The sequence below is a fragment of the Microbacterium sp. 1154 genome (genome assembly GCF_031455375.1).
Taxonomy (GTDB): Bacteria; Actinomycetota; Actinomycetes; order Actinomycetales; family Microbacteriaceae; genus Microbacterium.
In genome coordinates this window covers 1-57431 of sequence record NZ_JAVDSN010000009.1, presented here as the reverse complement: position 1 = coordinate 57431, position 57431 = coordinate 1, and the positions used below count along the sequence as shown (strand labels likewise).

The following is a 57431-nucleotide window of genomic DNA, read 5'->3' as shown; positions in this document are numbered from 1 at the left end:
CCTCGCGGCCGCCCCACATGACGAAGGTCTTCGCGCCCAGCTCGGCGGCGAGGTCGAGGTTGCGCAGCACCTTGCGCAGGGCGAAGCGGCGCACCTGGCGGTCATTGGAGGTGAAGCCGCCGTCCTTGAAGACGGGGGCCGAGAAGAGGTTGGTCGTGACCATCGGCACGATCACGCCCGTGTCGGCGAGGGCACCCTTGAGGCGGTCGATCTGCGTCTGGCGCTCGGCGTCGGTGGAGCCGAAGGCGAACAGGTCGTCGTCGTGGAAGGTCAGGCCGTAGGCGCCGAGCTCGGAGAGCTTCTCGACAGCATGCACGACGTCGAGCGCGGGGCGGGTCGGGCCGCCGAAGGGATCGGTGCCGTTGTAGCCGACGGTCCAGAGTCCGAACGAGAACTTGTCATCGCGGGTGGGGGTGGGCATTCCTGCTCCTTCGCATGGACGCACGCGTGCGCGGGAGCGCACATCGGGTTTGTTGGTTCTCACAACATATATCCCGGATGCCGCGGCGTCCAGCCCTCGGGTCAGATTCCCAGGGCCGCGTCGACGACGGCGAAGACCTCCGGATCCCAGGTGAGCGCGCGCTCCCACGGCAGCCCGAAGGCGTCGGCGAAGAAGATGCTGTGGACAAGGTCGGGGAACGACCGCCGGTCGACGAGGGGAGCCACCTCCACCGGGACGTCCTCGGCCCGACCACTGCGCAGCGAGACCAATCCGTCGTGCGGCCAGAGCTGAGCGGGCTCGGTCGCCGCGGCGAAGTGCCCCGCGCCGATCGCGGTGACCGGGATGCCGTCGAGAACGCCGGCCTGCGTCTGGTTCCACGCCCGCAGGAACCGGCGCGACACCTGCTCGGCCGCGCCTTGGGAGTGGACCGCGGCGTACGTCATCGCCTGCTCGAGAATCGTCGTCGTCGCGGGGTCGCCCTGGGCGTCGGCGGTCGTGATGTCTCCGGCGACGGCGTCACCGAGGACCGCCCCGTCCCACGGCGTTCCGAGCGTCACGAGCCTTTCCACCCGCGGCCCGCCGGCCCGGAGCTCGCGGATCGCCGCCCGCGAGAACAGGCCGCCCATCGAATGCCCGACGAGGTCGACGCTTCCGATCCGGTGTTCGGCGCGGAGCCAGCGGACGAACCCGGCGAGCGCCCGCCCGGCGTCGTCGACCGCGCCGACCGCGTTGACCGTCACCTCGGCCGGCAGCACGAGGGGCACGTCATCGAAGCCCTGCCACCCGGCATCCCGTTCGACCGTGCCCACCCCCATCCGGGCGGGCGCCGTGAAGACCGGGACGGCCGCGGAGACGAAGTGTTCGCGCAGCGCGGTCAGCGTGTTGCCCGCGGCGAGGCCCGTCGCCGCGGCACGTTCGGGATCGGTGTACGGCGTGACGGCGGCACCACCGGAGACGAGGACGACGGCATCTACCACGGGCACTCCTTCGCGGGGCGGATCCCGATCAGCGCGGGAGCGCGTCTTCGATTGCGGCGACGACCTCGGGGTCGTCGGGCTGCGTGCGGGGGCTGAAGCGCGTGACCCGCCCGTCGGGGGCGACGACGAACTTCTCGAAGTTCCACGAGATGCGGCCGGTCTTGCCCTCGGCATCGGGAGTCGAGGTCAGCTCCTTGTAGAGCGGGTGCGCGTTGCGCCCGTTGATCTTCACCTTCTCCGACATCGGGAACGTCACCCCCCAGGTCGCGGAGCAGTACTCGGCGATCTTGTCCTCGTCGCTGAGCTCTTGCAGGAACTGGTTGCTGGGAAAGCCGATCACCGTGAAGCCGCGCTCGCCGTACTTCTTGTGCAGCGCCTCGAGTGTTTCGTACTGACCCGCGAGCCCGCAGCGCGAGGCCACGTTGACCACGAGGGCGGCCTTGCCGTCGGTCAGCGCTCCGAAGGTCGTCTGCTCGCCGCGGATGGTCGTGATCGGGATGCCGGAGAGGTCCATGCTCCGATCCTGGCACCGTCCGCTTTGCCCGGGGTGGGAATGGGTCGGTCGATCCGCCGATCCCGGTAAGCACTCCGCGCATAAACGCGATCCGCGCACGGAAACGCGGGGACACCGCGTTTCTGCGCGGAGATCGCGTTTCTGCCGGAGTGGCGTGCAGCCGCACCCCGGCGTTCGCCCGTGGCACAGTGGTCCCATGGTCATCGCGGGCAGCCGGGGCGACGGCATGCGCCGCGCCAACCTCGCGCTCGTGCTGCGCACGGTGCATCGCGAGGGCCCCCGCTCGCGGGCCGCCCTCACCGAGGCCACGGGGCTGAACCGCTCGACCATCGCCGACCTGGTGGGCGAATTGCAGCGCGCGGGACTCGTCGTCGAGCGCGCCTCCGACGCCCAGGGCCGGGTCGGCCGGCCATCGCCCATCGTGGCGCCGGACCCCCGCGTCGTCGCCCTCGCGCTCAACCCCGAGGTCGACGCGCTCGATGTCGGCGCGATCAGCCTGGACGGCACCGTCGTCGTGCGGGAACGCCTCGAGCAGACTGCTCTGCTGACCCCGAGGCGCGTCGCCGAACTCGTCGCCGATCGTCTGTCGGTGTGGCACCGCGGGCCGCTCGCGGACACCCGCATCGTCGGGGTGGGCGCCGCCGTCCCCGGGCCGGTCCGCGCGTCGGACGGCGTCGTCCGCGAGGCGCCCCACCTCGGCTGGATCGAGGCGCGGATCGGCGTCATGCTCGCCGACGCCACCGGCTTCCGCGCCCACGTCGGCAACGACGCGGCCCTCGGCGCCCTCGCCGAGTACCTCTTCGGGGCGGCGCGTGGCGCCCACGACGTCGTCTACCTCAACGGCGGCGCGAGCGGCATCGGCGGCGCGGTGATCGTCGGCGGCGTCCCGCTCGGAGGCGACGGCGGGTACGCCGGAGAGTTCGGCCAGAACCGGCCCGGCATCGCCGACACCGCCGACCGGCGCGCGCCCGACGGTGTGCTCGAAGACGAGGTCAGCCGCGCCTTCCTGCTCGCGGCCGTGGGCCTCGAGGGCGGTGACGATGCGGCCCTGGCCGCCGCCCTGGCATCCACCACCGACCCGGCCGCTCATGCAGAAGTCGCCCGGCAGCGGCGCATCCTCGCGACGGCGCTCGCGAACGCCGCCAACGTGTTGAACCCGGCGGTGATCGTACTGGGCGGGTTCCTCGCGGTCCTGGCCGCTCGCGACCTCGACGCTCTGGACGCCGCCGTGCGCGCCCAGACCGTCCCGGCCTGTGCCGAGGGCCTGCGCCTCGCCGTCGCCGAGCTGGGCGAGGACCGCCTGCTCGTGGGCGCGGCCGAGGCGGTGTTCGAGGCGCAGCTGTTCCCAGGGCGCTGAGCGCCGCGGCGGACTCGTCGGCACACCGGCCCCGATCTCGGCGACTCGGTGCAGGATGGAGTCGTGACCCAACGACGTGACGCCGGCACCACCTGGTCGGGCAACCACCGCTACCGCGCCACCGAGGTGCTGCTGCCCGCCGATCTCGACGAGCTCGCCGAGGTCGTGGCATCCGCGGGCTCCCTCCGCGTGCAGGCGACCCGCCACACGTTCAACGACATCGCCGACTCCGACGCCGCGCTCGTCTCGCTCGAGCGGCTGCCGGTGCGCATCGGGGTCGACGGTGACCGGGTGCGCGTCGAGGGTCTGGTCACCTTCGCCGAGCTCGCCCCGGTGCTCGAGGCCGAGGGGCGCGCGCTGCACAACCTCGGCTCGCTCCCCCACATCTCGGTCGTGGGCGCCACCGCCACCGGCACCCACGGCTCGGGCGTGCACAACGGGAACCTGTCGAGCGCCCTCCGCGCCGTCGAGATCATGGATGCCGACGGCCGCACGCACCGCATCGATCAGACGCACGAGTGGTTCGGTGCCGCGGCGCTCAGCCTCGGCGCCCTCGGCGTCGTCACCGCCGTCGAGCTGCAGACCGAACCCACGTATCAGGTGACGCAGCAGGCCTACACCGGCGTCGCGTGGGACGACATCGTCGGCGACATCGAGGGCGTGTTCGGCGGCTCTCGCAGCGTCAGCGTCTTCACGACCTGGGGCGATCCCGAGCACGACCTGGTCTGGGCGAAGAGTGACGACGGCGCCCCGTCCTGGGTCGAGGAGCTCGGCGGTCGAGCCGTCGGCGACGACATCCACCTCGGCCGCATCCGCACGGTCGACAACACCACCCCGCGCGGTACGCCCGGCCCCTGGCACACGCGTCTGCCGCACTTCCGGGCCGACGCCCTGCCGAGCGACGGCGACGAGATCCAGAGCGAGTACTTCGTTCCGCTCGCCTCGGCGCGCGAGGCTCTCGCCGCCGTCCGCGCCCTCTCCTCGACGTTCGACGACCAGCTGCTCGTGACCGAGCTGCGCACGGTCGCAGCCGACGACCTGTGGCTGAGCCCGGCGTATCAGCGCGACGTCATGGTCATCCACTTCACGTGGCGCAACGACACCGACGGTGTTCTCGCGGTGCTTCCCGCGATCGAGCAGGCCCTCGCGCCCTTCGACGCCCGCCCGCACTGGGGCAAGGCGTTCACGATGCCCGGCGAACGGATCCTGTCGACCCTCCCCCGCTCGAGCGACTTCGCCGCCGTGTCTCGCGAGATCGACCCGCGCGGAGTCTTCCGCAACGACTACCTGCGGCGGACCCTGGGTCTGTAGCCGGGAGGGCCCCCGCACCGAACCGCGAAAGCGACGCCGCCCACCGCGGCGCCGCCTCCGCGGCATCCGGGATCAGCGGCTGGAGTAGCCGCCGTCGATGGGGAGCGAGACGCCCGAGATCATGCCGGCGCCGTCGCTGAGCAGGAAGACGATGGGGGCGGCGATGTCGTCTTCGGTCGCCCACTTGTGCAGCGGCATGGCCTCGAGGAAGGGGCCCTCGATGTCGGGGCGGCCCCAGTACCAGGCCGACATCGGCGTCATCACGACCGTGGGGTTCACGCTGTTCACGCGGATGCCGTAGCCCCCGAGCTCGAGGGCCGACACGCGCGTGATGTTGTCGAGTGCCGCCTTCGACGAGCCGTACGAGATGTGGCCGGTGAGGGCGACGAGGCTCGCCTGGCTCGACACGTTGACGATCGCGCCGCCCTTGCCGACGCGGATCATCTCGCGCGAGGCGTACTTGGTGACCAGCAGCGAACCTCGGGCGTTGATGCTCATGACCTTGTCGAAGACGTCGATGTCGGTGTCCATCGGGGTCGCGATCTCACCGCCCCATCCGCCGCAGTTGACGACGCCGTAGAGGTCGCGGCCCTCGATCGCGCTGCGGATCTGCTCTTCCGATTCGAGATCGAAGACCACGGGCTCGGCCCCGGTCTCGGCTGAGATCACGGCGACGCTGTCGGCGTCGCGACCGGCGGCGAGGACGGTCGCTCCGGCGGCGACGAGGTGGCGGACGGTCGTTCCGCCGATGCCTCCCCCGGCTCCGGTGACGAGGATGGTGCGGTCGCTGAATTCGGTCATGGGAGGGCTCTTTCGAAGGTCCTGACGGCGGGGACGACGTCGGTGTCGTCGCGGCCCATGATAACCACAGAATCACGCGGATGACTTCGATGTCATGACGAATTGATCACGGGTGTTGACACCGGTGTCACGGTGGGCTTACCGTAACCGGAGTTCGACCGGCGACTCGCTCGCCGGAACCGCTTCATCGACGCAGCACACCCGACGTGCGGCGTCCCCGGAAGGACCACACCGCCGTGACCCCCACCTCGGAGAACGCCGCGCCGACCACCGCCGCGACCGTGCACCTCGCCGACCTCGTCGAGCGTGCGCGGCGGCTGGTCGCGACCGGCGAGCGTCGTGTGCTCGGGCTGTGCGGAACCCCCGGCGCGGGCAAGTCCACCGTCAGCGACGCTCTGCTCGCCGCCCTGGGCGACGACGCCGTCCTCGTCGGCATGGACGGCTTCCACCTCGCGAACGAGGAGCTCCTCCGCCTCGGCCGCCGCGACCGCAAGGGAGCCCCCGACACCTTCGACGTCGACGGCTACGTGGCGCTGCTCGATCGCATCCGGGCCGGTCACACGGTCTACGCCCCGCGGTTCGACCGCGGGCTGGAGGAGTCGATCGGCTCGGCGATCCTCGTCCCCGCCGACGTCCCGCTCGTCATCACCGAGGGCAACTACCTCCTGCACGACGAGTTCGGGTGGGATGCCGTGGCCTCGCGCCTCGACGAGGTCTGGTTCCTCGACATCGAGGCGCACGCCCGCCGCGAGCGACTCATCGCCCGCCGCCTGTCCCACGACCACCCCCACGACGAGGCCGTCGCCTGGGTTCGCGAGGTCGACGAGCGCAACGCGCTCGTCGTCGAACGCGGACGCCACCGCGCCGGTCTGATCGTCACCGTCTCCGATGCCCCCGTCGGTCCCCACGAAGGAGCTTCCTCATGAGCACCACCACGACCGTGCCCGTGCTGCAGGCGCGCGGCCTGTCGCGTCAGTTCGGATCCGTCCGCGCCCTCAACAACGTGGACTTCGAGGTCTACCCGGGCGAGGTCACCGCCCTCATCGGCGACAACGGCGCCGGCAAATCGACCCTGGTGAAGGCCCTGTCGGGCAACCTGGCGGTCGACGAGGGCGAGATCCTCTTCGACGGCAAGCCGATCGACATGTCGAACCCGCAGATCGCCTCGAGCCTCGGCATCGAAACGGTGTACCAGGACCTCGCGCTCGCACCCCACCTCGACCCCGTGCAGAACATGTACCTCGGCCGCGAGATCCGCCGCCCCGGCGTGGCGGGGGCCCTGGGCTTCATGAAGACCAAGGACATGGCGAAGGCCTCCCGCGCGGCATTCGACGAGCTGGGCGCCACGGTGCGTTCCCTCACCTCGCCCGTCGGAGAGATGTCGGGCGGTCAGCGTCAGGCGATCGCGATCGCCCGCGCGGTGCACTGGGCGTCTCGCGTGGTGTTCCTCGACGAGCCGACCGCCGCTCTCGGTGTGCGGCAGACCAAGAACGTCCTCGAGACCATCCGACGCGTGCGCGACAAGGGCATCGCCGTCGTCTTCATCTCGCACTCGATGCCGCACGTCATCGACGTCTCGGACCGCATCCAGGTGCTGCGCCTAGGTACCCGCGTCGCCAACGTCGACGCCAAGAACACCTCCATGGAAGAACTCGTCGGGCTCATGACCGGCGCCGTCACGAAGGACGACCAGAAGTGAGCCTCAAGACTCCCCCCACCGAGACCGTCGCGATCGGCACGTTCGACGACAACAAGAAGACAAATCCCGTCGTCGCGGCCCTGCGCACCCAGGCGTTCCAGATCCTCCTGGTGCTGTTGGCGATCATCATCGTGTTCAGCATCATCGCCCCCGACTCGTTCGCGCAGTGGTCGAACTTCCGACTCATCATCCAGAACGCCTCGATCCTCGCCGTCCTCGCGGTGGGCATGACCTACGTCATCATCACCGCGGGCATCGACCTCTCGGTGGGGTCGGTGCTGGTGTTCTCCGGCGTCGTCTCGGCGCTCGCCATGCGGGCGATGGGCGGAGAGGGCTGGGGCGTCGCGACCGTCGGAATCGTCGTCGCCGTCCTCAGCGGCGTGTGCTGGGGCCTGTTCAACGGCTTCCTCATCGCGAAGGCGAAGATCCCGCCGCTCATCGTGACCCTGGGTTCGCTCGGCATGGCCCTCGGTCTCGCGCAGATCCTCACCGGCGGCGTCGACATCCGCGACGTGCCCACGGTCCTCACCGTCTCGATCGGCTACGGCAACGTCTTCGGCTCCGTCCCGATCATCAGCGTCATCGCCCTCGTCGTCGTTCTGATCGGCGCGGTCGTGCTGCACTTCACGCGCTTCGGCCTGTACACGCTGGCCGTCGGCTCGAGCGAGATCGCCGCCCGCCGGGTCGGCGTGAAGGTCGACGCGCAGCTGATCAAGATCTACACGATCTCGGGCGCCCTGGCCGGGCTCGGCGGCATCCTGTCGCTCTCGCAGTTCTCGACGACCGCGATCGCGGGCCAGTCGCAGACGAACCTGAATGTGATCGCCGCCGTCGTGATCGGCGGAACGTCGCTCTTCGGCGGCGTCGGCACGATCATGGGCACGGTCGTCGGCCTCTTCATCCCCGCGGTGCTGCAGAACGGGTTCGTCATCACCGGCGTGCAGCCCTTCTGGCAGCAGGTCGCGGTGGGCGCCGTGCTGATCGCGGCGGTCTACGTCGACCAGGTCCGCCGGACGGCGGCGACCCGCGGCAATTCCCAGGGCCTCTGGCGCAAGTTCCTCAGCGGAGGCCGGCGCGGCTGAGCCGCAGCGGCATCCCTTTCCCCAACCCCTTACCAACCCGAACAAAGAACGGTGAACACAATGAAGTGGAACAACAAGGCGACCGCCCTGACGGTCTTCGGTGTGGCGGCGACCCTGACCCTCGCGGGCTGCTCGGGCGGCTCGGCGTCGGGCGGTGCGTCCGGCGGTGCCGACGGCGGCTACAAGATCGCGTTCGTGCAGGGCGTCGCCGGAGACGAGTTCTACATCTCCATGCAGTGCGGCATCCAGTCCGAAGCCGAGAAAGAAGGCGCCACCGTCACCACCCAGGGCCCCGAGAAGTTCGACCCCACCCTCCAGAAGCCGATCGTCGACGCCGTCGTCGCCTCCAAGCCCGACGCCCTCCTCATCGCCCCCACCGACGTCTCTGCCATGCAGGCGCCGATCGCCGCGGCCGAGGCTGCGGGCATCAAGGTCGTCCTCGTCGACACCACCCTCGAAGACCCCTCGGGAGCCGTGTCGCAGATCTCCTCCGACAACCAGGGCGGCGGAGCGGCGGCTTTCGAGGCCATCCAGAAGGCGAACCCCAACGGCGGCAAGGTCCTGGTCGTCTCGACCGACCCGGGTGTCTCCACCACCGACGCACGCGCCCAGGGCTTCGAGGACGCGGTGAAGAAGGACTCGAAGTTCGAGTCGGTGGGCGTGCAGTACTCGCACAACGAGCCCTCCACCGCCGCCGAGATCGTGACGGCGGCGCTGCAGAAGGACCCCGACATCGTCGGCATCTTCGCCGCCAACCTGTTCGCCGCCGAGGGCTCCGCCACCGGTGTGCAGCAGGCCGGCAAGCAGGGTCAGGTCACCATCGTCGGCTTCGACGCCGGCCCCGCCCAGGTCAAGGCCCTCGAAGCCGGCACCGTCCAGGCCCTCGTCGCGCAGGAGCCCGCCACCATCGGTGAGGACGGCGTGAAGCAGGCCATCGCCGCGCTGAAGGGCGAGGCCACGGAGGAGAAGATCCAGACCGGCTTCACCATCCTCACGAAGGACAACATCACCACCGACGGCAAGGACGCGGTCTACAAGTCCTCCTGCTGAGCCACCCGGATGCCGGGGCCCTCGCGTCCGCGCGGGGGTCCCGGCATCCACCCCCTTCTTCTCCGCGCGCGAGTCGCCGGGATCTGTCGCCTCGGACCTCCCTCCCAGCGACAGAGCCTGGCCACTCGCGCACACGAATCACGAAAGCCCCGCATGACCGATCTCACCGCCGCCGCCCTGCCCGCCCTCGCGGCCGACGTGTCCGTGCCGACGTACGACCGCGCAGCCGTCCGCTCGCGCATCGTGCACTTCGGGGTCGGCGGGTTCCACAGGGCGCACGAGGCGATGTACCTCGACCGTCTGCTCGAGGCCGGTCACAGCGAGTGGGGTCTGTGCGGGGTCGGCGTCCTCCCGTCCGACGCCGCGATGCGCGACGTCCTCGCCGCCCAGGACGACCTCTACACGCTCGTCACCATCGCCCCCGACGGCACCTCCGCCGCGCGCGTGGTCGGCTCGATCGTCGACTACCGCTTCGTCCCCGACGACCCCGAGGCCGTCGTCGCCAAGCTCGCCGACCCCGACACCGCGATCGTCTCGCTGACCATCACCGAGGGCGGCTACGGCATCGACGACGCCACCGGCGACTACGCCCCGCGCGATGAGGCGACCCTCGCCGACCTCGACGGCTCCGCCTCGCCGCGCAGCGTCATGGGGCTGCTCACCGAGGGTCTTCGACGGCGGCGGGATGCCGGCGCCCCGGCGTTCACGGTCATGTCGTGCGACAACATCCAGGGCAACGGGCACGTCGCCCGCGCCGCGCTCGTCGGATTCGCCCAGCGCCTCGACCCGACCCTCGGCGAGTGGATCGCGCGGAACGTCTCGTTCCCGAACTCGATGGTCGATCGGATCACCCCGGTCACCACCGACGAGACGCGCGCCGCGGTCGCCCAGGAGTTCGGCATCCGGGACCGGTGGCCCGTGCGCAGCGAGTCGTTCGAGCAGTGGGTGCTCGAGGACACGTTCCCGGCCGGCCGGCCGCCGTTCGACGAGGTCGGCGTGCAGCTGGTCGACGACGTCGAGCCCTACGAGCTGATGAAGCTGCGGCTGCTCAACGCGTCGCACCAGGCGATGAGCTACCTCGGCATCCTCTCGGGCGCGCACGAAGTGCATGAGGTCTGCTCCGACCCGCTCTTCGTCGGCTTCCTGCAGGGGTACATGCACGAGGAGGCGATTCCCACGCTCCGGCCCGTGCCCGGCATCGACCTCGACGCGTACTGCGACCAGCTCATCGCCCGCTTCGGCAGCGAGGCGATCCGCGACACCCTCGCGCGCCAGGTCGTCGACGGCTCCGACCGCCTGCCGAAGTTCCTGCTCCCCGTCGTGCGCGAGCAGCTCGCCGCGGGCGGGCGCATCGATCACGCAGCTCTCGTGCTCGCGGGCTGGAGCGTCTTCCTCGAGGGCCGCACCGAGACCGGCGAGCAGACCCCCGCCGTCGACAGTCGTCTCGACGACCTGCGTGCCATCGTGGCGGACGACCCCGCCGCCCTGCTCGACTACGCGCCCGTCTTCGGCGACCTGGGGCAGAACGCGCGCCTGCGCGACGCGTACCTGTCGGCCCGGGCGTCGCTCGCCGAGCGGGGAGCCCGCGGAGCGATCGCAGCGCTCACGGCCTGATCACCGCGCGCGAGTCGCCCGCGTCAGGCGCGCGGGAGGCTCCGCAAGAACCCGCTGATCGCGTCGTGGAACCGTGCCGGGTCCTGGTTCGCCTCGTTGCAGTGACCGGTCGCATCGAACGCGACGAGCTCGGCATCCGGATGCCGTTTCACGTACGCGAGCGATCCGCTCACCGGCACCACCGGGTCGCGCAGGCTGTGCACGATCAGCGTGGGCACCCGGGGTGCGGGCCGCGGGCCGTCGACCCAGTTGAGCGCCGGCGCGTCCACCGCCTCGATGAGTCCCAGAGCGCGCGAGCCGAGGCGGCTGCCGAGGATGCGCATCGACGCCCCGGCGACCGAGCGCGGAAGACGAGCGCCCGCAACGGCGTTCTCGACGACGCGCGTCCAGTCGAGGGCGGGGGCCACCAGCACCAGGGCCGCGACCCGGTCGCGGTGCGCCGACTGCTCGAGGGCGAGCATCGCGATCGTCCCGCCCATCGACCACGCGACCAGCACGATCTCGCGCGCCCCCTGCTCGATCGCGTACGAGATCGCGTCGTCGACGTCGCGCCACTCGCGCGTGCCGAGAGTCGAGGGAAGGGAGTCCGCGGGCGCGCACTCCTCGTCTCCGGCGTACGAGACGACGAGCGACATCCAGCCCGCATCCGTGGTCGCCGGGGTCGAGCGCAGGGCACCGTTGCGGCTCGAGCGCAGGCCGTGCACGTGGATCGTCCACCGTCCGTCGGCGCTCTCGCGGTCGCCGATCTCCCAGGCCTCGGCGACACCGCCGCGTCGAAGGGGCACCGAGACGTGTCGGGTGGGCCCGACTTCTTCGGGTTCGCCGATGCTCTGCGAGGTCCAGGTCGCTACGGCATCCCCGTCCTCGAGTCCGTCCGGGCGCGACGCGAGTTCGCGCACGACACGGTCCTTCTCGATGCGCAGCGGCTCGCCCACGACCACGTGCCGGCCGTCGTCGAGCCACAGGCCGTAGGTTCCCGGCTCCCGGCTCTCCACCGTCGCGGGCACGGTGACCGTGTCGCCAGCGACCGTGATGGGGGCGTAGACCTTCGGCGCCTTGGGCGCGATGAGGCGACGGGCGACGTAGCCGGCGAGGGCGGTGTGCGCGACGGCCACGGTCGCGGCGGCGACGCCGGTGCCGACGGTGAGGGATCGGATCATGAGGAGGCTCCCGTGGTTCGGCGGGTCAGGTGCGCATCGATGTCGTCGAGCAGCGCGCGCTGCGCGGGTGTGAGCGGGGTCGAGGTGGCGATCGCGTCGTCTTCGACGGCGACGCGCAGGGCGTGCAGGCGCGTGTCGGCCGCGGCATCCGCGGGAAGCCCCGGGAACGAGTCCGCACCGCGATCGCGCGCGACCGGCTCGAGTCGGGCGAGCAGTTCTTCGCCGCGCCGACGGATCTTCGTCGTGGTGCGGGATGCCACGAAGATGCCGACGACGAACGAGACGACTCCGAGGTAGAAGAGGGGGTCGAACAGCGCACTCACCAGCGCATCGGAGACGAAGAAGCGCGACAGCGTGAGATCGAGGATCTCGCTGAGGCACCCGAGCACGATGCCCACGGCGCCGACACGGAAGAACAGGCGCGTGCCCGGCAACGACCCGCGGGCCGAGCGGAACAGCAGCAGGCCCACGAGGGCGATGCCCGCCATGTGCAGCACTCCGTACGCCCACGCCCCGGTCGAGGTCGCCGCGAGGTCTTCGAGGAAGTGGAACGACGACGTCCCGCGCTCGGGCATGGCGACGAAGAAGACGACGGCGAAGACGGCCGCGAGGAACCCGGGGAACCACCAGCGCAGCGAGCGGATGCGCGCGGTCACCGGAGCGGTCCCGGCTTGGATGCCGAGCCACAGCGCGACCATCGTCAGCACGTTCTGCACGAGCTTGAGGATGTTCGTCCCGCCCAGAAGGCCGTCGAGCATCTCCAGCGGGATCACCGTGCCCTGGGTGAGCAGGGCGATCGAGCCGACGAGGGCCGCGAGCCACGCGATGCGCGCCCGAGGCTGGTGCCAGGCGACCCGGGCGCGGAGCACGACGACGAGCAGCAGGCCGACCAGCGCTGCGTCGATCAGGATCACGGTCACCACGACGACTCGGCCACCCTCGGCGAGGTGTACAGCAGGCGCGCGATCCGGTGCGCGACGTGCTCGGCCACGAGCTCCGCCTCGTACTCCGGCGTGCTCAGCTGCGGGTTGTCGTGCGGTGAGACGGAGGAGCGCTCGTGCAGGGCTCCGGAGCAGTGCGCGTCGTCGAGAAGGTGCCCCAGTTCGTGGGAGGCGGCGAACTGGCTGTAGATCGCGGCATCCGCGGCCCGGACGTGGATGCTGCCCTCGCGCCGATCGGCGAAGAAGGTGAGGAACCCCGTCAGCGTTCCCCACCCGCTGGTGTCGGCCTCGCGCACGACACGCAGGCGGATCTTCAGCGCACGCTCGACCGCGTGGACGACCTGGTCGAAGGTCATCCCCGGGGTCAGGTCGGCGCGTTCGAACGCACGGTCCGCGCGCTCGCGCACGCGGACGAGGACCTCGTCCGCCTCCGTCACCACCGTCCCCCCTCACGGTCGATCATGTCGCGGGCGGCCTGCCTCGCAGCGAGTGGGCGATCGCGCGCAGGGCGTCGGGCGACATCTCGCCCAGGGCGCGGAATTGGATGCTGCTGGCTCCCGCTTCGCGCATCGCATCACGCAGCTCGAGCTCGGCGTCGGTGCGGTCGGTCACCGCGTCGTCGGTGTAGTCGGTGAGGTACTCGGTGGGGACGTCGGCCCACTGGGTGATCAGGCGCAGGACCTCTTCGTCGAGCACGACCGTGTTGGTGTCCGCTGCCAGCAGGGCCCGGGCGCTCTCGGCGACCGCCGGGTCGACCGCGTCGAGATGAGCCAGGAGGTCGCTCTCGCGGGCCGCCTGACTGTCGATGAGCCGCCGCACTCGGGCGGCGAGCGGGGCCGAGGGAACGCGCATCTCGACCCGCGGAGCGGATTCGGGGTTCGCGAGCTCTTCGGGAGACACCCCGAGGGCGGCGGCGAGCGCCTCGATGTCGTTGGTGTTGTACGGCAGCGAGAAGCCGGCGCGCGACTGGTAGTAGCTCTTCGTCATTCCGGCACGACTGATCAGCTCGCCCACGGTCAGGCCTTTCGCCCGACGCAGGCGGTCCACATTCGCCACCACTCGGCGGGAGTACCGCGAGGGTGGTCCGACGGCGCCGCGACCCATATCTCGATGGTAGACGGCTCCAGCCGAAGCCAGATGACCGTATTTACGATCCCCCATCGGGTGCTATTTACGAAGGGCTGTGCTTGTATGGATGACGACCGCGCGCGGGGTGTCCGTGGGGGAAGCCCCCGCGCGTGAGCGATCGGGAGAGGCTTCCCGATCCGTCGGCGGCGGGCGCGGCACCATTGGGGGGTGCCGCGCCCGCTCGCTCCCCGCACGGGGGAACTGCCGCGCACCCCGGGTCGAACGCCTCAGAGGCCGCAGGACTCCCTCTCGACGAGCGACACGTCGATCACGGTCACCTCGTCGAGACCGAGACCGGCGTCGGGCTCGAGGCGCGCGAACACCCGTTCGGCGGCGAGCGCCCCGATGCGGCGGGGGTCCTGGTCGACCACCGTGACCGAGGGGGTCAGGGTGTCGGCCATCGGGAAGTCGCCGAAGCCGACGAACGGCATCGCCTGCCCGCGCAGCACGTGCGCGAGGGCCATCGACGAACGGGCGTTGGCCGAGAACACGGCGGTCGGCGGGTCGAAGAGGGCCCGCAGGCGTTCGAGGGCGGATGCCGCGGACTCGCGATCCGACACCTGCGAGGCGATCAGCTGCTCGTCGACATCGATCCCCGCCTCACGCAGCGCCCGGCGCCAGCCCTCGACGCGCTTGGTCTCGGTCGAGAGGTGGACCATGTCGCCGACGTAGGCGATGCGGCGGTGCCCGTGCGAGAGCAGGTGGGACGTCGCGAGATGGGCACCGGCCTCGTCGTTCTCGGTGAAGGTGTCGGTGAGGAGCCCCACGGGCGCACGGTCGACGAAGACGATCGGGGTATGGCCGCGCCACCGCTCGAGCCACGAGTGGTCGGTGCCGACCGGGGCGATCACGAGACCCGTGAGCTGGCGGCCCAGCAGCGACTCCAGGGCGGGACGCTCGTCGGCGGGGTGTTCGCCGAGGCTGGTCACGAGGGTCGAGAGCCCGCGGCGTCGGGCCGCGTCTTCGACGGAGCGCGCGATCGCGGCGAAGAACGGGTCGACCACATCGGGAACGGCCACCCCGATGACCGAGGCGCGGCCCGCGCGGAACGTGGTCGCCAGAGCATTCGGCACATAGTTGAGCTCGCGCATCGCGGCCTCGACGAGGGCGCGGGTGTCGGGCAGGACGTGCGGGTCGTCGTTGAAGACGCGCGAGACGGTCTTCGTGCTCACCCCGGCACGCAGGGCGACATCGCGCATGGTGGTCACGAGGCACCTCCGGGGTAGGGGGTCGGACGGGCGGCGGCTCCGACAGGCCACCCTATCCGGCGACGGGACGACCCCGCCCGCCCGCAGCCGTGGCGAGGCTCCGCCGCGGGCACCCGCGGCGAGCTCGCCCCGTCCCGGGCGGGCGGGGTCATCTCAGCGTCCGTCGACGGCGTCGGCGAGCTCGCGCAGGCGGGGCAGGGCGCGTCCTGAGAGCAGCTCTTCACGGCGGCCCGCGTCGATCGACAGGCTGTCCTTCCACAGCGACCGGCCGGCCATCGCACCCGAAGCGCCGTTCGCGACGGCCGTGCGCACCTGCTCGATGAAGGTCTCGTGGTCGACGCCGGCCGACAGCACGGCCCACGGCACACCCTGGGCGGCCTCGGTCACGCGCGCGCTCGCCTCGGCCGAGCCGGGGTACTGCAGCTTGAGGATCTTCGCTCCGCACGCCACGGCGAGCGCGGCGCCGTCGATGACGAGGTCGGCGAAGCGGGCCCGGTACTCGTCGTCGCTCTCACCCTCGAGCGGGTAGGTCAGCAGCTCGACGATGAGCAGCAGACCCTCGTCTTCGCACGCCTGGACGAGGTCGCGGATCTCCTGGGCGACGCGGGAGTCGGCATCCTGCTTGTCGGGGCGGGTGTAGTAGAGCATCTTCGCCACGGTGCCGCCCATCTCGCGGACGGTGCGGGGCGTCACCCCCGGCACGAAGCGCGTGTACTTCAGACCGTCGACGGTCTCGAACCCCGAGGCGTCGAGGCCCACGACGAGGCCGGTCTCACGGTCGAGCACCCCGTCGTCGACGATCTGGGGAAGCGCGACCTCGGGGTCGAGCAGGATCGCGGGAGCGTGGTTGGCGAGGTGGCGCACGAGGTCGGCCTTCACCTCGGCGAGCTCCTCGCGCGAGATGGCGTCGGAGCCGTTCGGGGCGTCCTTGATGGCTGCTTTCATGCCGTTCCGCTGGTCGGCGGCGACGATGAGCATGTGGCCGTCGGGGGTGCTGATCGACTGGAGCGCACGGCGCTCGAGCGTGGTGAGTTCGTTCATGATCTCTCTTCTCTGGGGTCTTCGCGCGCGGGTTCGCGCGGGGGTCTGGTCAGGAGGGGACGGATGCCGTGACGAGGCGCCGCGCTCGGTCGGCGGCTCCCCACGCGACGTCCTGCTCACGGGTGGACAGGGCCGGGTTCGGCAGCACCTCGGCGCGGGCGCGGCGGACGGAGGCCATCCCCGCCCAGCCCCCGGTGAGGGTGGTGTGCGTGGCGGGGGCCACCTCGCGATCCATCGCGGCGATGAGGGCGGCGACCTCGGCGTTGCTGTGACGCAGCGCCGCACCGAAGATCTCGGCGGGCGAGGCTTCGGCGTGAAGGGTCAGGCGCAGCACGCCGTCGTCGTTGCGGGCGCCGGTGACCTCGACGGCCCCGGCGGGCAGCTCTCCGTCGACGGGCAGGGCCATGACCGCCGCGTCGAGCGCGTCGCGTCCGGCGCGGTCGCCGATGCCCGCGGCGTGCAGAACGCGTCGGAGCAGCAGCCCGGTCTTCACCCCGGCGACGAGCACGTGCTTGCCGGGCACGACGTGGCGCACCTCGTTGATGAGGGCCTGTGCCAGCCGCTGTCGCGCCGCGTACCCGAGGGGTTCGTCGAGCACCCGCAACAGCACCTCGGCCGTGCCGAGCGACACGTGGTAGCCGTAGGCATCCAGGGTTCCGTTGGCCTGGGCGGCGACGAGGTGGTCGTGGCCGGCGACGGTGAGGGCGGCCCCGGCGACACGGGCCCCGAGAGCACCGGATGCCGTGCCCCAGGGCAGTCCGCCCCCGCGCAGCGGCGGCAGCAGGTCGTCGGTGACGCCCAGGGCCTCGAGCATCGCGGGCCAGGCGGCGCCGGAGTCCTGATCGATGAGGCCGGTGCGCGAGGCGAGCGAGAGTTCGAGGGCGACGTCGCCGCCGAGAGCCGCGGCGACGAACTCCGGGAGGTCGAGCCATCGGAGGCCGGTGAGGTCGGTGCCCTGGTCGCGCAGCCACGCGAGCTTGGCGACGCTCACCTGCGCACCCAGCGGGAGTCCCGTGCGACCGGCGAACTCGTCGCGCACCTCGGCGGGGAAGGAGGCGATCTGGTCGAGCCCGCGCGGGTCGAACCACGCAAAGCCGGGAGCGACGGCGCGGCCGTCGGCGTCGACGAGCATCCCGGTCTCGCCCATGCCCGCGACGGCGAGCGAGGTCAGCGGGGCGGGGGTCACCGACGCCAGCTGCGCATCGATCAGACCGATCAGCTCGCGGATCGCGTCGAGCAGGTCGTCGGCGACGATGTCGGTCGTCCCGCCCTCGCCGACGCGCCACGGCGTCGACACCTGCGCACCGGCGACCTCGGCGCCGTCGTCGTCGATGACGAGCATCTTGATCGCGGTGCTGCCGAGGTCGAGTCCTCCGTGCAGGCGCGCGGGCTCCGAAACCATGTCACCGGTGTCTCGCATGAGCGGCCGTCCTTTCCGGAACTACGTCGAGTCCCGGAATTTCAAGCATGACACCGGTGACTTGCTACGTCTATGGTGGGGGTATGCCGTCGCCGTGTCAAATACCCGATTCGCTCGCCGTCGTCGTCGCCGGAACCGCCGGCAGCGGCAAGAGCACGCTCGGGCGGGCGATCGCCGAATTCCTCCGGGCACCGCTCGTCGACCTCGACAGCGTGACCACGCCCCTGCTCGACACGCTCCCCGCTGAGATCCTCGGCGGACACTGGCTCACCTCCCCGCACGCGCCCGCGATCCGCGCCGGGCGCTACGCCGCCCTCCGCGCGACCGCGGCCGATGCGCTGTCCACCGCCGGTCGAGTCGTGGTGGTCGCCCCCTTCACCGCCGAGCTCACGGGAGGCGCCGAGTGGGAGGCGCTGGTCGCCGCCCTCGCCCCCGCCGAGCCGCACGTCGTACACGTCGACGGAGACCCCGCGGTCCTGGCATCCCGCCGCTCCTTGCGCGGAGCCTCACGCGACACGCACCGACCAGAGACCGAACCGGTCGCCCCGACGGTGCCGGTGACCGCCGTCGACGCCGAGCTCTCGACCGCGCAACAGCTCGCCCGTGTGCTCCCGGCACTGGGGATCCGCCGACCGGTCGATACCGACGCCGACGTCTTCACGCGCGAGTTCGACGCGGTGCTCTTCGACCTCGACGGGACGCTCGTGGACTCCACGGCATCCGTCGTCCGCTCGTGGCGGCGCTTCGCCGAGCACTTCGACGTGCCGATGCAGGCTCTGCACGCCAATCACGGCCAGCCCGCCCGCACCCTCGTCAGCCTGCTCCTGCCCGCCGAGCGCGGCGCCGAGGCCATCGCCCACGTCACCGACCTCGAAGTGACGGATGCCGCGGGCCTGACCCCCGTCCGCGGGGCCGCGGCCTTCTTCGCCTCGGTGCCCGCCGACCGTCGCGCGATCGTGACGTCGGGATCGGTGCCGATCGCCACGGCACGTCTGGCCGCCGCGGGCTACGAGCACCCGGACGTGTTCGTCACCGTCGACGACGTCGTCCACGGCAAGCCCCACCCCGAGCCGTTCCTGCTCGCGGCCGAGCGCCTCGGCGTCGATCCCGCGCGCTGCCTCGTCGTCGAAGACGCCCCGGCCGGCATCGCCGCGGCCCGTGCCGCCGGGTGCGCCGTCATCGCGCTCACCGGCACGACCGCCGAGGAGGAGTTGGCCGCCGATCTCTTGATCGACGGATTGGATGCCGTGCGACTCGAGGTCACGGCATCCGGAGCGCTGCGTCTCCGACCGAACGCGCGCTGACGGGAGGGGATCCGGGCGGCGGAGGAGCCCGCCCCCGAGCCGTCCTCCCTTCCCCGAATCCCCTCCCGTGCGGAGCGCTTCGGGTCTCAGCCGATGGGAACCGGCATGCGCTCGACGCCGTAGCTCAGCGTCGCCGACTCCCCCGTCTGCTCGTCGAGGAGCTCGACCTCCCAGCGGTCGGCGAACTGATCGACGCCGGGGATCATCGGGATGGTGCCCGAGATGAGGGCCACTCCCTCGTGACGCTCCCCGCGCTCGGCGAGAACGTCGAGCCAGTACTGAGGCGAGAGGAGGTCGCCGACGCGTCCGTCCTGGATGAGCGTGCGCTCCGACCCGACCCACGCGCGCAGCCGCAGGTCGTCGGCCCGCTCACCGAGTGACGACAGGCGCCAGGCCCGCCGCCCGAGCACGTCGGGGCCCGCGTTCTTGCTCCACGCGACGCCGTGCACCTCGAGAGCGCGGTCGGTGTGGTCGCACGCGACCGTGAGCAGCACGTCGTCGGGGCGGGGACCGGTGATCACGATGCCCCATTCGGCCTCTCCCGAGGTGCGCTCGTGCTGAGCCTCGACGCTGTCGCTCTGTCGCGCGAGGTAGGACGACACCGGGTACAGCGACGGGGTCGTGGTGGGAGCGGGCACGCCCAACTCCGCGAGCTCCTCGATGTGATGCCGCACGGCGGCCTGATCGCGGCCAGCGTAGCCGGCGTTGTAGAGGTGCTGCACGTCGATGGAGACGAGGGTGTCCTCGCCGATGATCTCGAATTCCAGAGCGGTCACGTCGCCTCTTCCCATTGTTACGACGCGGGAAAATTTCGCCGCATCGGTTGCGTATACGTTTTGTATACAGGAAGTATGAGGGAAACGAAAACGCGGCGACCCGATGCGCCGACACCAGAGGAGACCCTCATGACGAACGTCCGAAACGCCGCGCCGGGCAGCCGGGAGCGCACGCGCTCGCTCGCCAAGGCGTATACCGCGAGCCTCACCGGCACGGCCCTCGAGTGGTACGACTTCGCCGTCTACTCCGCCGCCGCCGCCGTGGTCTTCCCGGTGCTGTTCTTCCCCGAGAGCGATCCGCTCACGGGCGCTCTGCTCGCCTTCTCCACCTACGCGGTCGGTTACCTCTCCCGCCCGGTCGGAGGAATCGTGTTCGGCCGCCTGGGCGACAAGATCGGCCGCAAGAAGGTGCTCGTCATCACCCTGCTGCTCGTGGGCATCGCGACCTTCCTCATCGGGGTCCTCCCGACCTACGACGCCGTCGGGCCGCTCGCCGCGGTCATCCTCGTCCTCCTGCGCTTCGCCCAGGGCGTGGGCGTGGGCGGCGAATGGGGCGGCGCCGTGCTGCTGTCGAGCGAGTTCGGCACACCCCAGCGCCGCGGCTTCTGGGCCTCCGCCGCGCAGGTCGGTCCGCCCGCCGGAAACCTGCTGGCCAACGGCGTGCTCGCCGTCCTGACGCTGATGCTGACCGACGAGCAGTTCCTCGCGTGGGGATGGCGCGTCGCCTTCCTGCTGTCGGCCCTGCTCGTCGCGTTCGGCCTCTGGATCCGCCTCGCGCTCGAGGACACCCCGATCTTCCGCGCCATCGAGCAGTCGGGCGACCGCCCCGAGGCCCCGATCAAGGACGTGTTCCGACTCGAGGGTCGCGGGCTGCTCGCCGCGATCCTGTGCCGCCTCGCCCCCGACATCCTCTACGCGATGTTCACGGTGTTCACCCTCACCTACGGCCTCACCCAGCTCGGCATGGAGCGCTCGCAGGTGCTGACCGCGACCCTGATCGGGTCGGCGTTCCAGCTCGCGCTCATCCCGCTCGCCGGCTGGATCAGCGACCTCGTCAACCGCCGCCTTCTCTACGGGATCGCCGCCGTGGCCGCGGCGGTCTGGCCCTTCGTCTTCTTCCTCATGATCGGCGGTGGCTCGATGCCGCTGTTCGTCCTGGGCGTCGTCGTGGGTCTTGCGATCCACTCGTTCCTGTACGGGCCGCAGGCCGCGTTCATCACCGAGCAGTTCAGCCCGCGCCTGCGCTACACCGGGTCGTCGCTGGCCTACACGATCGCCGGCGTCTTCGGCGGAGCCCTGGCTCCCGTGATCTTCACCGCTCTGCTGAGCGCCACCGGCAGCTGGGTGGCCCCGGCCATCTACCTCGCCGTGGCCGCCGTCCTGACGATCGTGGGGGTCCTGCTCGGCCGCAACCCGCAGCACGCCGAAGACGAGGAGTACCTCGAGGTGCTCTCGTCGTCTCGCGCGGGATCGGCGGCGACCGAGTCCTAGGACCCGGTCAGGATCGTCCGAAGGGTGATGCTCAGGTGGTCGTCGATGGCTTTCTCGGCGGCCGCCTGATCCCCCGCCCGCAGGGCGTCGACGATGGCACCGTGCTCGTGGGTGACGGCATCCCACCGCGAGGGGCCGATGCTCAGGGCGGCGATACCGACCCGAACCTGCCTCTCGCGCATGGCCGCGTAGCTGCGCGAGAGGAAGGAGTTACCCGCCGCATCGACCAGGGTCTGGTGGAACTGCCGGTCCAGCTCGATGCACGTGCGCGCCTGCTCGAAGGTCAGCCGTTCCAGGCCCTCGGTCACCGCTTCCTGTCGGCGCATGATCTCGGCCAGGGCATCGTGGGGCGAAACGCCCTGCGAGAGCGCCCGCTGCACGGCGAACCTCTCGAACAGAGCCCGCGTCTCCATGAGCTCGGCCGTCTCGCGCGGGGTGAGCGCCGCCACCCGCGCACCCCGGCGGGGCTCGAGGTCGACCAGTCCCTCCGACGCGAGGATCAGCAGGGCCTCCCGGACCGGTGTCCGCGAGACGCCCACGACATCGGCCACGTCCTGCTCGTTGATGAAGCCCCCCTCGACTTCCGGGTTCGTGAGCAGAGCGCGAAGATGCTCGAGGGCGCGGTCGCGACCCGACGGGGACGTGGCTGAAGGCATACAAAATGTATACAACACGGCAAGACCCATACGAAGGAGACATCATGCGCATCGCCCTGGCTCAGGTCGTCGCCGGTTCCGACCCCGTCGAGAACCTCTCGCTCATCGCCCGCGAGACCCGACGCGCCGCCGCCGACGGCGCCGAGCTCGTCGTCTTCCCCGAGGCGGTCATGTGCCGCTTCGCCGGACCCTCCCTCGCCGGGGTCGCCGAGCCCCTCGACGGCCCGTGGGCCGATGAGGTGCGCCGCATCGCGCGCGAGGAAAGCGTGACGATCGTGGTCGGTATGTTCACGCCGTCGACGACTCCCGGACGCGTGCGCAACACGCTGCTCGTCGCCGGTGCCGCCGACGCGTACTACGACAAGATCCACCTCTACGACGCCTTCGGGTATCGGGAATCGGATGCCGTGGAGCCCGGTGACCGCCCGGTGACGTTCGACCTGAACGGCGTCCGTATCGGGGTGGCCACGTGTTACGACGTGCGCTTCCCCGAGCTCTTCCGCGCGCTGGCCGAAGAGGGCGCCGACCTCGTCCTCGTCGCGGCCTCGTGGGGCTCCGGGCCGGGCAAGCGCGAGCACTGGGAGCTGCTGACGCGCGCTCGGGCCCTCGACACCACGACCGTGGTGGTGGCCGTGGGCCAGGCCGACCCGCTGACGATCGGCCGCGACGACGGCGCGGGCGCCCCGACCGGCATCGGCTTCAGCGGCGTCGTCGCCGCGGACGGGACCGACGTCGTCCGCCTCAGCGATGCACCCGAGACCCTCGTCGTCGACGTCGCAGGCCCCCTGGCCGCGGTCCCCCGCGTCCGCGCCGCCCTTCCCGTCCTCGCCAACGGCCACCGCCTCTGACGACCGGCTCCCGGGGGGAGTCAGCGCGTGGCGCGTTCCAGCAGCTCCAGCACGTGCACGTACGACTCCCCCGTGGCCTTCGTCATGCCCAGTTCGCACGTGCGGTTGCACGAGGCGTGCGCGTCGGCTCCCCACCCGGCCACCTCCGCCGCCTCCGGGGCGGTCGCGGCCTCGGTCAGCTCGGGGTGCAGCATGCCCCGGTCGCCCGCGTAGGCGCAGCAGCCCCACGCGTCGGGAACGCGCACCTCGGAGGCCACGGCCGCGCCGATCGCCCGCAGCGCCGGGTCGATCCCCAACTGCGTCGACGAACACGTGGGGTGCAGCGCCAGCAGCTCCGCCACCGGCGTCGGGGTGAGACGCGAAAGCAGAGTGGATGCCGCGAAGGCCACGGCATCCGTGACCTGCACGCCCTCGTCACGGAGGGTGGAGGCGAAGCCCTCGGTGCAGCTGGACGCATCGCAGATGACCGGCAGGGCGCCGTCGCGCGACGCTGTGCGCACCGCCGCCCGCACCCGGGCGGTCATGGTCGCGTGCCCCTTCGCGTAGCCCTTCGACGACCAGGGGGTGCCGCAGCACAGGGCGTCGATGCCGTCGGGCACGATCGCCGCGACCCCGGCGCGCTCGAGCAGGCGGGTGAACGCCGCAGTGGCACCGATGCCGTCGGACGCGGGCCCGAACATGCTGCCCACACACGCCGGTAGGAACACCGCGCTCGGCTCGACTCCGACGGCTCCGACCACTCGACCGAGCCGCTTCCGCGACGCCCCACCCGCGGGCAGCTCCGCCGCATACCGGGGCACCGTGTCGGTTCCGAGCACCGCGCGGGCGGCATCCGTCGCCGTCCGGACCAGCGGTAGCGGCACCTTGTCGGCGGCCGAGAGCGCCACGGAACCGGCCCGAGTGACCGCACCCCACCCGGTCGCCGCCGCCGACCACGCGGTGGACAGCACCGGGTTCGCGTCTTCGCGGCGGAAGCGCTTCATAAGCGATCCGGTGTTGATCAGCACCGGGCACGCCGTCTGGCACATGCCGTCGACGGCGCACGTCTGCACGCCGTCGTAGTCGTAGTCCCTCTCGAGCTCCGCGACGAGACCCCCGTCGCCGCGCTCGCGGGCCGCGGTCGAGGCGCGGCGCACGACGATGCGCTGGCGCGGGGTGAGGGTGAGGGAGCGGCTCGGGCACACCGGCTCGCAGTAGCCGCACTCGACGCACCGGTCGGCCTCGGGCTCGATCGACACGGGCGTCTTGAGGTGGCGCATGTGCGCACCGGGATCGTCGTCGATGATGACGCCCGGGTTCAGGATGCCGCTCGGGTCGAGCAGACGCTTGAGCTCCACCATCACGTCATAGAGCTCGTCGCCGTACTGCCGGCGCACGTACGGCGCCATCGCGCGGCCCGTGCCGTGCTCGGCCTTGAGGTTGCCGCCCGCCTCCAGCACGAGATCGACCATCGCGTCGGTGAAGCCCTCGAAGCGGCCGAGGGCCTTCGCCCCCTCGAAGCGGTCGGTGAGCATGAAGTGGATGTTGCCGTCCTTGGCGTGGCCGAAAATGACGCTGTCGTCGTAGCCGAAGCGCGCGAACAGCTCCTGCAGCCCCCCGCAGGTGTCGGCGAGACGCGCGACCGGGACGACGACGTCTTCGAGCAGCGCGGTCGTGCCGCTCGGCCGGGCGCCGGCGACCGAGGCGTACAGGCCCTTGCGGAAGGTCCAGGCCGCGGCGCGTGCGACGGGGTCGCTCGAGAAGACGGCCGTGTCGAGGAGGTGCTCTGCGGCGAGCGCGCGGGCGCCGGCCTGCGCGAGCGTGCGCAGGGAGTCGACGTCGTCCGCGTGGTACTCCACCAGCAGCGCCGCCTGGGTCGTGGCCTCGAAACCGTGGATGGCGGCGGGGGTCCCGGCCAGACGCTGTCCGACGCGCAGAGACGTGGCATCCATCAGCTCCAGCGTCGCGGCTCCCGTCGACACCAGCGCCGGCAGCGACCGGGTCGCCGCGTCGAGGGTGGGGAACACCGCGAGAGTGGTGGCGATGGCCGGGCGGATCGGAACGGTGCGGAACGTCGCTCCGGCGACGAACGCGAGCGTCCCTTCCGACCCCACCACGAGGTGGGCGAGGAGCGCCGCCGGGGTGTCGAAGTCGACGAAGGCGTTGAGGGCGTAGCCCATGGTGTTCTTCATCGCGAACTGCCGTTCGATGAGCGCGACGCTCGCCGCGTTGCCCACGACGCGTTCGCGAAGACGCATCAGCCCCTCGACGAGGGCGGGTTCGCGATCACGCAGCAGTGCGTCGGCGTCGGGCGCCGCGGTGTCGACGACGGTCCCGGATGCCAGCACGAGAACGAGTCCCTCGAGCGTCCGGTACGAGTTCTCGACGGTGCCGCACGCCATGCCGCTGGAGTTGTTCGCGACGACCCCGCCGATGGTGCAGGCGGCTTCGCTCGCCGGGTCGGGACCGAGCCGGTGGCCGTGCCGCAGCAATCGCGCGTTGACCTGGCGCACGGTCGCCCCGGGCTGCGAGCGCACGCGCCGGCCGCCGTCGAGCACGTCGATGCGCCCGAAGCCCTGCCGCACGTCGACGAGCAGGCCCTTGCCCGACGACTGCCCCGAGAGGCTCGTCCCGCCGGAGCGGAAGGTGACGGGCGTACGGGATGCGGTGGCTCCGCGCAGGATCGCCCCCACCTCGGCCGCGTCGGCCGCGACCGCGACGGCGTCGGGCGTGAGCAGGTAGTGCGAGGCGTCGTTGGCGTAGGCGATGCGATCGATCGCGCGGGTGCGGATGCGCGAGGCGTCGGCGACGGCCGCGGTGATCTCGGGGGCGATCTCGGGCGCGGCGAGGGTCATGCTTCACCCTCCGGGGTGAGGACCCGCGACAGTTCGGGTTCGGTGTCGACGAGGGCGCGGATGCCGTGCGGCGGCCCCGCGACGAGCGTCGAGGCGTGTGCGACGGCGTGCGCGCCCCACTCGGCCGCGGATGCGGCAGCGGAGGCGAGGCGGTCGGCTCCCGCGGCGGCGCGCGTGAGCCCCAGGAGGAAACCCGCGAGGGCCGCATCCCCCGCTCCCGCGGTGTTGGCGACGGAGGGAGCGGTAGCCCGCGCGAACACCGCGCGGTCGGCGGTGACGGCGACGAGGCCGTCGGCGCCGAGGCTCGCGAGGACCGTTGTGACACCGCGGGCGACGATCTCGCGGGCGGCGGCGATGACCTCCCCCAGGGTGGCGAGGGGGCGACCGACCGCCGCCGACAGCTCGTCGGCGTTCGGGGTGAGCAGGTCGATCCCGGCCGGGTCGGCCAGAAGCGTGTCGAGGGCCGCACCGCTCGTGTCGACCGCGACCCGGGCGCCGTGCTCCCGCGCCACGGCGCGCACGGCCGCCAGATCCACCAAGGCCCCGGTGTCGGCGAGCTGCGGGAGGCTTCCCGAGATCACGAGCCAGGGGTCGGTGCGCGCCGAGAGTTCTTCGCGCAGCGCCGCGACCGTGGCGTCCCACGCCGCGGACGACAGCGGCGGGGTGGGGGCGTTGACCTTGGTCGTCGCGCCCTCGGCGTCGACGATCGAGGTGTTCACCCGGGTCGCCCCGGGTACCTCGACGATGCGCAGCAGCGGGGCGGTGGCCCCGCCCCGGGCGAAGCGCACGTCGTCGACGCCGAGCACGACGACCGCCGCGGTATCGGCACCGCCAGCGGCCAGGGCGGCCGCGACGTTGACGCCCTTCCCGCTCACTTCGCGCGTGTAGCCGTCGGCGCGGGTGAAGGTGCCCGGGCGCAGGGAACCGACACGGTAGGTGGCGTCGATCGCCCCCGCGGCGGTGAGGGTGACGATGCCGCTCACGCGCCGCGCCCCGTCACGACGCCGAGCAGGCGCTGTACCTCGGCGGCGACCGCCGCACGCCCCGGGGCGAGCCAGCGGCGGGGGTCGATGGCATCCGGATCCCGCTCGAGTTCGTCGCGGACCGCCGCGGTCAGCACGGTGTTGAGGTGCGTGCCGATGTTGATCTTGCGCATGCCCGCGCGCACGGCGCCGTCGATGCCGGCGTCGGCGACCCCGCTCGAACCGTGGAGGACCAGAGGCACGGGGAGTTCGGCGGCGAGGCGGGCGATGAGCCCCTCGTCGAGGGTCGCGCTGCGCTCGCGCATCGCGTGCTCGCTCCCGACGGCCACGGCCAGGGCATCGACCCCGGTCGCCTCGACGAAGTGCGCGGCCTCGGCGACGTCGGTGCGCACGCCCGGCGCGTGAGCGCCCTTGCCGCCGATCTCGCCGAGCTCGGCCTCGATCCAGGCGCCGGCGGCGTGCACGCGAGCGGCGACGGCGGCGGTGCGCTCGAGGTTCTCGGCATCCGTCAGGTGGGCGGCGTCGAACATGACCGACCGGATGCCGACGGCCAGGGCCTCGTCGACGAGCGGCTCGTCGGTGGCGTGGTCGAGGTGCACGACGACCGGCACAGACGCGGCGTCGGCCAGTCGCAGAGCGGCGGCTCCCGCGGGGCCGATGCCGCCGTGGAACGCGATGGCGTTCTGCGAGAGCTGGAGGATCACGCCCGACCCGGCGGCCTCGGCCCCGGCGACGATGGCCTCGGCGACCTCGAGGGTGATGAAGTTGAAGGCCCCGACCGCGCGGTGCGCAGCGAGCAGTTCGGGCATGTCGGCCAGCGGCACGGCGGTCTCTCTCTCGGGTCGTCCCCTCCGCGTGAGGGGCCCGGGGTGTCGATATCTCGCGTGAGGGGTCGTTCTGTGTCGCCGAGCGGAATGCGCGGCGACAGATCTTGACCCCTCACGCGTCTGACGAGGGGGGTGGATGCCGGGAATCAGGCCGACGGCCCGGGTCCCGGCATCCGGGTGGGTCAGCAGGAGGACTTGTAGACCGCGTCCTTGCCGTCGGTGGTGATGTTGTCCTTCGTGAGGATGGTGAAGCCGGTCTGGATCTTCTCCTCCGTCGCCTCACCCTTGAGGGCGGCGATGGCCTGCTTCACGCCGTCTTCGCCGATGGTGGCGGGCTCCTGCGCGACGAGGGCCTGGACGGTGCCGGCTTCGAGGGCCTTGACCTGGGCGGGGCCGGCGTCGAAGCCGACGATGGTGACCTGGCCCTGCTTGCCGGCCTGCTGCACACCGGTGGCGGAGCCCTCGGCGGCGAACAGGTTGGCGGCGAAGATGCCGACGATGTCGGGGTCCTTCTGCAGCGCCGCCGTCACGATCTCAGCGGCGGTGGAGGGCTCGTTGTGCGAGTACTGCACCCCCACCGACTCGAACTTGCTGTCCTTCGCGACGGCATCCTCGAAGCCCTTCGCTCGGGCGTCCGTGGTCGAGATGCCGGGGTCGACCGACACGACGAGCACCTTGCCGCCGTTGGGGTTGGCATCCTGGATCGCCTTGAACGCGGCAGCTCCGCCGCCCTCGTTGTCGCTCGAGATCTGCGAGACCGCACCGGACGGGTCCTCCAGCGTCGTGTCGACGAGGACGACCTTGATCCCGGCCGCCTCGGCCGCCGCGATCGGCGCCTGCATCGCCGACACGTCCGTCGGGGCGATCAAGAGCGCATCGGGCTTCGATGCGACCACGGCGTCGACGATCGGCTTCTGGAGGGTGGGGTCGAACTTCTCGGGGCCCTGGGTGGTGACGGTGGCGCCTTCCTTGGCGGCCTCGTCCTGGATGCCGCACTGCATGGAGATGTAGAACTCGTCTCCGGCGACGCCCTGCACGAACGCGATCTTGTACCCGCCGTCGCCGCCCGAGGCGGAGCCCGACGAGGAGCCACCGGAACACCCGGCGAGGACGAGGGTGGCTGCGGCGCCGAGGGTGGCGAACGCGAGAACCTTGTTGTTCCACTGCATTGTGATGACCGTTCTCTCTTGGTGGGGTGTCGGATGCCGGGCCTCAGCCGCGGCGTCCTCCGCTGACGAACTTCCGCCAGAGGCTCTGGGTGGTGCCGCGGGTCGCGGCGGTGCGACGCACCTGGTCGACGTAGACGGCGGTGATGAGCACCGCTCCGACGGCGACCTGCTGCCAGAAGGGCTGCACGCCGGTGATGACGAAGCCGTTCTGCAGGACGGCGGGGATGAAGAGGCCTACCACGGTGCCGAAGATCGTGCCCACGCCGCCGAAGAGCGAGGTGCCACCGATGACGACGGCCGCGATGACGTTCAGGTTGGTCTGCGACTGACCGGCGATCGCGGTGGTCGAGAACTGCGACAGGGCCAAGATGCCGGCGAGCCCCGCGAGCGCTCCCGAGAGCGTGTAGACCGAGATGAGGTGACGGTCGACCTTGACGCCCACGCGGCGGGCGGCAAGCTCGCTCGAGCCGACGGCGTAGGTGTAGAGACCGAACTTCGTGAAGTGGAGCACGATCGCGCCGATCACGACGACCACGAGCGCGATGACGCTGATGATCGGGAGCGACCCGAACACGTTTCCGTAGCCGATCGAGACCGTCAGCACGGTCGGCACGTCGCGGATGTCGACGCCGCCGGTGAGGATCTGCGCGAGACCCAGCGCCATGCCGAGCGAACCGAGCGTGACGATGAGCGGCGGGATCTTGGCCTTCGCGATGAGGAAGCCGTTGAACAGGCCCCAGCACACGCCGCTGAGGATCGACACGAGGATGCCGATCGTCGCGACGCCCCAGCCCTCACCACCGAGCGCGCGCATCACGAGCGCCGAGACGACGCCCGAGAACACCAGCACCGAGCCGATCGACAGGTCGATGCCCGAGGTGATGATGATGTACGTCATCCCCACGCCGAGGACGGCGAGGATCGAGGCGTTCTGGATGATGAGGCGGAAGTTCGACCACTGCGCGAACGACTCCGGTGCCAGAGCGCTGAAGATCAGCACGATGACGACGAGGATGATCAGGATCTGAAAGGCCTGGGCCTTGAGCAGTCCCCGGAAGAAGTTCGGCTTGGCGTCCTCGAACGTGCCGATGGCCACCGTCTCGGTGGGAGGCGTCTGGGTGCTCACTTCTGGTCGTCCTTCGTGACGGCGCCGGTCATGAGCCCGACGAGTTCTTCCATGGAGGTGTTCTTGGCGTCGACGTTGGCGACGCGGGTGCCCAGGCGCAGCACCTGGATGCGGTCGCAGACCTCCATCACGTGCGGCATCGAGTGCGAGATCAGAACCACCGCGATGCCCTTGTCGCGCACGCGCCGGATGGTCTCGAGGACGTTCTTGGTCTGGCGGACGCCGAGAGCGGCGGTCGGCTCGTCGAGGAAGACGAGGCGCCCGGCCCAGTGCACGGCGCGGGCGATCGCGATCGCCTGACGCTGACCGCCCGACATCTCGCCCACAGGCGAGGTGAGCGAGCGGACGGTGGCACCGAGTTCGTTGAAGGCGGCGCGCGAGGCCGTGGCCATGTCCTTCGTCTTCATGAACCCGAGCGCTCCGGCGATGCCGGGGCGGCGGATCTCGCGGCCGAGGTACATGTTCTGCACCGGGTCGAGGTGCGGCGCCAGGGCGAGGTCCTGGTACACCGTCTCGATGCCGAGCGACGACGCCACCTGCGGGTTGCTCATCTCGATCGGCTTGCCGTCGAAGAGGATCTCACCCTCGTCGACCGCCAGGTTGCCCGACAGGGCCTTCACGAGCGTCGATTTGCCGGCGCCGTTGTCGCCGATGAGGGCGGTGACCTCGCCCGGGTAGACCTCGAAATCGACGTTGTTCAACGCCCGGACGTGACCGAACTGCCGCGACAGGCCCCGAGCCTGCAGCACCGGGACGGCGGTGGTGACTGACGACATCGTCAGCTCCTTTCAGTGGTGAGGACAGAGGAAGAGAGGAACGTCTCCGCGACGTTCTCGAAGGGCTCGGACGACACCGCGAAGGCGGCGAACAGCGCCGCCCCGTAGGCCGTGCCCTCGTCGTGGGTCGAGACGGTGACCTCGGGCAGCAGCGCCGAGCGCGAGCGGACGACGGATGCCATGGTCGACCAGCCCCCGGTCAGCACCGTCGAGGTGGGCGGGGCCACCTCGCGGTCCATGGCCGCCATGCACTCGGCGAGCATGTCGTTGCCGTGGCGCAGGGACGCGGCGAACAGTTCGGCGGGGCTGAGCCCGTCGCTCTGGGCGACGACCTTGAGCACCCCGTCGTCGTTACGCGCGCCCGAGACCTCGAGGCCCCCGTCGGCGAGCGTTCCGTCGACGGGGAGCGCGAGAGCGGCGTCGTCGATGACCGCCCGGCCCGTGGCATCCGTGATCCCGAGAAGCTGGAGCACGCGACGCATGAGCAGGCCAGACTTCGTTCCCGCGAGCAGGACGTACTTGCCCGGGATGACGTGGCGCACGCAGTTGATGCCGGCGTGGGCGAGGCGTTCGCGCGCCGCGAAGGGGAGGGTGTCGTCGAGCACGCGGACCAGGGCCTCGGCCGTGCCCATCGAGTCGTAGAGCTGGCCGGTGTGCGTCGCCCCGACGGCGACGGCGGACACCAGGTGGTCGTGACCGGCGATCGTGAGCGCCGCGCCCCGGAAGCCGGCGGGCATGGCCTCGTCCGTCAGCACGCCCACCGGCTCGCCCGCGCTTACGCGCGCCCCGAGGATCGACTCGTCCACCCCGAGCACGTCGAGGGCTGCCTGCCACGGCGTGCTGTCGTCCTGGTCGATGAGCCCGGTGCGCGACACGAGCGAGAACTCCGCCACGCGGGGGCCGCCGAGGGCGTGCACGACGTATTCGGGGACGTTGAGGAACGTCGTCCCGGCGAGCGCGATACCGCTGTCGCGCAGGTGCAGGAGTTTGGCGAGGGATGCCAGCGGCCCCACCGGCAACCCGGTACGGCCGGGGAACTCGGCGCGGAACTTCGCGGGCGTCGCCCGGATCTGCGCCGCACCTCGGGGGTCGAACCACGCCATGATCGGCGCGAGCGCGGTGCCTGCGGCGTCGAGCAGCACCCCCGCCTCGGCCATGCCCGAGACCCCGAGCGCGACGACGCGGTACCCCTCGTCGAGCCGATCGTCGGCTTCGGCCGCGAGAGCGCGCACGACCGCGATCGCCCGGTCGGCGGGCATCTCGGCGCGGCCGTGGTCGAGGTTGGTCCAGGGCGAGGGGCGGCTCACCACGAGCACCTGTTGGCCCTCAGGGGTCGCGACGAGCAGCTTCGTGCTGGTGCTGCCCATGTCGACGCCGACGACGTAGTCGCTCATCGCACGCCCCCCGCGCGGAGGGTGCCGGGCCAGCCTGCACCCGGCGCGGCGACGAGCACCTCGGCCTCGCCCGTCAGGCGCCAGGCGCCGAACGCGTGCGGCACGGCGTAGACCTGTCCGCGCTCGATGTCGAGGGTGCCGGCATCCGACACCAGCGCGCCGGAGCCCTCGCGCACGAGCACCACCGCGAAGCCGGCGTCGCGGGCCGCCGTCTCGCCCGCCGCGTCGAACAGGCGGAAGTAGGGGTCGGCGACCGCGGGCAGCAGCGAACGGAAGTCCGAGCCCGCCGGAGTCGTCCCCACCGTGCTGACCAAGGCGTCGAGGGCCTCGGCATCCAGCTTCTCGGTCGACACCGAGGGCATCACGGCGTCGAAGCCGAGGTCGAGGTGCGACTCCTCGCGCGTCGAGGTCGTGACCGACCACTCGAGCAGGATCGAGAAGTCGGTCGGCTCCTGCACCTCGGCGACGAAGATGCCGCCGTCGATCGCGTGCACGGTGCCGGCGGGCACGAGAACCCCCATGCCGGGGCGCACGACCACGCGGTTCATGCGCGAGAGCATCCACTCGCTGTCCTGTGCGTCGCGGCGACGATCGAGTTCGTCGCGGTCGACGGCCCGGTTCCAGCCGACGTGCACGGCGCAGTCGTCCTCGGTCTCGAGCACGTACCAGGCCTCGGTCTTGCCGTAGGGGCAGTCGAGGTGCGCGGTGGCGAACTCGCGACCCGGGTGCACGTGGACGGGAAGCCGCTGACGCGCGTCGAGGAGCTTGACCAGGATGCCGAGGTCGGCGGCATCCCGCCCCCCGCGCGCTCCCACCCAGGCGCCGCGGTCGGCGGAGACGAGGTCGCGCAGGACGTCGCCGCCATCGGTCACGGCGAGGCCGATCGTGTCGGAACCGAAGCGCGCGACGGTCGAGCCGAGCCACTCCTCGGGCTGCCGGTCGCTCTCGGGCACGATGCCCCGCAGCGCCGCGATGCGGTCGCCGCCGAGGTAGAAGTGCTGCACGGGGTTGGGGGGCAGCAGGACGGGCTTCATGAGGGGGCTCCGATCGGGGCTGCGGCCGCGACGACGACGTCGCCGACCGGCGCGGGGTGGACGAGGGCGACCGCCGCGGGGGACGGGAGTACCCCGGCGGAATCGGACGGACGCAGCGGAATCGGAGCGGATGCCGAGACGGATCCGGTTCCGCTGCGCTTCTCCGATTCCGCGACGGGCACCTCGCCCGAACCGCGGGGCACGAGGCGCGTGGGCACGACCGTGCGGGTCGGGGCGTCGTCGGCGTGCAGGGCCAGGTGGCGCAGGCGCCGGAAGGCCGCCGCGCCGAGCAGACGGGGGTCGTGGTCGACGTAGGTGATGCCCGGTTCGAGCACCTCGGCGAGGGTGAAGTCGCCGAACGAGATGAGCGCGGGCATCCGGAGTCCGCGCGCACGGATCGCCCGAACGGTCGCGATCGCCGCGAGGCTCGTCGCGCACAGCAGGGCGGTGGGGGCGTCGGACCGCCCGAGCAGCAGCGAGGCCTCGGCTGCTTCCCCCTCGCGGAAGCGCTCGTGGGTGACGACGAGCGAGGGATCGAAGGCCACCCCCGCGGCGTCGAGAGCCGAGCGGTATCCGGCCAGGCGGTCGCTGACGGTGGGGTAAGGCACGTCCTCGCCCATGAACGCGACGCGGCGGTGCCCGTGCGAGAGCAGGGCCGCGGTGGCCTCGGCGGCGGCCCCGAAGTCGTCGATCACGATCGCGTCGATCCCCGGCCGCACGCGGTCGACGGTCACCACCGGGAAGCGGTTGCGCAGCCCCGCGAGGACCCCCGCCGGAACGGCGACCGGCGCGACGATCAGACCGGCGAGGCGGTGGCCGGTCAGCCGGTCGAGCTGCGCCGTCTCGCGCTCGGCGTCGTAGCCGGTGCTCGCGAAGATCACGCTCAGGCCGTCGGCGATCGCGAGCTCTTCGACCACGCTCACCAGGGCGGCGAAGAAGGGGTCGCTGATCGCATCGATCAGGATGCCGATGGTGTCGGCCTCGCGACGCTTGAGCTCGCGGGCGCTGCGGTCGGGGACGAAGCCCAGGTCACGCACGACCTCCAGCACGCGATCGCGGGTTCCGGGCAGGACCCCGGCCTCGTCGTTGATGACGCGGGACACGGTCTTCGGGCTGACGCCCGCCGCCGTCGCGACGTCGATGAGACGAGCGCGTGGGCGGGCCGTGGTGGCCTCGCCGACCGCGGTTGCGGTCCGTCGCTCGTCGTGCGTCATCGCATCTCCGACATCGTTGTCATTCGGGAGGAAGCCCTCGGGCGGGCTTCGATGCAGACAGCATGAGCCCCACCGGACAACGTTGTCAAGTCACGGATGGATCTCGATGACATCGATGTCGAGACCGAGCTCCCACGACGCCCCGGGGGCGAGCGGACGCAGGAGCCCGCGCTCTCGCGCGTCTGCCCGACCCAGGATCGTCGCCGCCGTCGCCGGCTCCACCCCGAGCACCACCCCGTCGTCCTGGGCGACCCGCCACTGGAACATCCCCGGCAACCGGGCGGTGTCGAACGAGATCCGGATGCCGAGCCCCGACGGCGCGATCACCTCGGCGCTCACGCGGCGATCGGTCGGCAGCTCGTGCGCGAATACCTGCTCCGGATAGTGCGCCGACGCCTCGGGGAACTCCGCCCACGACGACAGCCCCGCCTCCGCGGCGGCATCGCGCGGGAGCACGCGATCGGCCGGGGAGCGCAGCTCCGTGCCCGCATCGACCAGTGGCCAGCCGAGGTTCACGTGGTAGAGCACCATGGGCTCGACCGCGCGCGAGCCGCGGTTGACGATCTCGTCGCGCAGCTCGATGCGCCCCTCCCCGAGGGGCAGTCGTACGCTGCGCCGCAGCTCGAGATGAGCACCGAGAACGCTCGCCTCCACGATCACCGCCTCGACCACCACGGCATCCTGCGTCGCCTCCGCGCGGACCACGGATGCCGACAGGACGCTGTAGCGCCCGTGCTGCGGGTGCTCCCCCTCGGCGTCGACCGAGGGAGGGCCGAACGAGAGCAGCCCGCAGGTGGTCACGAGGCCCCCGCCGAACGCTCCGCCGAAGCCGCTCGCGCCCGGGCGCGGCCATCCGGTCGGCGACACCCACGCCAGCGGCACGCCGCGGTGCCGCACCTGGCCGAGGTCGAGCCCGCGGTCGGGCAGCAGCTCGACGTCGAGATCGCCCGCGATGAGCCGCAGGCGCCGGGTTCCGGCATCCGGTCCGTTCGTTCGCACCGAGGCCTCCACCGCGGCCAGTGCGGCGGAAGAACCCACCCGTCGTCTCGCGTCGTCGATCGATCGCCCGTACAGCTCGCCCATGATCCCCGCCTTCGTCGCCGTGTCGCCGCTCACGCTAGCAGCGATTGACAACGTTGTCTTGCGCCCCGCATACTGACCGTCGAGCGCAGAGCCGCGCCCCGACACGACGCTTCGGAGACCCACACCCCATGTCGAAACCCCGCCTCAATCGCCTCTTCAACGCGCGGTCCGGCCGCGCTCTCGACGTCGCCGTCGACCACGGCGCCTTCCACGAGCACTCGTTCCTGACGGGCATCGAAGACATGGCGGCCACCGTCGCCACCCTCGTCGACGCCGGCCCCGACGCGGTGCAGCTCACCCTCGGGCAGGCGCCGCTGCTGCAGTCCGTCCCCGGCAAGCAGAAGCCCGGACTCGTGCTGCGCACCGACATCGCCAACGTCTACGGCGACCCGCTCGAGTCTCCCCTGCACAGCATCCACGTGCCGGATGCCATCGAGGTCGCCGTCCGCCTCGACGCGGTTGCGGTCTGCGTGAACCTCCTCGATCTGCCGGGCGAACCGCAGGTGCGCGAGCAGTGCATCCGCTCGATCCTGGCGCTGCGCAGCGACGCCGAGAAGTACGGGATGCCGCTCATGATCGAGCCCCTCGTCATGCAGACCACACCCGGCACCGGCGGCTACGGCGTCGACGGCGACACCGCCAAGGTCGTCACCCTCGTGCGGCAGGCGCGCGAGCTCGGCGCCGACCTCATCAAGGCCGACCCCACCGACGACATCACCGAGTACCACCGGGTCATCCAGGCCGCAGGCGACACCCCCCTGCTGGTGCGCGGCGGAGGACGCGTCGACGACCGCACTCTCTTGGAGCGCACGAAGGCGGTGCTCGCGCAGGGCGCCCGCGGGATCGTCTACGGCCGCAACGTCATCCAGCACCGCGACCCCGCCGGCATCACCGCGGCCCTCATGGCCGTGGTGCACGACGACGCCTCGGTCGACGACGCTCTCGCCCTCATCGGCGGCGCCGGCGAAGGGGACCGCGCATGACCGGCAAGAAGATCGGCGTCGGCATCATCGGCGGCGGCCTCATGGGGCGCGAGATCGCCGCGGCCCTGCGCCGCTGGCCCGCGCTCATCGACCACCCCGCCGAGCCCGAGCTCGTCGCGGTGTGCGACATCAATCCCGCAGCCCTGGAGTTCTTCGAGCGCATCGACACCGTGCAGCTGACCACGACCGACCACCACGAGCTGCTCGCCGATCCGCGCGTCGACGTCGTCTACATCGCCGTGCGGCACGACCTGCACGAGCGGCTCTACGTCGACACCGTCCGCGCCGGCAAGGCGCTCCTGGCCGAGAAGCCCTTCGGCATCGATCGCGCGGCGGCCGACGCGGTGGTCGCCGCCATCGACGAGACACCCGAGTCGTTCGTGCGCGTGTCGAGCGAGATGCCCTTCTTCCCCGGCGCACAGTGGGCGGTCGACTACGTCCGCTCGGGCGCGCTCGGCCGGATCGTCGAGGCGACCTGCACCTTCCTGCACTCCAGCGACATCGACGTGAACAAGCCGCTCAACTGGAAGCGGCAGAAGCAGTTCTGCGGCGAGGCGGGCGTGCTCAACGACCTCGGCATGCACACGTGGCACGTGCCGCTGCGCCTGGGGTGGACGCCCGAGAAGGTCGTCGGCATCCTGCAGGACATCGTCACCGAACGCCCGGGCCCCGACGGCACGATGCAGCCGTGCGACACGTGGGACAACGCCGTCATCCACTCGTGGGCCCGCCACGACGGCGCACCGTTCCCGCTCACCACCGAGACCAAGCGCATCGCGCCGGGGCAGAAGAACACATGGGAGTTCGAGGCGATCGGCATGTCGGGCGGGGTGCGCTTCAGCACGAAGAACCCCAAGCAGGTCGAGGTCTTCGCGTTCATCGACGTGCCCGGTGTCGGCCGCGAGCAGAGCTGGCAGAGCGTCGACGCCGGCAGCCAGTCGGTGTGGCCGACGGTGACGGGACCGAACTTCGAGTCCGGATTCTCGGATGCCATCCTGCAGATGTGGGCGGCCTTCCTCGCCGAGTACGTGGGCGAGCTCGGCGACGGCTTCGGCTGCGTCCGCCCCGACGAGGCCGCGCTGACGCACCGGCTCTTCGCCGCCGCCATCGCCTCGCACGAGACGGGCACGCTGGTCTCGCCCGAGGTCTGACGACGACCCCCCGGGGGTGTCCCGCCGATCGCGGGCACCCCCTCTGCTCGTTTCCCGGCGCGACCGGCGGTATCCGTATGCTCAGAGGGTGCCGGCCCCGCTCGGCATCCCCGAGGAGACGCATGCGCAAGACCGGTCGGCCCACCATGATCGACGTCGCCACCGACGCCGGGGTGAGCCTGAAGACCGTCTCGCGCGTGGTCAACGGCGAGCCGAACGTCGACCCCGCCATGATCGAGCGCGTCCTCGCCTCGGTCGGCCGGCTCGGCTACCACCGCAATTCCCTCGCCGCCAGCCTGCGCTCGGGCAACCGCGACACCATCGGCTTCGTCGCGGCCGACCTCTCGAACACCTTCTACATGGCGATCGCCGCCGCCGTCTCGGCGATCGCCACCCGCGAGCGGATGCACCTGGTGATGGCATCCAGCGAAGAAGACGCCGATCTCGAACGCACCCTCGCCCTCGATCTGTGTCAGCGCCAGATCGGCGGGCTCATCGTCGTCCCCACCGCGGCCGACCATTCCTACCTGTCCCGAGAGGTCGAGCTGGGAACACCCGTGGTCTTCCTCGACCGACCCGGCAGCGGCGTGCCCGCCGATGCGATCCTCCTCGATAACCGCGGCGGATCCCGAGCGGCCGTCGCCGAACTCCTCGAGGCCGGGCACCGCCGCATCGCCGTCCTGATGGACTCCCCCGACATCTTCACGATGGGCGAGCGTCTGGCCGGAGCTCGTGAGGCGTTCGCCGCCGAGGGCCTCGCACTCGACCCCGCCCTGGTCGTCGACGGGCTGCACACCCCCGCCGTCACCCGCGACGCGGTGCACCGGCTGCTCGACTCCGCCGACCCGCCGACGGCGGTGTTCTGCGCCAACAACCGCGTCACGATCGGAGCCCTCGAGGCGATCCTGCCCCGCGGCGCCGACGTCGCGATCGCCGGTTTCGACGACTTCGAGCTCTCCCGGCTGCTCCCCCGTCGCATCCGCATCGTCGACTACGACGTGACCGAGCTCGGCACGCGTGCCGCCGAGACGCTGCTGGCGCGGGGAGCCGATCCCGCGACGGGATCGCACACGCACCTCGTGCCGACGCGTCTCGTCGATCGGGGCGGAATGCGTTGAGACTGCGCGGCATCCGCTCTCCCGTCAAGGCCGCGCACCGCGACGCCCGTCCTGCATAGCGTCGTGTCATGACCTCCGATCGCGATCAGTTCACCTTCGACAACCCCGTCACCCGTTACTCGCGCGTCGAGCCGCCCGTGCAGCACCAGCCCGAGCCCGGCGTGCAGGCCGATATGACGCCGGTGCCCGACCTGGGCGAGAAGACGTACCGCGGGCTCGGTCGTCTCGTGGGCCGCAAAGCCCTCATCACCGGCGGCGACTCCGGCATCGGCGGGGCCGTGGCGATCGCGTTCGCGCGCGAGGGCGCCGACGTCGCCATCGTTCACCTGCCCGACGAGCAGCGCGACGCCGACCACATCCTGGAGCAGATCCGGGATGCCGGCCGCACCGGCGTCTCGATCGCGACCGACATCACCGATCCCGGCGCCTGCCGCGAGCTCGTCTCCCACGCCGCCGAGGCGCTCGGCGGCCTCGACATCGTCGTGAACAACGCTGGCAAGCAGGTGATGGTCGAGAAGGTCGACGACCTGTCCGACGAGCAGTTCGAGCAGACCTTCCGCACGAACGTCTTCGCGCCGTTCTGGATCACCAAGGCGGCGCTCGCCCACCTCCCCGAGGGCGGCACGATCATCAACACCGCCTCGCTCGAGGCCTACGTGCCCGCGCCCGACCGCCTCGACTACGCCGCGACGAAAGCCGCGATCAACAACCTGTCGAAGGGTCTCGCGCAGCAGCTCGCCTCGCGCGGCATCCGGGTCAACGTCGTCGCACCCGGGCCCACCTGGTCGGCCCTGCAGGTGAGCCAGGGGGTCTCCGACGATCAGATGGAGCACTTCGACGACGAGAGCAACTACCAGCGTGCCGGTCAGCCCGCCGAGATCGCGCCCGCGTTCGTCTTCCTCGCCTCCGCGGAGTCAAGCTACGTCTCGGGCGAGACGCTGAACGTCAACGGCGGCATGGTCACGCCGTAACCCGACCACCCCGATCGCCCCGGCCCGCCGCGGATGCTTGCGCAAATCGTGCCATTGCGCAAGCGACCCTTTCCGGCCCCACCCGTAAGCGAGCGTGAGTGCATGCCCACCGAAACCGCTCCCGCTCCCGGCGGGGCGCCCCTCACCCTGTACCTGCTGCACGCGCTGGGGGCGAGCTCCGGCTCCTTCGACCGTCTCGCCGACAAGCTCGACGGCGACGTGCGCGTCCACGGCATCGACCTCCCCGGCTTCGGATCGGCGGCGAGCGCCCCCGACTCCCGCCTCGACGACACCGTCGACCACGTCATCCGTCATCTCGCCCAGCACGCGCGCGGTCCGTGGATGCTCGGCGGACACAGCATGGGCGGCAAGATCGCCGCGCTGGTCGCCGCCCGCGTGCTCCGCGGCGACGCCGCGCTCTTCGGCCTGCGCGGCATGGTGCTGATGGCTCCGTCACCGCCGCGCCCCGAGCCCATGGACGAGGAGCGTCGCGAGCGGATGCTCTCGTGGGTCGACGACGGGGCCATCTCCGAACAGGATGCCGAGACCTTCATCGACCAGAACACGGCCGAGCCCCTCGATGCCGGGGCGCAGTCCCTCGCCCTGGCCGACCTCCGTCGCACCTCGCCGACCGCGTGGCGCGCGTGGCTCGAGACGGGAAGCCGCATCGACGCCACCGCCGACGTGCAGACGCTCGATCTGCCCGTGCTCGTGCTCGCCGGAACCGACGACGTCGACCTCGGCGCCTCCGCCCAGCCGGAACTGCTCGCCTCGGTCTACCCCCGCGCGCGGTTCATCGCCCTCGCGGACACCGGGCACCTGATCCCGCTCGAGCGCCCGGCCGAGGCCGCCGAGGCGATCTCCCGCTTCATCGCCGACGAGGTACGGGTCGGGCCGGTGGTTCCCGACGACTGGGCCCGTCTCATCGCCGGCGATCGCGTCGACGACCGGGTCCGCGGCATCCTGGCCCGCCGCTCCGTGCCCGACGACCGCGGGTACGCGCCCGCGGTGCTGAACATGGCGCAGCTGACGCTGCTGCGTGAGATCGCCGATCTGGTCATCCCGCAGGACGGACCGGCCATCGACATCGCCGGCCGCGTCGATGCGCAGCTCGCGCGCGGCGAGGGCGACGGCTGGCGCAACGCCGATCTGCCCGTCGATGTCGAGGCGTACCGCACCGGACTCGATCAGTTGGCCGCGGCCTGGCCCACCGACCCGACCGAACGCGCCGAGACGTTCCGCGCCGCCGTCGAGGGCGAAGCGGATGCCGATGGCCCCTTCGATGCCGCCCAGCTCAAGGCGTGGCTCGAAGACGTGCGCAACGACCTCGTCCGCCAGTGGCTCGCCCACCCGGCGAGCATGGCGCGGGTCGGCTACGACGGTTTCGCCACCGGGGGCACGCCGATCCGCGGGTTCGTGGAATTGCGCCTCGGGCGCCGAGAAGACTGGGAGCCGGCGAGCGTCGGCGGCACGATCGCGACGGGAGACGCGGCATGAACCTCGAAGCGATGCGCACCTACACCGACGACGAGATCGTCGACGTCGTCGTCATCGGAACGGGAGCGGGCGGAGCCCCGCTCACCGCGGAGCTGGCGCGCAAGGGACTCACCGTCGTGGCTCTGGAGGCGGGGCGGCACTTCTCGCTCGACGACCTCACCCCGGACGAGACCGAGGCCGTCGAGATCAACTGGATGTCGGAGCGGCTGAGCGGGGGCGACGACCCCACGGCCTTCGGCCCGAACAACAGCGGACGGGGCGTCGGCGGCTCGATGCTGCACTGGGGTGCGTTCACCCCGCGCCCCGACCGCCGCGACCTGGCCCTGCGCACCGAGTCGGGCGTGGGCCGCGACTGGCCGGTCGACCCCGACGAACTGCTCGCGTACGTCGAGCGCGTCGAAGGCGACATCGGCGTGTCCGGGCCCAGCCCGTACCCGTGGGACCCGTCGCGCCGGTACGCCTACGCCCCGGCGAAGCGCAACGCCCCGGCGAACCTCGTCGCGAAAGGCTGCGACGCGCTCGGCGTCCGTTGGGCCGACGCCCCCGCCGCGGTGCTCACGCGGGCGCGCCTGCAGGACCACCACGGCGAGCGCAGCGCCTGCGTGAACTGCGGCGAGTGCCACCAGGGATGCCGCGTGGATGCCAAGGCCTCCACCTCCAACACGTACCTGCCCGCGGCGGTCGCCGCCGGGGCCGAGATCCGCAGCGAGTCGATGGTGCACGGGATCGAGCTCGACGCCCGCGGCCACGTCGAAGCCGTGGTGTACCGCAAGGACGGCGTCGATCGTCGCCAGCGCTGCCGGGCCCTCGTGCTGGCCGGTGGCGGCGTCGAGACTCCGCGCCTGCTGCTGCACACGGGGATCGCGAACGACAACGGCCAGGTGGGGCGGAACTTCCTCGCGCACGGCGCCACCCAGGTGTGGGGCCGGTTCGACGAGCCCGTCCGCGGGCACCGCGGCTACCCCTCGTCGCTCATCAGCGAGGACATGATGCGTCCCGCCGACGCCGACTTCGCCGGCGGCTACCTCGTGCAAAGCCTGGGCGTCATGCCTCTGACCTTCTCGACCACGCTCGTCCGCGGCGGCGGGCTGTGGGGGCCCGAGCTCATGCAGCGACTGGACCAGGCGCGGTTCATGGCCGGCATCGGCATCAACGCCGACTGCCTGCCGTCGGACGACAATCGGCTCGAGCTGGTCGACGAGACCGACGAGTTCGGCATCCCCCGCGCGCGGGTCACCTTCACCGCCGGCGAGAACGAGAAGGCGATCGACAAGCACGCCACCGCGTTCATGCTGCGGGTGATGGAGGCCGCCGGTGCGCGCGAGACCATGGTCCTCGCCCGCACCGCGCACACGATCGGCACGTGCCGCATGTCGGACGATCCGTCCGACGGGGTGGTCGACTCCAACGGTCGCTCGCACGAGATCCCGAACCTGTGGATCTGCGACAACTCGGTCTTCCCCTCGGCCATCGCGGCCAACCCCGCGCTGACGATCATGGCCCTGTCGCTGCGCACCGCCGACCGCTTCCTGACCTCGGCCGCCGCCTGACCCGCCCCCTCCCGTCGAGTGTCCAGGACACGCCGCCCCGCGCGAGGCGGCGTGTCCTGGACACTCAACGCGGCACCGCTCGACACGGGAGAATGGATGCCATGAAGCTCGAGCACCTCGTCCGGTTCGCGGCCCTCGCCGAGGAGCTGCACTTCCCCCGCGCCGCCGACAAGCTGCGCATCCCCCTCGCCTCGCTGTACACCACCCTCGACAAGCTCGAAGAAGAGGTCGGGCAGCCGCTGGTCCAGCGCACGGCGCCCACACGCCTGCTGCCGGCCGGGGAGTTGCTGCTCGAAGAGGCCCACCGTCGCATCGCCGACGCGCCTCCTCCGGCGCCCCGGCAGAAGGCCCCCGGCGGCGGCAAGGCGAAGGCGAACAAGGGCAAGGGTCGCGCCCCGATCGTGAAGGGCGAGCCCAAGCCGTACAAGAAGCGCCAGGGCCGCTGACCCCGCCCCTCCCCCACGCATAAACGCGATCTGCTCGCAGAAACGCGTGCAGCACGCGTTTCTGGTCGTGCGAAGCGTTTATGCGGAGGTTGCGGCGCGACTCGGCGTGATCCGACCGACGCCTCGGCCCGCAGATCGAGGCCCCGCCCCGAGCAGCATCGGCCCCGCGGAACGGTGCAGCGGACCGCCCTACAGCTCGGCGACCTGCCCGGCCTCCACCCGCCAACGTCGGTCGGTCTGCACCGCGGCGAGCATGCGCCGGTCGTGCGTGACGAGCAGAAGCGTCCCCGTGTACGACTCCAGCGCCTGCTCGAGCTGCTCGATCGCGGGCAGATCGAGGTGGTTCGTCGGCTCGTCCAGCACGAGCACGTTCACGCCACGCGCCTGGAGCAGAGCGAGTCCCGCGCGCGTGCGCTCCCCCGGAGACAGCCCGTCGACCGCACGCGTGACGTGGTCGGCCTTGAGCCCGAACTTCGCGAGGAGCGTCCGCACCTCGCCGGCGTTCATCTCGGGGACGAAGCCCTCGAACGTCTCGGCGAGCGCTCGCTCCCCCACGAACAGCGATCGGGCCTGGTCGATCTCGCCGATCTCGACACTCGCGCCCAGACTCGCCGATCCCTCGTCCGGCGCCTGACGGCCCAGGATGCCACGCAGCAGCGTCGACTTCCCGGCACCGTTCGGCCCCGTGATGCCGATGCGCTCCCCCGCGTTCACCTGCAGCGAGACGGGACCGAGGGTGAAGTCGCCCTGCCGGAAGACCGCCCCCGACAGAGTGGAGACGACCGAGCTCGACCGCGGGGCCGAACCGATCGTGAACTCGAGCTGCCACTCCTTGCGCGGCTCCTCGACCTCGTCGAGGCGCGCGATCCGGCTCTCCATCTGGCGCACCTTCTGCGCCTGCTTCTCACTGGACTCCGTCGCGGCCTTGCGGCGGATCTTGTCGTTGTCGGGCGACTTCTTCATCGCGTTGCGCACGCCCTGGCTGGACCACTCCCGTTGCGTGCGGGCGCGCGCGACCAGGTCGGCCTTGGTGTCGGCGTACTCCTCGTACTTCTCGCGTGCCTGACGCCGTACGGTCGCGCGCTCCTCCAGGTACGCGTCGTACCCGCCCCCGTAGACCCGGTGGGAGTTCTGCGCGAGGTCGAGCTCGAGCACGCGCGTCACCGAACGGGCGAGGAACTCGCGGTCGTGGCTCACGAGCACCACACCGCCGCGGAGCCCGCGGACGAACGTCTCGAGACGCTCCAGCCCGTCCAGGTCGAGGTCGTTGGTCGGTTCGTCGAGAAGAGCGATGTCGAAGCGCGACAGCAGCAGAGCAGCGAGGCCCACGCGGGCGGCCTGACCGCCGGACAGTCCCGTCATCTCGGCATCCGGCCCGACGTCCAATCCCAGGTCGGCGAGCACCACGGGCATCCGCTCGTCGAGATCGGCGGCTCCGCTGGCGAGCCACCGTTCGAGAGCGGTGGCGTAGGCGTCGTCGGCTCCGGCGACCGTGGGGTCGCCGAGTGCTGCCGCCGTGGCATCCATCTCGCGCGTCGCGTCAGCGCAGCCCGTCCGCCGAGCGATGTACTGGGCGACCGTCTCGCCGACCACCCGCTCGTGTTCCTGCGGCAGCCACCCGACGAACGCGTCCGCGGGCGCGAGGCTCACGGTCCCCGCCTGCGGCTCGTCGACGCCGGCGAGCAGGCGCAGCAGAGTCGACTTGCCGGCCCCGTTCGCGCCGACCACGCCCACCACATCGCCGGGTGCGACCGTCAGGTCGACGCCGTCGAAGAGCGTGCGATGTCCGTGGCCCCCGGCGAGGCCCTGTGCGACGAGGGTGGCGGTCATCCCTCTAGTGTCTCAGGGTGCCGTCCGGTCGAGCGCCCGCCCCGCGCTCCTCACCGCGCGCGAGGGTGTGCCGTCGCGTACACGTCGCGCAGTGCGTCGACCGAGACGTGCGTGTAGATCTGCGTCGTCGATACCGACGCATGACCGAGCAGCTCCTGCACCACCCGCACATCGGCGCCGCCCTGCAGCAGGTGGGTGGCGAAGGAGTGGCGCAGCGTGTGCGGCGACACGTGGGCGGTGAGCCCCGCCCGCTCGGACGCGGCCTGGATGACGAGCCAGGCGCTCTGACGCGACAGCGGAGCCCCGCGCACACCGAGGAAGAGCCGCGGCGTCGCGCGCCCCTTGGCGGCCAGACCGGGCCGCACCCGGGTGAGGTACGCCTCGACCGCGGCGCGCGCGTACGAGCCCACCGGCACCACACGCTCCTTGTCGCCCTTGCCCCGCACGCGCAGGAGGTCGCCGTGCGCGGTGTCGTCGACATCGAGCTGGACGATCTCCGAGACGCGCGCCCCGGTCGCGTAGAGCAGTTCGAGCAGTGCCCGGTCGCGGACCGCCGACGGCTCCGCCGCGGACGCGTCCGAGGATCCCGGCGCCGGCCCCGCGGCATCCAGCAGCTGATCGATCTGCGTGATCGTCAGCGCCTTCGGCAGCCGCCGCGGTGCCTTCGGCGGCTGCAGTCTGCCGCTCGGGTCCGCGTCGACCCGGCCCTCCCGCACGAGGAAGCGATGCAGGCCGCGCACCGACGACTGCAGGCGAGCGAGCGACGATGACGCCGGCGGCGGTTCGGCCGAGGCCCGCTCCGCCGCAAAGTCGGCGACGATGACGGGGGTCACCTGCTCGGCGGTGTCGATGCCGCGCGCGCCGAGCCACTCGACGTACACCGCGAGATCGCGTCGGTAAGCCGCGACCGTGTGGTCGGAGAGACCGCGCTCGAGCGTGACGTGCCGGAGGTAGATCTCGACCGCGTGCTCGAGCTCCACGTCAGCGGGCGGACGCCTCGCGGCGCAGCACCTCAGCCGTGGCGAGAGCGCCGGTGGCCAGGATGCCGTTGCGCAGGCGTCCCGCGAGCACTCCGTCGATCACGGCGGCGAGGGGCACCCGCTCGACGCGCATGTCGGATTCCTCGTGCTCCCGCTCGTAATCGGTCTCGACAGCGCGCAGACCGCGGGCGAGGAACAGGTGAACGACCTCGTCGTTGCCCCCGGGTGTCGTGTGCATCGAGATGAGGTGCTGCCAGCGGTCGGCCTCGAGGTCGACCTCTTCGGTCAGCTCGCGCTTCGCCGTCTCGAGGGGAGGCTCACCCGCGACGTCGAGAAGACCGGCCGGGATCTCCCAGTCGCGCTCCTTGATCGGGTGACGGTACTGCTGGATGAGGACGACGTTCTCGTCATCGTCGAGGGCCACGACCGCCGCGGCTCCCGGGTGCTCGACGTACTGGCGGGTCATCTCACCGTCGCCGTAGCGCACGGTGTCCGACCGCACGTCCCAGACGGCTCCTTCGTACACGAGGTCCGTCGAGACCAGCTCGAGGTCGACCTTCTCGTCGCGCAGCTCCTGCACGTCAGTCCTCCTCGACATCGAACAGCTCGCTCGAACGGTGGCGGTCCAGCGCGGCCGCGACGAGACCGCGGAACAGCGGGTGCGGCTCGGTCGGTCGCGAGCGCAGCTCGGGGTGGGCCTGGGTGGCGATGTAGTACGGGTGTACGTCGCGCGGCAGCTCGACGAACTCGACGAGGTCGAGATCGGGGTTCAGCCCCGAGAAGACCAGGCCCGCGTCGCTCAGCTGCTGGCGGTAGGCGTTGTTGACCTCGTAGCGGTGACGGTGGCGCTCTGAGATGCTGCTCGACCCGTAGACCTCGGCGGCGAGCGATCCTTCCGCGAGGGCCGCGGGGTAGAGCCCGAGACGCATGGTGCCGCCCAGGTCACCGCTCTGCAGGATGTCGACCTGCTCGGCCATCGTGGCCACGACCGGGTGGGCGGTGTCGGGATCGAACTCGCTCGACGACGCCCCGTCGAGACCGGCGACCGTCCGCGCGTACTCGATGACCATGCACTGCAGGCCCAGGCAGATGCCGAGCGTCGGGATGCCCTGCTCGCGGGCGAAGCGCAGCGCACCGAGCTTGCCCTCGATACCGCGGATGCCGAATCCGCCGGGCACGATGATGCCGTCGACCGCGCCCAGCGCCTTGGCCGCGCCTTCCGGCGTCTCGCAGAGGTCGGACGGGATCCACGTGATCTTCACGTGGGTCTCCTGGCCGAAGCCGCCGGCCTTGATGGCCTCGGTGACCGAGAGGTAGGCGTCGGGCAGGTCGATGTACTTGCCGACGAGACCGATCGTCACTTCGTGCTTGGGGTTGTGCACGGCCTGTAGGACGCGCTGCCAGCGCGACCAGTCGACGTCGCTCGCCTTGTCGAGGTCGAGGGCGTCGACGATGTACCCGTCGAGACCCTGATCGTTCAGCATGGACGGGATGTCGTAGATGCTGGGGACGTCGATCGCGTTGACCACGGCGTCTTCGTCGACGTCGCACATGAGCGCGATCTTGCGCTTGTTCGACTCGGTGACGGGGCGGTCGCTGCGCAGCACGAGCGCGTCGGGCTGGATGCCGATGGAGCGCAGCGTCGCGACGGAGTGCTGGGTGGGCTTGGTCTTCTGCTCCCCCGAGGCGCCCATGAAGGGGACGAGCGAGACGTGCACGAAGAAGACGTTCTTGCGACCGAGCTCGTGACGGATCTGGCGCGCGGACTCGATGAAGGGCTGCGACTCGATGTCGCCGACCGTGCCGCCGATCTCGGTGATGATGACGTCGGGCTGCGGCTGCTCGCTCGCCTGCAGGCGCATGCGGCGCTTGATCTCGTCGGTGATGTGCGGGATGACCTGGACGGTGTCGCCGAGGTACTCGCCCCGGCGTTCGCGCGCGATGACCTGCGAGTAGATCTGGCCGGTGGTGACGTTGGCCGCCTGGCTCAGCTCGATGTCGAGGAAGCGCTCGTAGTGGCCGATGTCGAGATCGGTCTCGGCGCCGTCATCGGTGACGAAGACCTCGCCATGCTGGAACGGGTTCATCGTTCCGGGATCGACGTTCAGATACGGGTCGAGCTTCTGCATGACCACGCGGAGGCCGCGAGCCGTGAGGAGGTTGCCGAGGCTTGCCGCCGTCAGGCCCTTACCGAGGGAGGAGACCACGCCTCCGGTGACGAAGATGTGCTTCGTCGTGAAAGTCGTACCGTCTGATTGTCCCGCGTCCGAAGTCTGCATCACGGGCTTCGATCCTATCAGTCGCGTGTGGGGGTTCGCCTCCGAGTCTGGCACCCCCCTCCGACATCCACGTCACGGTCGCGTGACGATGGCGCGACGGCGCGTGCGGACGAGGGCGATGACGGCGACGACAGCAGACAGGGCGACGGGGATCAGCACGACGGGCACGATGACGTCTTCGCTCGCCGCGTCGCCGGTGGCCCACCCGATGAGCACCGCCTGGGCGACGACCATGCTCGGAGGCAGCCACCGGGCGACGTCCCGACGCACCCCGACCCTGCCGCGAGCGCCCATGCCGAACAGGCCGAGGAGGACGGCCGCGGCTCCGAGGACCGGACCGGCGACCCAGGGAATCGCCAGCCACACCGTGTGCCCGAGGCTCGGCGTCGTCGCCGACGCGAACGTGTCGGCCGGGAATCTCACGTCGAGGCCGGCGTACTTCGACGACGAGGGCCACCGGTTTCCCGGCTCGACCTCGTCTGTCGCTCGCGCGTCGAACGAGATGATCGTCTGCCAACCAGGCTGCACGGTGTTCCCGAGTGCCTCGGGCGGGGAGTCCAGCCGGTACGGTGTCGCATCCAGCCAGCCGGAGTCGCTGCGCAGCTCTGCGCCCAGGCCGTCGGCGAGGGTGAGGGCGATGCGAACGCGCTCGGGTTCCGCATCCACGGTGGTCCACGGCCACGACCACCCCGGCATCAGGGCCGTCCACGTCATCCGCTCGTCCTCCGGCGTCGCCGCGATCGGTCTCGCCAGGGCGTACCGCACCTCGACGTCGTGCTCGCCGACCCAGTCGTCCGTCAGCCGGGTCTGCACGACCGCGTGTCCCCGCCGCCGGGACTGCTCGAACGGCACGGCCTCGCCGTCGACGGTGATCGATCCGACCGTCAGCCCCTGGTCATGGCCGTCCACGACGTCGCGCCAGACTCGCGTCACCTGAGGAACGGCCCGCAGGTTTCCGCTGACCTCCGTCGTGAGCTTCTCGACGACCTCGAGCCGTCCGGCCCCGTCGCCGTTCCGGCTCAGGGTCGCCGCGATGTCGGCATCCGTCACCGCGACGCCGTCCTCGCCTTCGAGCCCGTCGAGCACGGCCGTCTCATCGGGTGCGGCGCTCGTCGGCGCCGTCGAGAGAAAAGCGAGAGCGAGGGCACCGCCGACGACCGCCAGAGCCAGTGCGCGGACGCCGAGCCGCCCCCGTCCCAAGAAGGTGGGGTCCGCTCCCACACGTCGATCGATTCCCTCCCGCTCGAGGAGCTCGCGGACGAGGCGGCCCGCTGCGCGCGGCCGCGCGAAGAGCACGACGTACGGCAGCTCCGCCGATCTCAGAGGGGTACGTCCTGCCGCGGTGGTCCGCTCGAGATACAGGCGCTGGCCGAGCAGGTGCTCACGGGCGAGAGCCCCCGCACGCGTCAACGGGCGTGCGCTCAGCGCTATCGAGACCACGACGGCGGCGAGCACGATGGCGACCGCCGCCGCGGCCGGCGGCCACCATTCGATCGTCAGGGCACTCTGGTGCGACAGCTGACGCGTCAGCCCCAGCTGCAACACGGCGAGCGCGAAGGCACCGCCGAGGAACGCGTCGCGGACGAAACCTCGGGGAACGGTCCGCAGCCCCAGCTCGAACTGCTGCCCCCACGCGGGCGAGAAGCGTTACGACGTCAGGGAAGGGAGAAGATCGCCCCAGCGTCCCGCCCGGTGCGCCGCCCGCGCGAGACGACGCGTCAGGACGGGATTCGTCGGGTCTCGTCGCCACCCGTCGAGCGCCTCCGCCAGTCCCGCCGTCCGCCGAGCCTCCCACAGGCGCGCGTCCAGGGCCACCGTGCTCCCCCGGCGCGGCTGCGACTCGGGGACGAACCACGCGCGCCCGCGCTCATCGGCCCACGCCACGGCACGAGCGGCGAACGCGAAGAGCACCCCGGCCGCGAGCAGGAGCAGCGGCAGGAAGGGCCCGTAGGCCTGTACGAAGAACAGCGCGGACGGCCCCGGCATGGCGAACGTGGCGGGCTCGAACCGGAACGTGAACCAGAACGACCCGTGCGGGGGGATGTTCTGGTCGTTCGTGATCTCGTAGACGAGCGGATCGGATGCCGCGTCCTCGGGCTCCATCGTGGCCGAGCCGCTCACGAGGAGCCAGGAAAGCCCCGCCGTCGGCTGCCGCGAGAAGGCCCCCTCGAGATCGCGGGGCACGATGACGCGCAGCGAGCTCGACGAGACCGCGTGCGGGAACTCCGGACCGAAGACGTCCCACTTCACCACCTGGTACGGCTGCTCCGACGACAGATCCCGATCGTCGTACGCGAGGTCGTGGAGGTCGTAGCGCAGCTCGACCGTGTGCGACCCCGTGAGACGTTCCCCTCCCCCGAGCGAATACGTCGTCCGGGTCGGCGTCGTGCTCACCCGCGGATCGACGGCGCGGTCGTCGAGCCGAGCCCCGCGCAGTTCGGGAGCCAGGTCGTGCCCCTCGTACTGGGAAGCGATGACGCGCTCGATCGCGTCCTCGTCGACGTCGTCCGGGAAGACGGCGGTGAACCGCTCGGTCACCGCCACGACGAGTCGACCATCCGCTCCCCGCTGCACGGCGTAGTCGGCCGAGAAGTCTTTCGCAATCCAGGTGCTCGTGGCCTCTTTCGCCGACGAGGTGATGTCGTCGAAGGTGAGGGGAGCGTTGATCACCGGGCCCACGAGGAGCAGGATGCCGACCGCGGTCACCGAGGCCCAGAACGCCCGGATGCCGAAGCGCAGGCGTCGGCCGCCGTGCGAGCGTAGCCACGCCTCCAGCCGCAGCAGCAGGCGGGAGAGGAAGGCCCACAGCGGCGTCTGCCGAGGAGGGGCGATCGGCGTCGCGTCCGGCGGCGCTAATAGCTCGTCGTCGGGGGCGTCCGTCATCGGGTTCGACCGGTCTCCAACAGCTCGCGGGCGTGCGTCAGAGCGGCATCCGAATCGCTGAGGCCCGACAGCAGGCGGGCCATCTCGGCTTCGCGTTCGGCCCCGTCGAGGCGTCGGACACTGGATGCCGTGACGGCCCCGTCGTTCCCCTTGACGACCGTCAGGTGATTGCCGGCGAAGGCCGCGACCTGGGCGAGGTGCGTGACCGCGATCACCTGCGACGATTCGGCGAGACGGGCCAGACGGCGACCGACCTCGATCGCGGCGGCGCCGCCGATACCGGCGTCGACCTCGTCGAAGACGAACGTGGGGACCGGGTCGACACCCGCGATCACGACCTCGATCGCGAGCATGACGCGGCTCAGCTCGCCGCCCGATGCTCCGCGCGACACGGGCCGGGGATCGGCGCCGGGGTGCGGGGCGAGCAGGATCGACACCTCGTCACGGCCGTGCCCGGCCGGAGTCGCGGGCGCGACGTCGACGCTCAGGCGGGCGTCGGGAAGAGCCAGGGCGTGTAGTTCTTCGGTGACCGCGGCGCCCAGCCGTTCGGCGGCCTCGCGTCGCGCGGCGGTCAGTGCCTCCGCGGCGTCGTCGAGTTCGGCGGCAGCCGCGTCGCGCTGCGTCTCGAGCCGCTGCAGGCGGTCGCCGTCGTTGTCGAGTTCGACCAGACGGGCCGATCCCGTCTCGAGGAGCGCGATGGCTTCGTCCACGGAACCGTGCGCGCGGACCAGCCCCGCGAGCACGCCGCGACGTTCGTCCACCGCGGCCAGCTCGTGCGGCCCGGACTCGTCGAGATCGGCGAGGTAACCCGACAGGGCGACGGACGCATCGGTCGCGCGGTAGCCGAGGTCGGCGACGAGCTCGCCGATCGAGGCGAGCGCCTCGTCACTTCCCGAGATCCGCTCCAGGGCGCGGCGGGCCTCCGCCAGGAGCGTCACGACGTCGGGCGAGCCGTCCTCGTTCGAGAGGGCGGCGTGCGCGGTCACGGCGGCGACGCGCAGGTCCTCCGCGTTCGCGAGACGCTCCGCCCGGCGGGCCAACTCTTCTTCCTCACCCGCGACAGGCGCCGCGGCTTCGATCTCGGCGATCGCGGCGCGCAACTGCTCCGCCTCGCGTGCCCGGTCGTCGCGGTCTGCGGTGAGGGTGGTCAGTTCGGCATCGAGCGTGCGCCAGGTCTCCCAGGCCGTCCGATACGCCGTTCGAGCGGCGACCACGGGCTCCCCGCCGAAGCGGTCGAGCGCGTCGCGCTGGGCCGACGACGATTTCAGACGCAGCTGATCGGACTGTCCGTGCACGACGACGAGGTCGTCGGCCAGATCGGCGAGAACCCCCGCCGGCGCCGTTCGCCCACCGACGGTGGCACGGCCGCGCCCCTCGCTCGAGACTGTGCGGCCGAGGTAGAGCTCGGCCGACCCTCCGCCGACGGGCTCGACGTCGCCGCCGGCTTCGCGCACGCGCGCAGCCACCGCCCCCTCTTCGGGGACGAGCCAGACGCCTTCGACGGCAGCCTGCGCCGCTCCCTTGCGCACGGCACCCGAGTCCGCGCGCTGGCCGAGCAAGAGCCCCAGGCCCGTCACGACCATCGTCTTGCCCGCGCCGGTCTCGCCGGTGATGGCGGTGAAACCGCGTCCGATCGGAAGGGTGGCGTCGGCGATCACCCCGAGGTCGCGCAGCCGCATCTCCTCGATCACGCCGCACCCCCCGGCATCCCGCGCCATCCCGTGACCGGGAGTCGGAACTTCCGGACGAGACGGTCGGTGAAGGCGGCGGGGTGCAGGCGTGCGAGGCGGACGGGGCGCGACGAACGGCGCACCATCACGCGCGCCCCCGGCGGCAGTTCGTGCGAGCGCCGACCGTCGCACCACAGGATGCCGCTGCCGCTGGTGCGCTTGAGCACCTCGATGGCGACCATGGCGTCGGGGCTGACGACGAGCGGGCGGGCGAAGAGGGCGTGCGCCGAGAGGGGGACGACCGCGATGGCCTCGACGGTCGGCCAGATGACGGGTCCGCCGGCGGAGAAGTTGTAGGCGGTCGACCCGGTCGGGGAGGCGACGACGATACCGTCGCACCCGAACGACGACAGGGGTCGTCCGTCCACCTCCATGACGACCTCGAGCATGCGCTCGCGGCTCGCCTTCTCGACGGTGGCCTCGTTGAGCGCCCAGGTTTCGAAGATGACCTCGTCATCGGCGTCGAGGACGCGCACGGCGAGGGCGAGACGCTCTTCCACGACGTAGTCACGGTCGATCACCCGACGGACGGCATCGTCCATGTCGTCGCGCTCGATCTCGGCGAGGAAGCCGACGTGGCCCATGTTGATCCCGAGGATCGGGACCGTGCCGCCACGGACGACCTCGGCCGCCCGGAGGATCGTCCCGTCGCCGCCGAGGACGATGGCCAGTTCGACATCGTCGATGCTGACGTCGACGCCGAGGGTCTGAACACCCTCGAGCGAGAGTCGCTCGGCCAGCTCGGGTCGGTCCTCCGCGGACACCACCGGTGTGGCACCGGCCGACCGAACGGCGGTCAGGATGCGCTCGGCGGCGTGGACGGTGTCGTCGCGGCGCGCGTGGACGACGAGGAGGATTCGGCGATCGCTGGGGGTCATCGGCTTCCGGTCAGTCGGGTCACGGTGCTCTCCCATTCTGAGGGGTCGCTGCCCCGAGTGGCTGAGAACCACGCGACGTACTCCTGGTTGCCGTGCGTGCCGACGATCGGCGAGGCGATGAGACCGGCGGTTCTCAGACCGGCGTCCCACGCGGCCCAGAGGACGCCGTGCACGGCGTCGGACCGCAGGGCCGGGTCGGTGACGAGGCCGCCCTTCACCGCCGTGCGCCCCACCTCGAACTGCGGCTTGATGAGCAGGACGACATCCGCCTCCGGGGCGGCCGTGGCGACCACGGCGGGCAGGACGTGCTCGAGGGAGATGAAGGAGAGATCCCCCGTCACGACGGTGGCGCGCTCGGCGACGCCGGTCGCGCCGGCGAGAGAGTCGGCGGTCATGAATCGCACGTTATACCCCTCGACCGACACCACGTCGGGGTCCGCCCCCACGACGGTGGATAACTGCCCGTGCCCCACGTCGACGGCCATCACCGGCCGCGCTCCGCGCTCACGCAGCACCTGCGTGAAGCCGCCCGTCGACGCGCCCAGATCGAGGGCGACGCGATCGCGCACGTCCAGAGCGAAGGCGTCGAGCGCCGCGATCAGCTTGTGGGCGCCGCGGCTGACGTAGTGGTCCGTCCCGGCGACCTCGATCAGGCTCTCGGCGCCGACCTGTGTCGCCGTTTTGACGACCGGCCGTCCGTCGACCGTCACGAGTCCCCCCGTGATGAGCTGGGCCGCGTGCGAGCGGGAACGCGCCAATCCGCGGGCGGCGAGCTCGGCATCCAGGCGCGAGGTCACGGCGTCGAGGTGGGGTCGGTCGGCGCCGACTCGAGACGCCGAGCGAGCTCCTCGTGGACGGCGGCGTACGCGGCCGCGCGGGTGTCGAGGGGCTGCTCCTCGATGAGACGCAACCGGTCGATGAGCCCGGCGGCGTCCGGGGCGGAGCTGTCGGACATGGATGCCATGCTACCGACGTCAGCGCACGCGGAACGGGTCCGCGTAGAGCTGTTCGGGAACCCGGAACCCGAAGATCGCCCGACCGCTGTTCCAGATGGCTGCTGCACCTGCGCGCAACAGGTCGATCTGGCGACCCCCGTCGTTCACGATCCGCAGGTCGACACCGTCGATCTCGATGATCGCGTCGCCCACGCGGGTGCGGTCGCCCTTCACGACCGTGACGGGGTACGGCTCGAAGAGCTGCCGCAGGTCTTCGACGATGTAGTCCGGACGTTGCGAGGGCGGCGCCGCGAGGATCTGCTTCGGACGATCGATGCCCGTCAGCACCAGCAGGGAGCGCATCTCGGCAGTCCTGGCGCCCTGGATGTCGGTATCGAGACGGTCGCCGATGAACAGCGGCGTCTGCGCCCCCGTTCGTGCGACCGCGACGTCGAAGATCGGTCGCTCGGGTTTGCCGGCGATCGTCGCCAGCCGCCCGACCGCGGTGTGCACGGCCGACACGAGCGTGCCGTTGCCCGGAGCGATGCCGCGGGCTTGGGGAATGGTCCAGTCGGAGTTCGTGGCCACCCAGGGGATGCCACCCTCCTCCACAGGCGTGGCGAGGGCGTAGGCCGCCTCGGCGAGGTGGACCCACCCGACCTCCGGTGCGAACCCTTGGACGACGGCCGCGGGATGGTCGTCCGCGCTGCGCGTCACGACGAATCCGGCCTTCTCGACCTCGACGACGAGTCCCTCGCCGCCGATCACCAAGAGGGTCGATCCCTCCGGGACCAGATCCCGCATCAGTCGCATCGCGGCCTGCGGGCTCGTCGTGACGTCGTCGGGCGCGACACGCAACCCGAGCGAGGTCAGGTGCTCCGCCACCGACGCATCGGTGCGCGACGCGTTGTTGGTGATGTAGCCGAGGCGGCGCCCCTCCTGCTGTGCGCGGTTGAGACTGTCGACCGCGTGCGGAAGAGCGCCGGGCCCGGCGTACACGACACCGTCGAGGTCGGCCAGCACGACGTCGACACCGTCGAGAGGCGACGGAGGAGGAGTGCTGCGCCCGAAGATCATCGCGCGTCTTCCTCGTCACCCGACTCGGCGTCGGCTCCGTCGGCATCCACGTCGTCGTCGGCACTGTCGATCTTGACGACGTCCTCGGCCCCTGCGGATTCCTCCGAGTCCTCGCTGTCCTCCTCGAGAGGAATGACTCCGGATGCCACGTCCACGCCGCCCTCGTCATCGACGAGCTCGATCTCCTCGACGACGATGACCTCGCGGTCCGCGACACCGGCGGCAGCGTCGAGTGCGTCGGCCGCGATCTGCGCGCGACGTTCCCACTGCGCGGATTCGTCGGTTCGTCCGAGTTCCTCGAGCACCGCGGCCCGCGCGGAGAAGAGCGCGGGACTCCACTCAAAGGCGCGATCCGGGTCCGCTTCGGGGATCTCGAGTTCCTGCAGAGCGCGTTCGGTCTGACCGAGGTCGAGGCGCGCTCCGGACATGGCGATCGCCAGCTGTACTCGGACGGGCACCGACAGCGCGGAACGGTCGACCGCGCGCCCCTCCTCGAGAGCACGGTCCGGGCGACCGACGCCACGCTCGCTGTCGACGATGAGCGGAAGCTGCTCGTCGGAGCCCGTGATGCGGCGGTGCGTGCGCAGCTCCCGAAGCGCGAGCGCGAAGTCGCCCACGGCATAGGCGGTGATGGCCACCGTCTCGCGGACCACACCGACCCGTCCCGCGCTCCGCGACGCCGCCAGGGCGTGCTGGTGCGCGAGTTCGGGGTCTTCGTCGATCACACGAGCCGCCATCGCGAGGTGCCGTGCGACGTTGTCCGCGTTGTCTTTGCTGAGGGTCTTCAGCTCGTTGCGTGCCGCGCCCGGAAGGTCGAACGCGGTGACGTCTTCGGGGATCTCCGGTCCGCGCTCACGACGGTCCTGTGGCGGGCGAGTCGCCCGCGAGTCTTCACGGTCGAACCGGCGCGGTGCACCCGCACCCGGTCGACGGTCGCCGCTGGGGCGCCGGTCCGAGAACCCGCGGGAGTCGCCGTCACGGCGGACCGGACGGTCACCGTCACGACGGATAGGGCGCTCACCATCACGACGGAACGGACGGTCACCATCGCTGCGGAACGGACGGTCCCCGTCACGACGAACCGGACGGTCGCCATCACGACGAACCGGACGGTCGCCATCACGACGAACAGGGCGGTCCCCACCGTTGCGGAAAGGGCGGTCTCCCTCGCTACGGAAGGACCGGTCGCCATCACGACGAACCGGACGGTCACCATCGCGACGAACCGGACGGTCACCATCGCGACGAACAGGACGGTCGGCCCCCTCGCTACGGAAGGGCCGATCACCATCACGACGAACAGGACGGTCGGTTCCCGGGCGGAACGGACGGTCCCCGTCACGACGTACCGGGCGATCTCCGTCACGACGTACCGGACGGTCACCACCGTTGCGGAAAGGGCGGTCTCCCTCGCTACGGAAGGGCCGGTCGCCATCACGACGAACAGGACGGTCACCATCACGACGAACCGGACGGTCGCCATCACGACGCACCGGGCGATTACCGTCCTTGCGGAACGGACGATCACCATCACGACGAACCGGACGGTCCCCATCACGACGCACCGGACGGTCGCCATCACGCCGAACAGGGCGGACACCGTCACGGAACGGACGGTCACCGTCACGACGGAACGGACGGTCGCTCCGGGACGACGAATCACGGCCTCGAGAGGACTCGCCACGTCCGGACGAGCGGTCGCCCGAGCGCCCTTCGTTGCTCCTGCGATCGTTCGCGTCGTCCGTCGACATGACTGTCCTTCCCGGGAAATGTGCCCGTAAATGCGAAATGGCCACCCAGCTTTGGGTGGCCATTTCGACTAAAAGAAGTCCGGCGGTGTCCTACTCTCCCACAGGGTCCCCC

Annotated in this window: 53 protein-coding genes (1 of these 53 running past the window's edge); 18 read left to right on the top strand and 35 right to left on the bottom strand. The window is 71.3% G+C overall.

Annotated features, from left to right (window positions below):
* From xylA to J2X55_RS17060, 3 genes are all read right to left on the bottom strand, one after another.
* Positions 1-421 carry the 5' end (the start) of a xylose isomerase gene (xylA, locus tag J2X55_RS17070; protein WP_309824888.1) on the bottom strand. Its footprint begins 767 nt before the window's first position, so 421 of the gene's 1188 nt are visible here — the first part of the coding sequence; the start codon lies at positions 419-421; its stop codon lies beyond the left edge, outside the window.
* 101 nt (positions 422-522) lie between these two features.
* Positions 523-1419, bottom strand: a complete 897-nt coding sequence (locus J2X55_RS17065; protein WP_309824887.1) for an alpha/beta fold hydrolase — start codon at positions 1417-1419, stop codon at positions 523-525.
* Positions 1420-1447: 28 nt separating this feature from the next.
* Positions 1448-1933: a glutathione peroxidase gene (locus J2X55_RS17060; RefSeq protein ID WP_115919838.1), complete on the bottom strand. Its 486-nt coding sequence runs from the start codon at positions 1931-1933 to the stop codon at positions 1448-1450.
* A 196-nt stretch (positions 1934-2129) separates the two neighbouring features.
* Between J2X55_RS17060 and J2X55_RS17055 the strand changes: the two genes are divergently transcribed.
* Positions 2130-3290, top strand: coding sequence for an ROK family transcriptional regulator (locus J2X55_RS17055; protein ID WP_115919840.1), 1161 nt, complete (start codon positions 2130-2132; stop codon positions 3288-3290).
* A 63-nt stretch (positions 3291-3353) separates the two neighbouring features.
* Positions 3354-4601 (top strand): D-arabinono-1,4-lactone oxidase, encoded by a 1248-nt coding sequence (locus J2X55_RS17050; protein ID WP_309824883.1) that lies wholly within the window; start codon positions 3354-3356, stop codon positions 4599-4601.
* Positions 4602-4673: 72 nt separating this feature from the next.
* On the opposite strand, the gene J2X55_RS17045 is transcribed toward J2X55_RS17050, so the two are convergent.
* Positions 4674-5402, bottom strand: coding sequence for an SDR family oxidoreductase (locus tag J2X55_RS17045; RefSeq protein WP_309824881.1), 729 nt, complete (start codon positions 5400-5402; stop codon positions 4674-4676).
* Between the two features lie 236 nt (positions 5403-5638).
* On the opposite strand from J2X55_RS17045, the gene J2X55_RS17040 reads away from it, so the two are divergent.
* The 5 genes from J2X55_RS17040 to J2X55_RS17020 all read left to right on the top strand — a co-directional run bounded on the left by J2X55_RS17040 (position 5639) and on the right by J2X55_RS17020 (position 10847).
* Positions 5639-6328 (top strand): nucleoside/nucleotide kinase family protein, encoded by a 690-nt coding sequence (locus J2X55_RS17040; protein ID WP_309824878.1) that lies wholly within the window; start codon positions 5639-5641, stop codon positions 6326-6328.
* Positions 6325-7101 carry an ATP-binding cassette domain-containing protein gene (locus J2X55_RS17035; RefSeq protein WP_103205786.1) on the top strand — a complete coding sequence of 259 codons (777 nt, stop codon included), beginning with the start codon at positions 6325-6327 and terminating at the stop codon, positions 7099-7101. Before J2X55_RS17040 ends, J2X55_RS17035 begins: the two co-directional genes overlap by 4 nt.
* Positions 7098-8183 carry an ABC transporter permease gene (locus tag J2X55_RS17030; protein WP_309824874.1) on the top strand — a complete coding sequence of 362 codons (1086 nt, stop codon included), beginning with the start codon at positions 7098-7100 and terminating at the stop codon, positions 8181-8183. The genes J2X55_RS17035 and J2X55_RS17030 overlap by 4 nt, the downstream gene beginning before the upstream one ends.
* A 60-nt stretch (positions 8184-8243) precedes the next feature.
* Positions 8244-9233 (top strand): ABC transporter substrate-binding protein, encoded by a 990-nt coding sequence (locus J2X55_RS17025; protein WP_309824873.1) that lies wholly within the window; start codon positions 8244-8246, stop codon positions 9231-9233.
* A 153-nt stretch (positions 9234-9386) separates the two neighbouring features.
* On the top strand, positions 9387-10847 hold the full coding sequence (locus J2X55_RS17020; RefSeq protein ID WP_309824872.1) for a mannitol dehydrogenase family protein: 1461 nt from the start codon (positions 9387-9389) through the stop codon (positions 10845-10847).
* 23 nt (positions 10848-10870) lie between these two features.
* Here the strand turns inward: J2X55_RS17020 and J2X55_RS17015 are convergent, their stop codons facing one another.
* The 7 genes from J2X55_RS17015 to J2X55_RS16985 all read right to left on the bottom strand — a co-directional run bounded on the left by J2X55_RS17015 (position 10871) and on the right by J2X55_RS16985 (position 17745).
* Complete coding sequence (locus J2X55_RS17015) at positions 10871-12007, bottom strand: alpha/beta fold hydrolase (protein WP_309824870.1); 1137 nt, start codon at positions 12005-12007, stop codon at positions 10871-10873.
* The gene (locus tag J2X55_RS17010; protein WP_309824868.1) at positions 12004-12930 is read right to left on the bottom strand and encodes a hypothetical protein; all 927 of its coding nucleotides are present in this window, start codon (positions 12928-12930) and stop codon (positions 12004-12006) included. Before J2X55_RS17010 ends, J2X55_RS17015 begins: the two co-directional genes overlap by 4 nt.
* Positions 12924-13388, bottom strand: coding sequence for a hypothetical protein (locus J2X55_RS17005; protein ID WP_115919856.1), 465 nt, complete (start codon positions 13386-13388; stop codon positions 12924-12926). Before J2X55_RS17005 ends, J2X55_RS17010 begins: the two co-directional genes overlap by 7 nt.
* Before the next feature lie 19 nt (positions 13389-13407).
* Complete coding sequence (locus J2X55_RS17000; RefSeq protein ID WP_147302440.1) at positions 13408-14052, bottom strand: helix-turn-helix domain-containing protein; 645 nt, start codon at positions 14050-14052, stop codon at positions 13408-13410.
* Between the two features lie 251 nt (positions 14053-14303).
* Positions 14304-15275, bottom strand: a complete 972-nt coding sequence (locus J2X55_RS16995) for a LacI family DNA-binding transcriptional regulator (protein ID WP_309824906.1) — start codon at positions 15273-15275, stop codon at positions 14304-14306.
* Positions 15276-15437: 162 nt separating this feature from the next.
* A complete protein-coding gene (locus J2X55_RS16990; RefSeq protein WP_309824867.1) occupies positions 15438-16325 on the bottom strand; it encodes a hypothetical protein in 888 nt (295 codons plus the stop codon).
* 49 nt (positions 16326-16374) lie between these two features.
* Positions 16375-17745 carry an FGGY family carbohydrate kinase gene (locus J2X55_RS16985; protein WP_309824866.1) on the bottom strand — a complete coding sequence of 457 codons (1371 nt, stop codon included), beginning with the start codon at positions 17743-17745 and terminating at the stop codon, positions 16375-16377.
* 83 nt (positions 17746-17828) lie between these two features.
* Here J2X55_RS16985 and J2X55_RS16980 point away from each other — a divergent pair, with 83 nt between their 5' ends.
* On the top strand, positions 17829-19049 hold the full coding sequence (locus J2X55_RS16980) for an HAD-IA family hydrolase (RefSeq protein ID WP_309824864.1): 1221 nt from the start codon (positions 17829-17831) through the stop codon (positions 19047-19049).
* 86 nt (positions 19050-19135) lie between these two features.
* Here J2X55_RS16980 and J2X55_RS16975 read toward each other — a convergent pair whose 3' ends face one another.
* Positions 19136-19825 carry a DUF2848 domain-containing protein gene (locus J2X55_RS16975; protein ID WP_115920028.1) on the bottom strand — a complete coding sequence of 230 codons (690 nt, stop codon included), beginning with the start codon at positions 19823-19825 and terminating at the stop codon, positions 19136-19138.
* 129 nt (positions 19826-19954) lie between these two features.
* On the opposite strand from J2X55_RS16975, the gene J2X55_RS16970 reads away from it, so the two are divergent.
* Positions 19955-21316 carry an MFS transporter gene (locus J2X55_RS16970; RefSeq protein ID WP_115919864.1) on the top strand — a complete coding sequence of 454 codons (1362 nt, stop codon included), beginning with the start codon at positions 19955-19957 and terminating at the stop codon, positions 21314-21316.
* On the opposite strand, the gene J2X55_RS16965 is transcribed toward J2X55_RS16970, so the two are convergent.
* Complete coding sequence (locus J2X55_RS16965; RefSeq protein WP_309824860.1) at positions 21313-21972, bottom strand: GntR family transcriptional regulator; 660 nt, start codon at positions 21970-21972, stop codon at positions 21313-21315. The genes J2X55_RS16970 and J2X55_RS16965 overlap by 4 nt on opposite strands.
* A gap of 44 nt (positions 21973-22016) precedes the next feature.
* On the opposite strand from J2X55_RS16965, the gene J2X55_RS16960 reads away from it, so the two are divergent.
* Positions 22017-22820 (top strand): carbon-nitrogen hydrolase family protein, encoded by an 804-nt coding sequence (locus J2X55_RS16960; protein ID WP_309824858.1) that lies wholly within the window; start codon positions 22017-22019, stop codon positions 22818-22820.
* Positions 22821-22840: 20 nt separating this feature from the next.
* Here the strand turns inward: J2X55_RS16960 and J2X55_RS16955 are convergent, their stop codons facing one another.
* From J2X55_RS16955 to J2X55_RS16910, 10 genes are all read right to left on the bottom strand, one after another.
* Positions 22841-25654, bottom strand: a complete 2814-nt coding sequence (locus tag J2X55_RS16955) for an FAD-binding and (Fe-S)-binding domain-containing protein (protein WP_309824856.1) — start codon at positions 25652-25654, stop codon at positions 22841-22843.
* A complete protein-coding gene (locus tag J2X55_RS16950) occupies positions 25651-26637 on the bottom strand; it encodes a PfkB family carbohydrate kinase (protein WP_309824854.1) in 987 nt (328 codons plus the stop codon). The genes J2X55_RS16955 and J2X55_RS16950 overlap by 4 nt, the downstream gene beginning before the upstream one ends.
* Complete coding sequence (locus tag J2X55_RS16945) at positions 26634-27461, bottom strand: class II fructose-bisphosphate aldolase (protein ID WP_309824852.1); 828 nt, start codon at positions 27459-27461, stop codon at positions 26634-26636. Before J2X55_RS16945 ends, J2X55_RS16950 begins: the two co-directional genes overlap by 4 nt.
* A gap of 185 nt (positions 27462-27646) precedes the next feature.
* Entirely contained in the window at positions 27647-28633 is a 987-nt protein-coding gene (locus J2X55_RS16940) for an ABC transporter substrate-binding protein (RefSeq protein WP_309824850.1), read from the bottom strand.
* A gap of 43 nt (positions 28634-28676) precedes the next feature.
* Complete coding sequence (locus J2X55_RS16935; protein ID WP_115919872.1) at positions 28677-29759, bottom strand: ABC transporter permease; 1083 nt, start codon at positions 29757-29759, stop codon at positions 28677-28679.
* Positions 29756-30535, bottom strand: a complete 780-nt coding sequence (locus J2X55_RS16930; RefSeq protein ID WP_115919874.1) for an ATP-binding cassette domain-containing protein — start codon at positions 30533-30535, stop codon at positions 29756-29758. Before J2X55_RS16930 ends, J2X55_RS16935 begins: the two co-directional genes overlap by 4 nt.
* A gap of 2 nt (positions 30536-30537) precedes the next feature.
* Positions 30538-31929 (bottom strand): FGGY family carbohydrate kinase, encoded by a 1392-nt coding sequence (locus tag J2X55_RS16925; RefSeq protein ID WP_309824847.1) that lies wholly within the window; start codon positions 31927-31929, stop codon positions 30538-30540.
* Complete coding sequence (locus J2X55_RS16920; RefSeq protein ID WP_309824845.1) at positions 31926-32963, bottom strand: hypothetical protein; 1038 nt, start codon at positions 32961-32963, stop codon at positions 31926-31928. Before J2X55_RS16920 ends, J2X55_RS16925 begins: the two co-directional genes overlap by 4 nt.
* Positions 32960-34177, bottom strand: a complete 1218-nt coding sequence (locus J2X55_RS16915) for a LacI family DNA-binding transcriptional regulator (protein WP_309824842.1) — start codon at positions 34175-34177, stop codon at positions 32960-32962. The genes J2X55_RS16920 and J2X55_RS16915 overlap by 4 nt, the downstream gene beginning before the upstream one ends.
* A 90-nt stretch (positions 34178-34267) precedes the next feature.
* The gene (locus J2X55_RS16910; protein ID WP_309824840.1) at positions 34268-35293 is read right to left on the bottom strand and encodes an aldose 1-epimerase family protein; all 1026 of its coding nucleotides are present in this window, start codon (positions 35291-35293) and stop codon (positions 34268-34270) included.
* 95 nt (positions 35294-35388) lie between these two features.
* Between J2X55_RS16910 and J2X55_RS16905 the strand changes: the two genes are divergently transcribed.
* The 7 genes from J2X55_RS16905 (at position 35389) to J2X55_RS16875 (ending at position 42976) form a co-directional block, all read left to right on the top strand.
* Positions 35389-36243, top strand: a complete 855-nt coding sequence (locus J2X55_RS16905) for an aldolase (protein ID WP_309824837.1) — start codon at positions 35389-35391, stop codon at positions 36241-36243.
* Entirely contained in the window at positions 36240-37394 is a 1155-nt protein-coding gene (locus J2X55_RS16900) for a Gfo/Idh/MocA family oxidoreductase (RefSeq protein ID WP_309824835.1), read from the top strand. Before J2X55_RS16905 ends, J2X55_RS16900 begins: the two co-directional genes overlap by 4 nt.
* A gap of 122 nt (positions 37395-37516) precedes the next feature.
* Positions 37517-38512 carry a LacI family DNA-binding transcriptional regulator gene (locus tag J2X55_RS16895; protein ID WP_309824834.1) on the top strand — a complete coding sequence of 332 codons (996 nt, stop codon included), beginning with the start codon at positions 37517-37519 and terminating at the stop codon, positions 38510-38512.
* 68 nt (positions 38513-38580) lie between these two features.
* Positions 38581-39483, top strand: coding sequence for an SDR family oxidoreductase (locus tag J2X55_RS16890; RefSeq protein ID WP_309824832.1), 903 nt, complete (start codon positions 38581-38583; stop codon positions 39481-39483).
* A 102-nt stretch (positions 39484-39585) separates the two neighbouring features.
* On the top strand, positions 39586-40980 hold the full coding sequence (locus J2X55_RS16885) for an alpha/beta fold hydrolase (RefSeq protein ID WP_309824830.1): 1395 nt from the start codon (positions 39586-39588) through the stop codon (positions 40978-40980).
* The gene (locus tag J2X55_RS16880; protein ID WP_309824827.1) at positions 40977-42530 is read left to right on the top strand and encodes a GMC family oxidoreductase; all 1554 of its coding nucleotides are present in this window, start codon (positions 40977-40979) and stop codon (positions 42528-42530) included. Before J2X55_RS16885 ends, J2X55_RS16880 begins: the two co-directional genes overlap by 4 nt.
* Positions 42531-42631: 101 nt before the next feature.
* A complete protein-coding gene (locus J2X55_RS16875) occupies positions 42632-42976 on the top strand; it encodes a LysR family transcriptional regulator (protein ID WP_115920039.1) in 345 nt (114 codons plus the stop codon).
* 189 nt (positions 42977-43165) lie between these two features.
* Here the strand turns inward: J2X55_RS16875 and J2X55_RS16870 are convergent, their stop codons facing one another.
* The 12 genes from J2X55_RS16870 to J2X55_RS16815 form a co-directional block, all read right to left on the bottom strand.
* Positions 43166-44806: an ABC-F family ATP-binding cassette domain-containing protein gene (locus J2X55_RS16870; protein WP_309824825.1), complete on the bottom strand. Its 1641-nt coding sequence runs from the start codon at positions 44804-44806 to the stop codon at positions 43166-43168.
* Between the two features lie 50 nt (positions 44807-44856).
* Positions 44857-45786, bottom strand: coding sequence for a site-specific tyrosine recombinase XerD (xerD, locus tag J2X55_RS16865; protein ID WP_309824823.1), 930 nt, complete (start codon positions 45784-45786; stop codon positions 44857-44859).
* Between the two features lies 1 nt (position 45787).
* On the bottom strand, positions 45788-46366 hold the full coding sequence (locus J2X55_RS16860; RefSeq protein ID WP_115919898.1) for an NUDIX hydrolase: 579 nt from the start codon (positions 46364-46366) through the stop codon (positions 45788-45790).
* Between the two features lies 1 nt (position 46367).
* Positions 46368-48065, bottom strand: a complete 1698-nt coding sequence (locus tag J2X55_RS16855) for a CTP synthase (protein ID WP_115919900.1) — start codon at positions 48063-48065, stop codon at positions 46368-46370.
* A gap of 72 nt (positions 48066-48137) precedes the next feature.
* Positions 48138-49610 carry a hypothetical protein gene (locus J2X55_RS16850; protein ID WP_309824821.1) on the bottom strand — a complete coding sequence of 491 codons (1473 nt, stop codon included), beginning with the start codon at positions 49608-49610 and terminating at the stop codon, positions 48138-48140.
* Positions 49611-49712: 102 nt separating this feature from the next.
* Positions 49713-50948 carry a hypothetical protein gene (locus J2X55_RS16845; protein WP_309824819.1) on the bottom strand — a complete coding sequence of 412 codons (1236 nt, stop codon included), beginning with the start codon at positions 50946-50948 and terminating at the stop codon, positions 49713-49715.
* Entirely contained in the window at positions 50945-52639 is a 1695-nt protein-coding gene (gene recN, locus J2X55_RS16840; RefSeq protein WP_309824818.1) for a DNA repair protein RecN, read from the bottom strand. The genes J2X55_RS16845 and recN overlap by 4 nt, the downstream gene beginning before the upstream one ends.
* Entirely contained in the window at positions 52636-53556 is a 921-nt protein-coding gene (locus tag J2X55_RS16835) for an NAD kinase (protein WP_309824815.1), read from the bottom strand. Before J2X55_RS16835 ends, recN begins: the two co-directional genes overlap by 4 nt.
* The gene (locus J2X55_RS16830; protein ID WP_309824814.1) at positions 53553-54353 is read right to left on the bottom strand and encodes a TlyA family RNA methyltransferase; all 801 of its coding nucleotides are present in this window, start codon (positions 54351-54353) and stop codon (positions 53553-53555) included. Before J2X55_RS16830 ends, J2X55_RS16835 begins: the two co-directional genes overlap by 4 nt.
* Positions 54350-54511 (bottom strand): hypothetical protein, encoded by a 162-nt coding sequence (locus tag J2X55_RS16825; RefSeq protein WP_181906533.1) that lies wholly within the window; start codon positions 54509-54511, stop codon positions 54350-54352. Before J2X55_RS16825 ends, J2X55_RS16830 begins: the two co-directional genes overlap by 4 nt.
* A 19-nt stretch (positions 54512-54530) precedes the next feature.
* Complete coding sequence (locus J2X55_RS16820; protein WP_309824811.1) at positions 54531-55568, bottom strand: HAD-IIA family hydrolase; 1038 nt, start codon at positions 55566-55568, stop codon at positions 54531-54533.
* Positions 55565-56293 (bottom strand): hypothetical protein, encoded by a 729-nt coding sequence (locus J2X55_RS16815; protein ID WP_309824808.1) that lies wholly within the window; start codon positions 56291-56293, stop codon positions 55565-55567. Before J2X55_RS16815 ends, J2X55_RS16820 begins: the two co-directional genes overlap by 4 nt.
* Here J2X55_RS16815 and J2X55_RS16810 point away from each other — a divergent pair.
* Positions 56264-57349, top strand: coding sequence for a hypothetical protein (locus tag J2X55_RS16810; protein ID WP_309824805.1), 1086 nt, complete (start codon positions 56264-56266; stop codon positions 57347-57349). The genes J2X55_RS16815 and J2X55_RS16810 overlap by 30 nt on opposite strands.
* Positions 57350-57431 lie beyond the last annotated feature (82 nt).

Coding starts and splice junctions, on each gene's coding strand:
- J2X55_RS17060 (WP_115919838.1), bottom strand. CDS start 1,933: ATGGACCTCTCCGGCATCCCGATCACGACCATCCGCGGCGAGCAGACG.
- J2X55_RS17055 (WP_115919840.1), top strand. CDS start 2,130: ATGGTCATCGCGGGCAGCCGGGGCGACGGCATGCGCCGCGCCAACCTC.
- J2X55_RS17045 (WP_309824881.1), bottom strand. CDS start 5,402: ATGACCGAATTCAGCGACCGCACCATCCTCGTCACCGGAGCCGGGGGA.
- J2X55_RS17035 (WP_103205786.1), top strand. CDS start 6,325: ATGAGCACCACCACGACCGTGCCCGTGCTGCAGGCGCGCGGCCTGTCG.
- J2X55_RS17025 (WP_309824873.1), top strand. CDS start 8,244: ATGAAGTGGAACAACAAGGCGACCGCCCTGACGGTCTTCGGTGTGGCG.
- J2X55_RS17020 (WP_309824872.1), top strand. CDS start 9,387: ATGACCGATCTCACCGCCGCCGCCCTGCCCGCCCTCGCGGCCGACGTG.
- J2X55_RS17015 (WP_309824870.1), bottom strand. CDS start 12,007: ATGATCCGATCCCTCACCGTCGGCACCGGCGTCGCCGCCGCGACCGTG.
- J2X55_RS17000 (WP_147302440.1), bottom strand. CDS start 14,052: ATGGGTCGCGGCGCCGTCGGACCACCCTCGCGGTACTCCCGCCGAGTG.
- J2X55_RS16995 (WP_309824906.1), bottom strand. CDS start 15,275: ATGCGCGATGTCGCCCTGCGTGCCGGGGTGAGCACGAAGACCGTCTCG.
- J2X55_RS16990 (WP_309824867.1), bottom strand. CDS start 16,325: ATGAACGAACTCACCACGCTCGAGCGCCGTGCGCTCCAGTCGATCAGC.
- J2X55_RS16985 (WP_309824866.1), bottom strand. CDS start 17,745: ATGCGAGACACCGGTGACATGGTTTCGGAGCCCGCGCGCCTGCACGGA.
- J2X55_RS16980 (WP_309824864.1), top strand. CDS start 17,829: ATGCCGTCGCCGTGTCAAATACCCGATTCGCTCGCCGTCGTCGTCGCC.
- J2X55_RS16970 (WP_115919864.1), top strand. CDS start 19,955: ATGACGAACGTCCGAAACGCCGCGCCGGGCAGCCGGGAGCGCACGCGC.
- J2X55_RS16965 (WP_309824860.1), bottom strand. CDS start 21,972: ATGCCTTCAGCCACGTCCCCGTCGGGTCGCGACCGCGCCCTCGAGCAT.
- J2X55_RS16960 (WP_309824858.1), top strand. CDS start 22,017: ATGCGCATCGCCCTGGCTCAGGTCGTCGCCGGTTCCGACCCCGTCGAG.
- J2X55_RS16955 (WP_309824856.1), bottom strand. CDS start 25,654: ATGACCCTCGCCGCGCCCGAGATCGCCCCCGAGATCACCGCGGCCGTC.
- J2X55_RS16940 (WP_309824850.1), bottom strand. CDS start 28,633: ATGCAGTGGAACAACAAGGTTCTCGCGTTCGCCACCCTCGGCGCCGCA.
- J2X55_RS16930 (WP_115919874.1), bottom strand. CDS start 30,535: ATGTCGTCAGTCACCACCGCCGTCCCGGTGCTGCAGGCTCGGGGCCTG.
- J2X55_RS16925 (WP_309824847.1), bottom strand. CDS start 31,929: ATGAGCGACTACGTCGTCGGCGTCGACATGGGCAGCACCAGCACGAAG.
- J2X55_RS16920 (WP_309824845.1), bottom strand. CDS start 32,963: ATGAAGCCCGTCCTGCTGCCCCCCAACCCCGTGCAGCACTTCTACCTC.
- J2X55_RS16915 (WP_309824842.1), bottom strand. CDS start 34,177: ATGACGCACGACGAGCGACGGACCGCAACCGCGGTCGGCGAGGCCACC.
- J2X55_RS16905 (WP_309824837.1), top strand. CDS start 35,389: ATGTCGAAACCCCGCCTCAATCGCCTCTTCAACGCGCGGTCCGGCCGC.
- J2X55_RS16900 (WP_309824835.1), top strand. CDS start 36,240: ATGACCGGCAAGAAGATCGGCGTCGGCATCATCGGCGGCGGCCTCATG.
- J2X55_RS16895 (WP_309824834.1), top strand. CDS start 37,517: ATGCGCAAGACCGGTCGGCCCACCATGATCGACGTCGCCACCGACGCC.
- J2X55_RS16890 (WP_309824832.1), top strand. CDS start 38,581: ATGACCTCCGATCGCGATCAGTTCACCTTCGACAACCCCGTCACCCGT.
- J2X55_RS16885 (WP_309824830.1), top strand. CDS start 39,586: ATGCCCACCGAAACCGCTCCCGCTCCCGGCGGGGCGCCCCTCACCCTG.
- J2X55_RS16880 (WP_309824827.1), top strand. CDS start 40,977: ATGAACCTCGAAGCGATGCGCACCTACACCGACGACGAGATCGTCGAC.
- J2X55_RS16875 (WP_115920039.1), top strand. CDS start 42,632: ATGAAGCTCGAGCACCTCGTCCGGTTCGCGGCCCTCGCCGAGGAGCTG.
- J2X55_RS16870 (WP_309824825.1), bottom strand. CDS start 44,806: ATGACCGCCACCCTCGTCGCACAGGGCCTCGCCGGGGGCCACGGACAT.
- J2X55_RS16855 (WP_115919900.1), bottom strand. CDS start 48,065: ATGCAGACTTCGGACGCGGGACAATCAGACGGTACGACTTTCACGACG.
- J2X55_RS16845 (WP_309824819.1), bottom strand. CDS start 50,948: ATGACGGACGCCCCCGACGACGAGCTATTAGCGCCGCCGGACGCGACG.
- J2X55_RS16835 (WP_309824815.1), bottom strand. CDS start 53,556: ATGACCCCCAGCGATCGCCGAATCCTCCTCGTCGTCCACGCGCGCCGC.
- J2X55_RS16825 (WP_181906533.1), bottom strand. CDS start 54,511: ATGTCCGACAGCTCCGCCCCGGACGCCGCCGGGCTCATCGACCGGTTG.
- J2X55_RS16820 (WP_309824811.1), bottom strand. CDS start 55,568: ATGATCTTCGGGCGCAGCACTCCTCCTCCGTCGCCTCTCGACGGTGTC.